Below are 57,671 nucleotides of genomic sequence, written 5' to 3'. Positions count from 1 at the left end.
TAGATCCGATTGAGGCTCTGTCGGATGTAGCGGTTGCCAATGGCGTCTGGCTTCACGTTGATGCTTGCGTGGGCGGTTTTCTGGCGCCCTTTGCGCGAATGAATGGTGTTCCCGTCCCAGCTTTCGATTTTGAACTGGAAGGCGTCCAGTCGATGAGCGCTGACCTTCATAAATACGGATACGCTGCCAAAGGCGCATCGACGGTGCTGTTCCGCTCTGCCGACCTTTACAAGCATATGCCGTTTGATTTTGCTGGCTGGTCCGGCGCGCCGATGACCACGCCAACTCTTGCGGGAACACGGCCGGGCGGCGCGATTTCGGCCGCGTGGGCGGTGATGAACCATCTGGGCGTTGAGGGATATCGCCGCCTTCAGGGCAAAGTCTGCGCGGCGCGGGAACAAGTAGAGCAGGGGCTTCGGGGCCGGGGCTTTGAAATCCTGGGCAACCCGCTGCTGGGCCTCATCGCGTTTCGCCATCCGGACCTTCATTCCTTTGCGCTCTATGGTGAGCTGTACAAGCGTGGTTGGTTCACCTCGGTCACCAAGGAGCCGCGCAGTCTCCATCTGATGCTGTCGCCAAAACATGCCGATATGATCGATGACTATCTGCGCGATCTCGACGCGGCATGTGAGACTGTCCGGGCAGGTGAATCGATGCCCGCGGAGACGGTTCAGCCGCGCTATAATTGAGGTCAGATGCAGCTTGCTGCAAAAAGATCAAACAGGGGATTGGACAATGGCGAGTCCCGGCGTTATGACGCCGTTTCCCCATTGACCCGCCCGGGTAGCTCAGGGGTAGAGCAGCGGATTGAAAATCCGCGTGTCGGTGGTTCAAATCCGCCCCCGGGCACCATTTTTTCCTGGCTTCCGTATTGTCGCTGCGCGCCTCACATGAAGTGTGCTCAGGGCTGCTTTCCGATTTGCGCAGCGGAATTTTCGATCCAGTGGATCGAAAATAGGAAGTGAATGCCCCGGCAGGGGCTTTGTGCCTTTCACTCCGTGTCCTCGCTTCGCTCGTCACATGAGTGGGGCTCAAGGCTGCGCTTCCGTATCGTCGCTTCGCGCCTCACATCAGGCGTGGTTTTCGGTTTTGATCCCCGATTCGCGATGAATCGGGCTCAGGGCTGCGTTTCACTCATTCCGCTCACCCTGGCGCAGGCCGGGGTCTCTGGAGGCTTTGGGTCTTCTTTCAGCGATTTCCTGCTTCATCGTTCGACAGGCTCAGGATGAGGCAGCGCGTGCGGCCACAGTCCCATTGGGGCTTGCGGTACTTGCATCCGCAGACACCTGCGCAGGCAGGTATCTTCGGGAGGTAGGTGGTCGGGTTTAAGGAAGTGGGTGGTGGCCGCGTGGATCGGCTTCGCTCACCATGCGGCGTAGGAGTTGGGTGTTGTGATTAGGGTGGGATGAGGATCAGCTGTGCGGGGGCGGTGACCCTCAACGTTTCGGATATCCGACGCGCTAACTGTTGGCCGGGCGTCTGAGATTCAGCACCATCGAGGCCCGGCCACGGGTCAGAGATATCCAGCGACAGTCGCTTCCACGGTGCGCGCGGCGCGAACTTGGTCCAGTCATTCGGGTCTGGTTTGTCCCCAAAGGCCTGCAGCGTGATATAGATGCGGCCCTTCTTGCAGACCGAGTAGCCAATCAGGCCAGAGCGATGCTCTGCGCGGCGATCCGAGAGATAGCGGTCCAGCCAGTAGAGTTCCCAGAGGAAGACAGGCCAGTACCAGAGCTCCAGCTCTGCCAAAACATCAAGGATCCAGTCTCTCTTGATCATGCCCCAAGACTAGACCGGGTCCGCAGGGGGCGGAAACTATGGTGCAGAAACGGTGCAGAGATGGTGCAAGGAGGGTGCAATCTGGTCGCCTCGGACACGCGCACGTTCAACCATGCAAAGCGTGACATCCTCATCGTCCGACATCTGGGACAGCGCCGGAGGGTCTCGCTGCGCCAGGAGCGCATCGATGAGAAAGCACAAGAGTTCGAGGCAGTCCGAGAGAAGATTGGAGCCGCCGTGGCGAGATGCGCAAACCGGAGCCAAAGCCGGACTTGATGTCTGTAAGACAACTACCGCCAAGTCGTCCAGATGGTGCCAACAAAAATATCGCGTTTACAGGGCGCTAGCTGCGAGTCGCGCGAGGCGCGAAGTGCGAAGTTCGCTCTATCTTGCCTTATTCAAATGAACTCAAGACATCCGAGTTTTCGTGCAGATCACCATGCGTGACGTTGAGTTGTAGCCTAATAGATTCTTCCTGTGGCCCCTGCTCGATAATTGACAGTCCAGGTTCGTTTGACGTCGCATACAAGGCGCACTCAAAGCCTAAAAGCTCAAATCTGTACTCAGGTAGTTCTGCAACGTCATTCACGTCCACATAGTAACGCCCAGCGCCCGATATCACCAAGTAAGATCCCAATATAACCGGCCCGTCTCTCCACTCCGCATCGGTCACGGATGCTGAAAGGAATAATGGATAAGGCCCGCCAAAATTTAATTCAGATATATTGAAACAAACACTCTTCTCTATGTGGGTTGATATTGAAAACCAGATCCCTAGGTCGCCCTCAACACGAAACGCGTTTACATCCTCGGCAAGCAATACTCTAGGCGTACCGCTTTGACTCCCCCCGTCCGACGACAAGCAGCCTGATAAATTCAATAACAACAAAAACTTGAAGAAAAGAACTCTCATTCTGGCAGTCACCTTCACCATTCACCAGGGTAATCTAAGCAAGCGTAGCTGTCGGTGTTGCGGAACGGCTGAGTCGGTCACTTCACCTGATAATACCATCCTCATTGGTCATTAAGCGTCTAGAATATCAGCCTAGGAGCCCCAATTAGTCGGCAGTATGGATATACTCGGACTGAGTTATTCTTCTCAATCTATAGCGGAAAACAGATCCCTCGAATGCTTCTTCAACGAAGTTTTTAGTTTCAATTAAATCGCAACGCTCTGCAAAAAGAAGAATGCCGCTCCGCGCTAACGGCGGCACTGACCGATCGTCGGCGAAATACTGGTCAGTCAAATCACGAGCGACTTCCGCTATTGGACCAAGACCCAACCCAGACTGACGCAACTCATCAACGTCTGAGCTCAGAATAAAATAACACGACTCGTCAATAGCGGTCTCCGCGCTGCAGGACGTACACAATGAAACGAAGAAAATTGGAACTAGAGCGAGCCTCATTCTTACACACCTGGTGCAATTATATTGTGTCCGTATACGTTATAGTAAATCAATCCAAACGCGTTCAACTGCAAAAAAATCAACCCATAATTCCCTCGATTTCCGATTGTAACCGCACGACTTGAAATGCCCCGCACCGATACCGAGGCAGCCCAAATGTCTTGGGAACGGAAGGAGTGGCTGTCGAGCACTTCGCCGCGCATGCTATACAGATGGCGAGAAAGTACCACGGCCCTCAATAGAGAGCCAGAAATTCGCGCGGCTGAACCTTTGGCACGTCTGCCGCGCAGCCAATACAAAATAGCACCCCACTTAGGCTGTATGGCAAGATATGATGATCGCGCCTCGATAGTGATGGATCTAAGTTCCGCGTCCATATCTAGGTTTCGAGTGCTCTTCGTACCCAAGCGACCGTCCGTGATAAACGTTTTGCGCGGTTGTATAGTTCTCAATGGCGGTCGCTGTCTGACGGAGCCTTGTAGTAGTCCGCTGCTTGCAGTGTTCCAGTCGTCGGTACTCGCACAGGTTCGATCGTCGTTTTCCAGCCTGCTACCAGTACACATCATGCCGGTTGGGTCGATATTACTCATGGGGTCGTTCATCACATACGCATAGCGGTTGAAATACCCCGTACCGCCTTCGGCAAACGTCACCGGGTCCATTGACAGAAATCGGCCGATCACCGGATCGTAATGGCGCGCTTGAATGTAGGTAAGACCGGACTTGGTGTCTGTAAGGTGCCCTGTGAAACCGGGCTGGTCGTCGAGCGCCGTGGGCGATTGTCGCTTTTCACCGAAGGGGGTGTAATCCTGGCGCCAGGCAATTGTGCCCCAGAGCGTTATCGTGAAAATAGACTCGAGTAACGTTCGTGTTGCGGACGTTTAAACAACGCCCGTTCGATATCTGCAAATCCCTCGCATTTTCAGGTGGCAATCGAATGCAGCCAGCGCGTCGCCTCGCCGCAGAGGAGGGGGCAGAAATTTCCGCAGACTGCGTTAGTTTCGATGGGGATGGCATGTTGCCATCGCGCTGAAAGCGTCCTAACCCGACGCTTTCGACGCCCGTCCTTCGAGGAGCTCACCTCATATGACCGAGATTGAACGCTTTGCCCTCGACTATCTGCCAGTGATCCTGTTTCTGGGACTTGGTGTGATCCTGTCGCTGCTCTTCATTATTGGTGCTGCCATTCTGGCCCCGTCCAACCCGGATCCTGAAAAGAATTCGGCCTATGAGTGCGGCTTCAACGCCTTCGACGATGCGCGCATGAAATTCGATGTCCGCTTCTATCTGGTGGCCATCCTCTTCATCATCTTCGACCTGGAAGTGGCTTTCCTCTTCCCGTGGGCTGTCAGCCTCGGTACCATCGGTGTGTTCGGCTTCTGGTCGATGGTCGTGTTCCTTGGCGTGCTGACGGTAGGTTTCATATACGAATGGCGCCGCGGTGCGCTGGAGTGGGAATAAATGGCCGACGATTATAAGCCATATGCACTTGGGGCCGGCCGCGCCGGTGTCGAAGGCGGGCATGATGTGCGCGCTGACGACCCGTTCTTCGCCGGTCTGTCCGATCACCTTGCCGACAAGGGCTATTTCACCGCGCGTGCAGACGACCTGATCGCCTGGGCGCGGACCGGTTCGCTCATGTGGATGACGTTCGGTCTGGCATGTTGCGCTGTCGAAATGATGCAGGCAGGCAATCCGCGCTATGACCTTGAGCGCTTCGGCATGGCGCCGCGTGGTTCTCCGCGTCAGTCCGACGTGATGATCGTCGCCGGGACGCTCACCAACAAGATGGCGCCAGCGCTTCGCAAGGTCTACGACCAGATGCCGGAACCGCGTTACGTCGTTTCCATGGGGTCGTGTGCCAATGGCGGCGGCTATTATCACTATTCATATTCAGTCGTTCGCGGCTGTGACCGTATCGTGCCTGTCGACATCTATGTGCCAGGCTGCCCGCCGACCGCAGAGGCGCTCGTCTATGGTATGCTGCAACTTCAGAAGAAGATCCGCCGCGAAGGCTCGATCGAGCGCTAGGCGGAAAGGATTTACTGATCATGAGTGAAGCCCTGAAAGAGCTTGGCGAGCATATCAGCGAGTCATGCGCTGATATGGTGAAGAGTTTCCATGTGCGTCATGGTGAGCTGACCCTGCTAGCCGAACGCGATTCGATTCTGCGCCTGTCGAAATTTCTGAAAGACGACAATCAGTGCGTCTTCGAAACGCTGATCGACATATGCGGTGTCGACTATCCGGAACGCAGCCAGCGCTTCGAGGTCGTTTATCACTTCCTGTCGATGCGTCTGAACCAGCGTATTCGTATCAAGATCTCGACTAATGAAGGCGCGGCTGTGCCGAGCCTTACCGGGCTTCACCCGAGCGCCGACTGGTTCGAGCGCGAAGCGTTCGACATGTATGGCATCCGCTTTGCCGGCCACCCGGACATGCGCCGCCTCCTGACCGACTACGGTTTTGAGGGCTATCCGCTGCGCAAGGACTTCCCGCTGACGGGCTATACCGAGGTGCGCTATGACGACCTTGAAAAGCGCGTCGTCTATGAGCCAGTGAGCCTGGTTCAGGAGTACCGCAATTTTGATTTCCTATCGCCATGGGAAGGCATGACCAAAGAACTCCCGGGCGATGAAAAAGCGGAGAAGGAGGCTGACAATGGCTGATAGCGCTTACATCTCGTCCTCCGACGACGACCGCAAATTTACGCTCAACTTCGGCCCGCAGCACCCGGCTGCGCATGGCGTGCTCCGCATGATCATGGATCTCGACGGCGAAGTCGTCGAACGGATCGACAGCCATGTCGGCCTGCTTCACCGCGGGACTGAAAAGCTGCTCGAATACAAGACCTACCTGCAAGGCCTGCCTTACTTCGACCGTCTCGATTACGTGGCGCCGATGAACCAGGAGCATGCCTGGTGTCTCGCGATCGAGCGTATGCTTGGTCTCGAAGTGCCGCGCCGCGCCAGCTTTATCCGCGTGCTTTATTCCGAAATCGGCCGCATCCTGTCGCACATGCTCAACATCACGACGCAGGCCATGGACTGCGGCGCGCTGGCCCCGATTACGTGGGGCTTCGAAGAGCGCGAAGTGCTGATCGGTTTCTATGAGCGCGCGTCCGGCTCGCGCATGCACTCAGCCTATTTCCGTCCGGGCGGTGTCCATCAGGACCTGCCGCCAGACCTGCTCGACGATATCATGCACTTCTGCAGCCGCTTCCCGGATGCGATTGCGCACATTGAAGGGCTGATCACGGAAAACCGCATCTTCAAACAGCGCAATGTCGATATCGGCGTTGTCGATGAGAAGATGATCATGGAATGGGGCTTTTCGGGCGTCATGGTGCGCGGCTCCGGCCTCGCCTGGGACCTTCGCCGCTCGCAGCCTTACGAGATTTATGACGAGATCCCGGGTGACGTCTTCAAGGTCGTCGTCGGCAACAATGGCGACAATTATGATCGCTATGTCTGCCGCATGGAGGAGATGCTGATCTCCTGCGATATCATGAAGTGGTGCATCGAGAACATGCCGGAAGGCGAAGTCCTGCTGGCTGGTTCGAAGGTGTCCCCACCACGCCGCGGTGACATGAAGCGCTCAATGGAGGCCCTCATTCACCACTTCAAGCTCTACACCGAAGGCTTCCACGTGCCCGAAGGCGAGGTCTATGCCTGCGTCGAGGCACCGAAGGGCGAGTTCGGTGTGTATCTCGTATCTGATGGAACGAACCGTCCTTACAGGGCCAAGATCCGCGCGCCGGGCTATCCGCACCTCGCGGCCATGGATCACCTGTGCAAGGGGCATATGCTGGCAGACGTCTCTGCCATACTGGGTTCGCTTGATATCGTGTTTGGGGAGATCGACCGCTAATGGCACTTCGCCGTTTTGATCTTGAGGCAGGGGGCGAAACCTTCGCTTTCAAAGCCGAAACAGAGCCGACGATTGCGTTCTGGATGGGCAAGTATCCAGAGGACAAGAAGCGGTCCGCTGTGATTCCGCTGCTCTGGCTGGCGCAGAAGGATAATGGCGGCTGGCTGTCTGAGCCGGCCATGCGGACGGTCGCTGACCGGCTCGAGATGCCCTATATCCGCGTCTATGAAGTCGCGACCTTCTACACGATGTTCCGCCTCCAGCCGGTCGGAAAGAATCACGTCCAGCTCTGCGGCACGACGCCTTGCATGCTGCGCGGCGCCAATGACCTGAAGAAGGTTTGCGAGAAGCGTATCGGCAAGAAGATGGGCGTGACCGATGATGGCCGTCTGTCATGGGAAGAAGTCGAGTGTCTTGGCGCCTGCGTGAACGCGCCGATGGTCCAGATCAACGACTATTACTATGAAGACCTGACGCCGGAATCTCTTGACGAGATCCTGTCGCGCCTGGCTGGCGGTGTCGATGTGCCTCCGGGAACTTTCGTTGACCGTCTGAACAGTGCGCCGATTGGCGGCGCGACCACGTTGAAAGAGGCGGGGCTTTTCGATGGCTCGCGCAACGGCGCTGGCGGGCTTCCGAATCTGCCCGAAGCGACCAATGGCGACAAGCCAGAGCCGGAAGCCAAGGGTGAGCCAGCTCGTTCGAAGCCAACCAATACCGATCGCGAAGAATCCTCCAAGGCAGCTGTCGAGGCGGCTGACGAAGAGATGGAGCTCGACGGTGAGCGCCCGGACACGTCGGATGCTGCGACCGAAGGCGGCGACGATCTGAAGAAAATCAAGGGCATAGGGCCAAAGATTGAGAGGCAGCTCAATGAGCTTGGCGTGAACACATTTGCACAGATCGCGGCCTGGAGCGGCGATAATGTGAAGTGGGTCGACGGGTATCTGTCTTTCCGGGGCCGGATCGAGCGGGAATCCTGGATCGAGCAGGCCAAGACATTCGCATCTGAGGACAAAAGCTAATGCTGCAGGACAAGGATCGCATATTCACCAATCTTTACGGCGCGCACTCGCCAGGCCTGGAAGCGGCCAAGAAGCGCGGTGCGTGGCATCTCACGCGTGAGATGCTGCAACAAACGCCGGAATGGATCTGCGACCAGATCAAGGCGTCCGGCCTTCGTGGCCGCGGCGGCGCTGGCTTCCCGACGGGCCTGAAGTGGACCTTCATGCCGAAAGAGGTCCGTGACCGGCCGCACTATCTGGTCGTGAACGCCGACGAGTCCGAGCCGGGTACGTGCAAGGACCGCGAGATCATGCGCCATGATCCGCACCTTCTCATCGAAGGCTGCATGATTGCATCTTACGCAATGCGCGCGCATGCCTGCTACGTCTATCTGCGCGGCGAGTATATCGCTGAGCGTGAGGCGCTCGAGAAAGCGGTGAAGGAAGCCTACGAGGCGGGCCTGATCGGCAAGAACAACAAGAATGGCTGGGATTTCGATCTCTATGTCCATCACGGCGCAGGTGCCTATATCTGCGGCGAGGAAACCGCGCTGCTCGAAAGCCTTGAGGGCAAGAAAGGCCAGCCGCGCCTGAAGCCGCCATTCCCGGCCAATGCCGGTCTTTATGGCTGCCCGACGACGGTGAACAATGTCGAATCGATTGCTGTCGCGCCGACCATTCTGCGCCGCGGCGCAGAATGGTTTGCCGGCTTTGGCCGTCCGAACAATACCGGCACAAAACTGTTCTGCGTCTCCGGGCATGTGAACAAGCCGTGTAATGTCGAAGAAGAGATGTCGATCACCTTCCGTGATCTTATCGAGACCCATTGCGGCGGCATCCGCGGCGGCTGGGACAATCTGAAGGCCGTGATCCCGGGTGGGTCATCGGTGCCGATGGTGCCGGCCGAACAGATCATGGACGCCTATATGGACTTCGATACGCTGCGAGACCTGCGCTCAGGTCTCGGCACGGCGGCCGTCATCGTGATGGACAAGTCCACCGACCTTATCCAGGCGATTGCGCGGATTTCCTACTTCTACAAGCATGAGAGTTGCGGCCAGTGTACGCCGTGCCGTGAAGGTACGGGCTGGATGTGGCGCGTGCTGGAGCGGATGGCGAAGGGTCAGGCAGAGATGTCGGATATCGATATGCTGCTCGACGTCGCAGGTCAGGTCGAAGGCCACACGATCTGCGCGCTGGGCGACGCCGCTGCGTGGCCGGTGCAAGGCCTCATTCGCCACTTCCGCCATGAGATCGAAGACCGCATTTCAGAATACCGGGCGCCGCGCACCATGGTGCAGGGTGCAACCGTGGCAGCGGAGTAGGGCAGACACGACTGATGAGCACGCTCCGCAACATTCTCACCATCACCTGGTGCGCTGTGATCATCGGGACGAATACGTTCGCCCTGATCGTTACCGCGCAGCATTTTGGCGTGGATGTTCTGGCGCTGAATACTGTCCTGCTGCCAGTGGTGCAGATGAGCGCGATGATTGCGCTCGGCATCCTGTCACTGGTGTCGACCAAGTATCTCTGGGCGATCCTGGCGGTGGCTGTGCTGTCGCTTCTACTGACGCTAGCGCATGACCTGCTTGTGGTGCGGGTCTGGCGTCCCTCCACGATGCTGGGCAGCCTGCTCGTGATCGTCCCGACCTATCTCCTTGCGCGCTGGAATTCGCTGTCGCGCGAGACGAAATTCAATCCCGTACAAGAGTTCTAAAGCGATGGCTGACGACCTTTTCAAACTGAACATCGATGGCAAGGACATTGAGGTCCCCAAGCACTACACGCTGATGCAGGCGTGTGAGGAAGCTGGCGCCGAAATCCCGCGCTTCTGCTATCATGAGCGCCTGTCGGTCGCCGGCAATTGCCGTATGTGCCTGGTTCAGTGGAAGGGCGCGCCCAAACCGATTGCGAGCTGCGCCCAGACCGTCGGCGATATGCGATTGAACCCCGATGGCACGGCGCCGAACATCCTGACCTCTGGCGATTATGTCGAGAAGGCCCGCAATGGCGTCATGGAATTCCTGCTCATCAACCACCCGCTGGATTGCCCGATCTGCGACCAGGGTGGTGAGTGTGACCTGCAGGACCAGGCGATGGCCTATGGCCGGTCCGGCTCGCGCTATGCGCTGAACAAGCGGGCTGTGGAAGACAAGTATATGGGGCCGCTGGTCAAGACGCACATGACCCGCTGCATCCAGTGTACGCGCTGTGTGCGGTTTGCGGCTGAGGTTGCCGGCGTCGAAGAGCTAGGCATGATCTCACGCGGCGAAGATGCGGAGATCACGACCTATCTTGAAGAATCGTTGTCGTCGGAGCTCTCCGGCAATGTCATCGATCTCTGCCCGGTCGGCGCGCTGACGTCGAAGCCATACGCGTACAATGCGCGGCCGTGGGAACTCCGGAAGTCGGAATCGATCGACATCATGGATGCGATGGGCGCGGCGATCCGTGTGGACGCAAAGGGTGCTGGCGTGATGCGTATCATGCCTGTCCTGAATGAAGAGGTGAATGAGGAGTGGCTGTCGGACAAGTCGCGCTTTGTCTGGGACGGCCTGGCCCGCCAGCGCCTCGACCGGCCTTATGTACGCGAGAATGGCAAGCTGCGCCCGGCAAGCTGGGGCGAAGCGCTTCAGAAAACTGCAGAGGCGCTGAAGTCGTCTAAGGAAAAGACGGGATTCATTGCCGGCGATCTCGTTGAGGTCGAACAAGCCCGCGCAGCGCTTGATTTAGCCCGCAGCCTCGACATCGCGTCGACCGACTGCCGTCCGGCTGGCGCAGCTTATGGCGCTGACGGCGTTCGCGAGAAATACATTTTCAACCCGACGCTCATGGGTGTCGAGGAAGCTGACGTGCTGCTGCTGATCGGCACCAATCCGCGCGTGGAGGCATCTGTCTGGAATGCTCGCATCCGCAAGGCCTGGCTCTGGAATGACCTTCAGGTGGGTCTGATCGGCGAAGGCGTAGACCTGACCTATGACTATGAACACCTCGGCACTGGCCCGGCAGACCTCGATGGCCTGCTGGAAGGTGACGGCGCATTTGTGACGGCCTTCAAGAATGCCAAACGCCCGATGGTTGTGGTTGGCGAACATGCGCTGGTTGGAGAGCACGGCCTCGATGTGCTGAATGCTGCGCACCAGATCGCACTGGATGCGGGCGCGATCACCGGAGAGTGGAGCGGCTTCGGCGTGCTACACAACGCGGCGGGCCGGGTTGGCGCGCTGGATACCGGTTTCGTGCCGGATGAGAACGGTCTCGACACGAAGGCAATGCTCGAAGGCGGCGTCGATACGTTGGTCCTGCTTGGCGCCGATGAAGTTGATCTCAGCAAGCTTGGCGATACGACCGTGATCTATGTCGGCTCGCATGGTGACCGCGGCGCGTCCCGCGCTGACATCATCCTTCCATCTGCGGCCTATACCGAAATGGAAGCGACCTATGTGAACACTGAAGGCCGCGTGCAGATGACCCGCAAGGCCGTCCAGCCGAAGGGTGAGGCCCGTGAGGCCTGGGCGATCTTCCGCGCGCTGTCAGAGCTGACCGGCAAGGCGCTGTCCTATGATTCGGCCGACCAGCTTCGCGAACAGATTCGTGAGCATAATCCGATATTTGCCGGCCTCGGTTTTGCGCCGGGTGCTGGCGGCCATGAGGCGTTGTCCAAAGCGCCCGAAAAGGCCAAAAACCTCGCCGGAGCGCGTCCTTTTGAAGCGCCCTTTGAAGATTTCTATCTGACCAACCCGATTGCACGGGCGTCAAAGACGATGGCGGAATGCTCGCTCATGAAGCGTGGCCTTGAAACGCCGGTAGCAGCGGAGTAGGCGAGCGCCATGAGTGCATTCATCCAGGAACATGGACTGCTTTTTGGCTGGCTGACCGTCATCGGTCAGATCCTGCTGTTTACGGTCGTCCTGCTGCTTTCGCTGGCCTTCCTCCTGCTTATGGACCGGAAGGTCTGGGCAGCTGTGATGATGCGCAAGGGGCCGAACGTTGTCGGTCCTTTCGGTCTGCTGCAGAGCTTTGCCGATTTCGGCAAATTCCTCCTGAAAGAGATCATTATTCCAGCGGGCGCCAACAAGACGGTCTTCCTGTTGGCACCGATCCTGTCGCTCACCCTGGCATTTGCCGCATGGGCGGTAATTCCGGTTGCGCCGGGCTGGGTCGTTGCTGACCTGAACGTTGGGATTCTCTACCTGTTCGCTGTCTCGTCACTTGGTGTCTACGGCATCATAATGGGCGGTTGGGCATCGAACTCGAAATATCCGTTCCTCGGTTCGCTACGGTCCGCGGCGCAGATGGTTTCCTACGAAGTGTCGATCGGCCTGATCATCATCACAGTGATCCTGCTGGTGGGGTCGATGAACCTCAGCGAGATTGCGAATAACCAGTCTGGTGGTTTCTGGACCTGGCATCTGTTCAGCTTCAACAACATACTTCTGTTCCCGGTGATGGTGGTTGTCTTCGTGATGTTCTTCATCTCCGCACTGGCAGAAACGAACCGTCCACCATTCGACCTGCCAGAGGCCGAGTCGGAACTCGTGGCTGGCTACCAGGTCGAGTATTCTTCCACGCCATACCTGCTCTTCATGATCGGTGAGTATCTCAATATCGTGCTCATGTGCTCGATGATGACGCTGCTTTTCCTCGGCGGCTGGCACGGTCCGATCCCGTTTGGTGAAGAGTTCGTCTCGAACTTCCCGGTCTGGATGGTCAATCTTGGTCACCTCGCCTGGTTCATGGCGAAAACCGTATTCTTCTTCTTCCTTTTTGCACTCGTGAAGGCTGTCGTGCCGCGCTATCGCTATGACCAGCTGATGCGCCTTGGGTGGAAGATCTTCCTTCCGACCTCGCTTGCTGCCGTTTTCCTTGTTGCAGGCTATGTCGTTTACGCAGGAGTCCAGGCATGAACATCGTTCAGTCCCTCCGCGGCGCCATGATGACGGACTTTCTGCATGCCTTCAAAATTGGCATCCAGGAAATGTTCAAGCGCAAGGCGACCGTGAACTATCCATTCGAGAAAAACCCGCTCAGCCCGCGTTTCCGCGGCGAGCATGCGCTGCGCCGTTACCCGAATGGCGAAGAGCGTTGCATCGCATGCAAGCTTTGCGAGGCGGTCTGCCCAGCGCAGGCAATCACGATTGAAGCAGAACCACGCGAGGATGGCTCGCGCCGCACGACACGCTATGACATTGACATGGTGAAGTGCATCTATTGCGGCTTCTGTCAGGAAGCCTGCCCAGTGGATGCCATTGTCGAGGGCCCCAACTTTGAATTCGCGACCGAAACCCGCGAAGAGCTGTATTATGACAAGGACCGCCTGCTTGCGAATGGCGACCGCTGGGAGCGACTCATCGCACGCAATCTTGAACTCGACGCGCCTTACCGCTAGGGCGGGGCGCCTTCACTTTCCTGCAGCGGTCTGACCGCTGGCAACATTGGGGCTCACACCGGTGGAACTCATCGCCTTTTACATATTGGCAGCGATCGTGACCGTTTCGGCAGTCGCCGTGATTGCCGCCAAGAACCCGGTTCACTCCGTTCTCTGGCTGATCACGGCCTTCTTCACTTCTGCGGGCCTGCTCGTCCTGATCGGGGCGGAGTTCCTCGCAATGCTGCTCGTCGTCGTCTATGTCGGCGCGGTCGCGGTGCTCTTCCTGTTCGTGGTGATGATGCTGGACGTCGACTTCGTCGAGCTGAAGCAGGGAACGCTCGGCTACTGGCCCTTTGCCGCGCTGGTTGGTGTCGCATTCGCCGCTGAAATCGCGCTTGTCACGTTTGCGAGGTCGACAGCCGGTGATGAGATCAACGCCAATCCCGGCGCGGCCACAAATGCCGAAGCCATCGGGCAGGTGATGTACACCGAATACCTTCTGCTGTTCCAGATGTCTGGCATCATCCTGCTGGTCGCGATGATCGGTGCCATTGTGCTGACGCTTCGCCATAAGCCGCACGTCAAACGCCAGAACATCGCAAAGCAGACCGCCCGCACTCGCAAGGATGCGACCCGCCGCATCGACGTTGAGTCAGGCAAGGGACTTTAGGTCATGGATATAACCGTCAATCACTTCCTTGCTGTTTCAGCGATCCTCTTCACGGTGGGTGTCGTCGGCATCTTCGTGAACCGCAAGAACATCATCGTCATCCTCATGGCGATCGAGCTCATTCTCCTGTCCGTCAATATCAACCTCGTCGCCTTTTCGGTGTTCTCGGGCACGATCGTCGGTCAGATCTTTGCCATGCTGGTGTTGACAGTGGCAGCTGCCGAAGCGGCTGTCGGGCTCGCCATTCTCGTTGTTTTCTTCCGCAATCGAGGCGACATCGCCGTCGAGAGCATCGACCTGATGAAGGGCTAGACCGGATATGCTTCCTGATTTCGCACTTCTCTTCATCGTCCTGGCGCCGGGCCTTGCGGCCCTGATTGCCGGTCTGTTCCAGAAATATGTAACCGATACCGGCGCGATGGTGATCACGACCGGTACGGTCGGTCTCGCCGGCATCCTGTCGATCATCCAGCTTTTCATGTTTGCCTTTGGCGGCGGCGTGGTTGAGGCGGTTCACACCGCTGCGCCGGCTGCCGGTGACCATGGCGCGGCCGTTGTGGCGCCGGTCCAGCATATCATTACGCTGCTGACCTGGATGGATGTTGGCCAGTTCCAGGCGGATTGGGCGATCCGTGTCGATGCAATGTCCATCGTCATGATGGCCGTCATCACGGGCGTGTCTGGCCTCGTGCACCTTTATTCCTGGGGCTATATGAGCGAAGACCCGCATCGGGCGCGCTTCTTTGCCTACCTGTCGCTCTTTACCTTCATGATGCTCATGCTGGTGACGGCTGACAATTTCATCCAGCTCTTCTTTGGCTGGGAAGGCGTCGGTCTCGCTTCCTATCTGCTGATCGGTTTCTGGTACACGAAAGCAGCGCCGAATAGCGCGGCCATCAAGGCATTCGTGACCAACCGGGTCGGCGACTTTGGTCTCGCGCTGGGGATCATGGGTGTTTTCGTCGTGTTCGGCTCGGTAGAGTTCGAACCAGTGCTGAGCGCCATTCGCGAGAATGCAACTGTGACGCCTCTGGCGCTGGCTGACGCTGCGCCGATCCGCGAGCTGATTGTTCCATTCCTTGGCTACAACGTCCCGGCGCTGGAGCTGATCGGCGTTCTTCTTTTCATCGGTGCCATGGGTAAGTCGGCGCAGTTCTTCCTGCACGTCTGGCTTCCCGACGCCATGGAAGGCCCGACGCCGGTTTCGGCGCTCATTCACGCTGCAACCATGGTGACTGCAGGCGTTTATCTCGTCTGCCTCGTTTCACCGATCTACGAGTACGCACCGTTTGCCGCTGGCATGGTCACGCTGATCGGTGCCGTGACCGCGCTCTATGCGGCGACCGTGGGCATGGCGCAGAACGACATCAAGCGCGTCATTGCCTATTCGACCTGTTCACAGCTCGGCTATATGTTCTTTGCGGCCGGTATCGGCGCTTATCAGGCGGCGATGTTCCACCTCTTCACGCACGCCTTCTTCAAGGCGCTTCTTTTCCTCGGGGCAGGCTCAGTCATTCACGGCATGCACCATGAGCAGGACATGCGCCGCATGGGCGGTGTCGCGAAGTTCATGCCGCTGACCTATGCGGCGATGATGATCGGCACGATTGCGATTATCGGTCTTGGTATTCCGCACACCTCGTTCGGTTTTGCAGGGTTCTTCTCCAAGGATGCCATCATCGAGACGACGTTTGCGGCCGGATCGAACGGTGTGAGCTTTGGCACGCTGGCCTTCATCTTTGGTATCGTGGCTGCGCTTCTGACAAGCTTCTATTCCTGGCGCCTCATCTATATGACGTTCCACGGGCCGCGTGAGGACTCGATCCCGCCGGAAACGCCGGAAGTCGATAGCCATGCCGACGAGCACCTCTCGGTCGATGATCATGGTCATCACCACGACCATCATGAGGACCCGCATGAGAGCCCGCTGGTCATGCTGATCCCGCTCGGCCTCCTGTCGCTTGGCGCGATCTTTGCCGGCTTCGTCTTCTACGACTCGTTCGTTGGGCATCATCAGGCCGAGTTCTGGGCTGGAGCACTCTACAACGCCGCTGACAACACGGTTCTGGCCGACAAGTACAATGTACCGGAATGGGTGTTCTGGGCGCCGCTTTTCGTAACGGTGACTGGCTTCCTGATTGCGACCTTCACCTATTTCTTCAACCGGGGTTTCGGTGCGAAAATCGCGGCATCCGGCGGTCCGCTGCACAACCTGTTCGCAAACAAGTGGTATTTTGACGAGATCTACAACGCGACCTTCGTCAAGGGTACGAGCTGGCTAGGCGGGTTCTTCTGGAAGACCGGCGACAAGCGCATTATTGACGGCTTCGGCCCTGATGGCGTGACATCGCTTGTTCGCTGGAGCTCGCGTCGTCTGTCGGCCATGCACACCGGTTATCTTTATCATTATGCATTCGTGATCATTCTCGCAGCCCTTGTCTTTGGCGCGGTGATCTTCTGGCGTGTCGGAGGCGCGGGCTAATGGGCAATTTCCCAATTCTGACAGCGGTCACCTTTCTGCCGCTGGCTGGTGCCTTGCTGATCATGCTTGTGCAGTCAGCCACGGGCAGCAATGGCCAGGATGAAGAGACGCGTGGGCGCCAGTCGCTCATGGCGGGTCTGATTTTCTCGGCCGCGACCTTCCTTGCCTCGCTGGTCATGCTTGTGAGCTTTGAAGTCGACGCGCCAGGCTACCAGCTTGTCGAGGAAGTAAGCTGGTTTGCCGGTATCCAGTACAAGCTGGGCATCGATGGCATGTCGCTGCTCCTTATCCTGCTCACCACGCTGCTGACCCCGATCAGCCTTGTTGCGTCCTATGGCACGGTGAAGCAACGCCTGACCGAATACACGATCGCATTCCTGGTTCTTGAGACCTTCATGATCGGCGTGTTCTGCGCGATGGACCTCGTTCTGTTTTACGTCTTCTTCGAAGCCGGTCTGATCCCGATGTTCATCATTATCGGCGTCTGGGGCGGGGCAGAGCGCATCTATGCCTCGTTCAAGTTCTTCCTCTACACGCTGCTCGGATCGCTCTTCATGCTGGCGGCCATCGTCTTCATGTATATGCAGGCCGGTACGTCCGACATCACGGTGCTTGAGACATATGCCTTTGCGCCTGAGGTGCAGACCTGGCTGTGGTTGGCCTTCTTCGCGTCCTTTGCCGTAAAGCTACCGATGTTCCCGGTGCACACCTGGCTGCCAGATGCGCACGTTCAGGCGCCGACGGCCGGTTCGGTTATCCTGGCGGGCGTATTGCTGAAGATGGGCGGCTATGGCTTCCTGCGCTTCTCGCTGCCCATGTTCCCGGATGCGAGCCAGTTCTTCCAGCCAATGATGTTCGCGCTGTCGGTCATCGCCATCGTCTATGCGTCGCTGGTTGCCTTCCGCCAGACCGATATGAAGAAGCTCATCGCCTATTCGTCTGTTGCCCATATGGGTTTCGTGACGCTCGGCATCTTCTCCTTCACCGAGGTTGGCGTGCAGGGCGCGATCTTCCAGATGATTTCGCACGGGCTTATTTCCGGTGCACTCTTCCTGATCGTCGGCATGGTCTATGACCGGGTGCATACGCGTGAGATCGCAGCCTATGGCGGCCTCGTGAACAAGATGCCGATCTATGCGGCGATCTTCATGCTGTTCACCATGGCCAATGTCGGCTTGCCAGGCACCAGTGGTTTCGTCGGGGAAATCCTGACCATGACCGGCGCTTTCCAGGCGTCGACCTGGGCAGCGGCTGGCGCGGCGCTCGGCGTGATTTTCTCGGCTGTCTACATGCTGACGTTGTACCGTCGCACGGTGTTCGGCCCGGTGACCAATCCGGCGCTCGAAAACATCACCGATGTCGGCAAGAAGGATCTGATCACGATCACGCCGCTGATCATCGGCACCATACTGCTCGGCATCACACCAAATCTCGTATTCGATATCACGCGCGAAAGCAGCCTGCGCGCGCTTCAGATGATCACCGGAGGATAGAGGCACATTATGCTCGATTTTCAGGCGATGATCTCTGCCATTGGCCCGGAGCTACTTCTCGCGCTCGCTGGCCTCGCTGGTGTTCTGGCTGGCGCCTATATGGGCGATCGTTTCAACGGACTGTCCTTCAAGCTGGGGGCGGTAACGCTCTTGCTGGCTGCGCTGGTTGTCATCATGAACTGGGAAGGCGGCGAAGCCTTTGGCGGCCTCGTTACGACGACCCCGTTCGTGAACTTTGCCAAATGTATCAGTTTCATAGCCGGCGCTGTCACCCTGCTCATGGCTGAGGGTTTCCTGAAGCGTCATGAGACGATCCGTTATGAGTACCCGCTCCTGGTGATCTTTGCCTCTCTTGGCATGGGGATCATCCTGTCGGCATCGAATTTGATGACGCTCTATATGGGTATCGAGACGCTCAGCCTTTCATCCTATGTGCTAGCCTCTTTCCACCGAGATTCCATCCGGTCTTCCGAGGCGGGTCTGAAGTATTTCGTGCTGGGTGCGCTCGCATCGGGCATTCTGCTTTACGGTATTTCGCTGGTCTACGGTTTCACCGGCTCAACCGACTATGGGGATATCGCCAGCTCTGAGCGCACAATCGGCCTCGTCTTCGGCATGGTGCTGATGATTTCGGGCATGGCGTTCAAGGTATCGGCAGCGCCGATGCACGTCTGGACGCCGGATGTCTATGAAGGCGCACCGAGCCCGGTTGTCGCTTTTTTCGCGACTGCGCCGAAAATGGCCAGCATGGTGGTTTTCGCCAATCTCCTGTTCACGGCTTTTACTGGCGTGTTCGAAGACTGGCAGATGATTATCGCGATTATCGCAACGCTCTCCATGCTCATCGGTGCTTTCGGGGCGCTTATCCAGAACAATCTGAAGCGGCTTCTCGGTTACTCCTCAATCGCGAATATGGGCTATGCGCTGGTCGCCGTCGCCGCTGGCGCTGAGTATGGCGCCGCTGCGCTTCTCGTGTTCATGACGAGCTATGTGATCGCGTCCATCGGACTCTTTGGCGGTGTGCTGTCCATGCGCCGTGAGGGTGGCATGGTAGAGAATATTGATGAGCTGGCGGGGCTTGTTCGCCGTCGTACGGGCCTTGCTCTTGCGCTCACGGTCCTCGTTATCTCCGTGTCAGGCTTCCCGCTCGCAGTTGGCTTTATTGGCAAGCTGGTCGTATTCCAGGCAGGCTGGAACGCTGGTCTCCTGCCTCTTCTGATCGTGCTGGTGCTAAGCTCTGTGCTCGCCTTCGGTTACTATCTCCGCATCATACTCGTGATGTGGGTGAAGGAGCCGGTCGAGCGCTTCCAGCCCGTCGGCTCAACTGTCTCGCTCTCCGTGTACGCCGCCGCGGCTGCGTGTCTTGTCCTCTTCGTCTTTGCGTCGCCTTTCCTTGACTGGGCAACGCAGGCGTCGGCCGGGTTCATTCAGTGAGACCAGACGCACCAGTTCTCTGGTTCGACGAGATCGACAGTACCAATGAAGAAGCCCGGCGACGGGCGCAGGCTGATGATTTGGGACCTGTCTGGATCGCGGCGCGCAAGCAGACCGCCGGTCGTGGGCGCCTGGGTCGCCAATGGGACTCGCCAACAGGCAATCTGTTCGTAACGGCTCTCTTCGAGGAAGAAGGCGGGCTGGTGAAGGCCACCCGCTATCCGTTTGCGGCGGGCCTTGCCATTCTTGATGCAGCGTCTGCTTTTATCGATAGCGGTCAATTGCAGGTGAAGTGGCCGAACGATGTGCGCGCCAGCAGACAGAAGATCAGTGGCATCCTGGTAGAGGCCGGTGCCGCATCGGGAAAAGCCTGCTGGGTCGCTTGCGGTATGGGTGTGAATGTGCGGTTCGCTCCGGACGGGGCAGGACAAGCCGCAACCAGCCTGCTCGACCTTGGGGCGCCTCAGATCATCACCGCCGAGATGTTTCTCGACGCGCTTCGCCACGCTTTCGTTAAGCGCTGCGCGCAGGCTTCATCCGATTTCGAAAGCCTGCTGGCCGACTGGCAAAAATATGCGGAAGGATTGGGCGAAGAGGTGACGGTCGGCAAAGGCGCTGATGCGCAGATCGGCATCTTCAAAGGTGTTGGCCCTGACGGGGCGCTGCTGCTTGCGTGCGCGGATGGCAAGACGCACACCATTCGAGCAGGCGATGTAGAGCTGGTGAAGGAGATTGGCGGTCATGCTGCTCGCGATTGATGTCGGCAATACGAATACGGTCTTCGCGCTTCACGATGGCGTCGACTGGGTGGCGATGTGGCGCAGCGCTACTGACGCACGCCGGACAGCCGACGACTATATCGTCTGGCTCGAGCCACTCATGAATATGCGCAAGGTCTCAAACTACGACATCGACGCCTGCGTCATTTCGTGCGTCGTGCCCCAGGCGCTGTTCAACTTCCGAAATCTTGCGCGCCGCTATTTTGCGACGGAGCCTCTGGTTGTCGGGGAGGCGTCGGTTGAGCTTGGTGTGCCTATCCGCATTCCGCGGCCTGAACAGGTCGGCGCTGACCGTCTGGTTTCCGCCATTGGCGCGCATATAGCCTATCCTGGCGCGTTGATCGTTATCGACAGCGGTACTGCGACAACACTGGACATCGTGGGGCCGGACGGCGGGTTTGAGGGCGGCATTATCAGCCCGGGCATCAACCTCTCCATGCGCGCACTGCATGATGCAGCCGCGCAGCTGCCGCGGATCGCGATCCAACGGCCTGAGAAAATTATCGGCGACTCGACCGTAGCCGCGATGCAGTCCGGTGTCTTCTGGGGCTATATTGACCTCATCGACGGTCTTGTCAGGCGCGTGAAGGAAGAATACGGCCAGCCGATGACAGTAATTGCGACAGGCGGCGTTGCCTCGCTATTTGACGGTGCGAGCGCGACCATCGATCACTATGACCAGACCCTGATGGAGTCCGGTCTGCTAGAGATCTACCGCCGGAACCGGAAAGGACCTGATGCCCAATAAGGACACGCCCGAACTCGTCTTTCTTCCGCTTGGAGGCTGCGGCGAAATCGGTATGAACCTGAATGCCTATGGCTATGGCCCGGCGCATAACAGGCGCTGGATCCTGGTAGACCTTGGCGTAACCTTTGGCGACGATACCACGCCAGGCATCGATCTGATCACGCCTGATCCCGAGTTCATCGTCGAGCATGCTGACCAGATCGACGCGATCTTCCTGACGCATGCGCATGAAGACCACATCGGCGCCGTGGGTCTGCTCTGGCCGCGGCTTCGCGCGCCGCTTTATGCGACACCGTTCACAGCCCACCTTGTCGCCGGAAAGCTGGCAGAGCGCGGCCTGAAACATGTCGATGTGAATGTCGTCCCCCTGGAAGGCGAGGTTGAGGCTGGCCCGTTCAAGGTCCGCTATCTGACACTGACCCATTCCATTCCGGAGCCGAACGCCCTGGCCATCGAGACGCCTGTGGGGACAATACTCCATACGGGTGACTGGAAAATCGACCCGGATCCGCTGATCGGTGAAGGCGTGGACATCGAAGGGCTGAAAAAGCTCGGTGATGAAGGCGTGCTCGCGATGATTTGCGACAGCACGAATGTATTTGTCGACGGTGAAAGCGGCTCTGAAGCGACCGTGCGCAAAAATCTCATTGAGCTGATCGGAAGTCTGAAGGGCAGGGTGGCCGTTGCGACGTTTGCCTCCAATGTTGCGCGCGTTGCGACGGTCATTGAAGCGGCGCGCCAGGCTGGCCGGAGCGTCTGCCTCGCCGGGCGTAGCATGCACAAGATTGTAGATGCCGCTGTGCAGACCGGCGTGCTGAAAAACCTGCCTGACCTTGTCAACGAAGCCGATGTGGGCAGCTTCCCTGCTGACAACATCCTGATCCTTTGTACCGGTAGTCAGGGTGAGGAGCGAGCTGCGCTAGGCCGCATCGCCGCAAATACGCACCGGCATGTCTCGCTTGGCGCTGGCGACACGGTGATCTTCTCCTCGAGGGTCATACCGGGGAATGAGAAAGGCATCTTCGAGATGCAGAACGCGCTAGCAGAGAAGGGCGTGCGCATCATCACCGACCGGATGACGAAAGACGTCATCCATGTGTCCGGCCACCCGGCGCGCGATGAGCTTGAGCGCATGTATCAATGGGTCCGCCCGCGTATTTCCGTACCCGTGCACGGTGAACGCCGACACATTGTCGAGCATGCTGGCTTTGCCCGTTCCGTGCAGGTGCCGGAAGCTGTGACCCCCCGCAATGGCGACATGATCCGGCTGGCGCCGGGCAAGGCGGAGGTCATTGATACGGTCCCGCACGGCAGGCTGCACCTTGATGGCAACCGGCTGGTGCCTGCGGGCTCTGAAGGCTTGAAGGAGCGGATCGCGATCTCGAAGTTCGGCTATGTGTCGGCCAGCGTTTCCTTCGATGAAGCCGGAAGTATTGCGGACGGTCCGTATCTGGCAGTTCGCGGCATGTCGGAAGAGGATGGCAGCCTCGCTGACGAGTCCGTCGATGCCATTGAGGCGGCCTGCGACGAGGCGCTCGATGGTCTTTCGCGTAAAAAGCGCCTAAATGACGACGCAGTTGAAACGGCGCTGGTGCGGGCCATTCGCAAAGCCTGCGAACGAACGTTCGGCCGCAAACCGCTGGTCGATGTCATGGTTATGAGAGTGTGAGGGATGAAATGGCTGAAGACTTCAAACTGGGCCCGCTGAACCATGTGGGTGTTGCTGTGCCGTCGCTCCCCGATGCGATCGAGACGTACAAGACGCTTTATGGCGCGACGGACATTACCGAGCCTTTCGATATGCCTGCGCAAGGCGTGAAAGTCTGTTTCGTGAACTTGCCCAACAGCCAGATCGAGCTGATCGAGCCGCTGAACGAAGAAAGCCCGATCCACAATTTCATCCAGAAGAACCCGAAGGGCGGGCAGCACCATGTCTGCTTTGAAGTGGCCGATATCCACCAGGCAGTTGACGTCATGAAGGCGCGCGGCGCGACTGTTCTTGGCGAACCGCGCATTGGCGCTCACGGCACGCCCATCGTCTTCGTGCACCCAAAGAATTCAAACGGTGTCCTCGTTGAGCTGATGGAGACGCCGAAGGGCGATCACTAATGTCTCTCGTCGGCGGTATCGTCATCTTCTGTATTTCTTGGTGGATGTGTCTCTTCATCGTCCTGCCTATCGGCGTGCGCGGCCAGTTCGAAGCGGGGGAGATCCCCGAGGGCACTGAAGAAGGCGCACCTGCCGAGCCGATGCTGGCTAAGAAAGCGATCTGGGCGACGATCGGCGCAGCCGTTTGTACTGTTCTCGCCGGCCTGGTCGTCGTGCCGCTGCTTCGCTATTACGGTGCCTGACCGGGGACGCATGAAAAAGCGCTGCGTGCTTGCAGGCGCACTCTAGCCAATCGCAACGACTGACAATAACACAGGGGGCCGCGACCCGCCTTGTTAGGAGTGAGCCAGTCTCAATGCGCCTGTCCAGATATTTCCTGCCAGTTTCCAAGGATGTGCCAGCTGACGCGGCCATCGTTTCACACCAGCTGATGCTGCGCACCGGCATGGTCCGGCAGAATGGCGCCGGTATCTATACCTGGTTGCCGCTCGGCCTTCGTGTCCTGAACAAGATCGAGCAGATCGTCCGCGAGGAAATGGACCGGGCAGGGGCCGTTGAGATGCTCATGCCGACGATCCAGCAGGCCGAGCTCTGGCAGGAGAGCGGGCGCTATGAAGCTTATGGCAAGGAGATGCTTCGCATTACTGACCGCCATGAGCGCGAAATGCTGTTCGGCCCGACCAATGAAGAGCTGATCACGGATGTCTTCCGCGCCTATGTCAAAAGCTATAAGGCTCTGCCGCTGAACCTCTATCACACGCAGTGGAAGTTCCGTGATGAGATCCGCCCACGTTTTGGCGTGATGCGCGGCCGCGAATTTCTGATGAAGGACGCCTATTCATTTGACCTGACCGAAGAGGACGCGCGCAGGAGCTATCAGAAGATGTTCTGCGCCTATCTCAACGCTTTCGACCGGATGGGGCTAACCGCCATTCCGATGCAGGCCGATACCGGCCCGATTGGCGGCGATCTCAGCCATGAGTTCATCATCCTTGCAGATACGGGCGAAAGCGCAGTCTTCTGTGACGGCGCACTGCTTGATGTGCCTGCGCCAGGTCTCGACCTCGACTTTGATGGCGAACTGTCGGACGTCATGGAGCGTCGCACGCAATACTATGCGGCGACCGAGGAGAAGCATGACGAGGCCGAGTTCGCCAAGGTACCGGAGGGCCGCCAGGTGTCGGCCCGCGGCATTGAGGTTGGCCATATCTTCTTCTTTGGCACAAAATATTCCGAGGCAATGAACGCCACGGTGCAAACCTCTGAGGGTGAGAACGTGCCCGTTCAGATGGGCAGCTATGGCATCGGCGTTTCCCGCCTTGTCGGCGGTATCATCGAAGCCTGTCATGATGAGAATGGTATTGTCTGGCCGAAGTCTGTCTCGCCGTTCGATGTGGGCCTGATCTCGATGAAGCCAAAGGACGAAACGGTCTCTGGCGTGGCCGATGACGCTTATGCGGCGCTGCAGGCTGCGGGGCTGGATGTGCTCTATGATGAGACCGATGAGCGTCCGGGTTCCAAGTTCAACCGGATGGATCTGATAGGTCTGCCCTGGCAGATCGTTATCGGCCCGCGCGGTGTCGAGGCCGGCATGGTCGAGGTTAAGAACCGCAAGACGGGTGAGAAGTCCGACATGAAGCTGGAACAGGCCGTTGAATTGGTGAAGGCCGACTGATGGCGAAAGCTGCGCCATTTGGTCAGGTCGAGCGCGCACTTGCCTGGCGCTACCTGCGTGCACGCCGCCAGCATGGCGGCGTCTCGCTGATCTCGATCATTTCCTTCTTCGGTATTATGCTGGCTGTCACGGCGCTTATCGTCATCATGTCCGTGATGGCGGGCTTTCGCTCGACGCTGCTGAACGCGCTTCTGGGCGGCCAGGGACATGTCTTCGTATCTGTTGGCGGTCTGCCTGAAAGTGATGTGGATATTCTGACGAATGAGGTCATTGAACTGGAAGGTGTCGAACACGCTTTCCCGATCATTGAGCAACAGGTTCTCGCGACATCGGAATATGGCCGGACAGGCGCCATCGTACGCGGCGTACGAAGCGAAGATATTGGTAATCTGCCTTATCTTGAAGGCGGCCAGTCGACGGCGGATGCAGCCCGCTTCGGTGAAGGGCGTAATGGCGGTGATGTCGTACTGATTGGCGCATTCCTGGCGCAGGATCTGGGGCTTCGTATCGGCGACAAGATCACGTTGATCGCGCCTGAGGGTGTCGCCGGACCGTTTGGTGTAACGCCGCGCTCTAAAGCCTATACGATCGGCGATACCTTTACGACGGGAAGTGTTGAGCTGGACAAGCTCTATGTCCTTATGCCGATGCAGCAGTCGCAGCTTTTCTTCAACAAACGCGGTGAATATCAGGCGATTGATGCGCGGCTTTATAATCCGATGCGGACCGAACCCGTCATGGCCGAAATTCGCTCGCTCTCTGGCGGGCTTCGGGTCGAAGACTGGAAGCTTCGTCGGGCGTCATACTTCAATGCCCTCAATGTCGAACGCGGCATGATGCGGGTCATCATGCTCATCCTCATCACGATTACGGCACTCAACATCATCACTGGCGTGGTGATGCTGGTGAAGAACAAGACGCGCGATATTGCAATTCTGCGGACTATTGGCACGCCGCGCGGCGCGATCATGCGGGTCTTCATCATGATTGGCGCAATCCTCGGTCTGACAGGCGCCTTGATCGGTCTCGCGCTGGGCGTGCTGATCGTGCTGAATATCGGTGTGGTCGAAGGCTTCCTGAGCTCCATTCTGGGACGGGATATCTTTGACGCAGAAGTCTATGGCCTCGACGGCTTGCCAGCGGAGCTCGACTGGGCGGAGGCTGTCTTCACGACCCTTTGGGCAATGAGTATGTCCATTCTCGTGACGATCTGGCCAGCCTGGAGCGCGGCACGTCTCGACCCTGTCGATGCTTTGAGGTTCGAGTGATGAGTGTTGCACCTGTTCTTGAGCTGCGCGGCATCGTGCGGGAGTACCGCTCCGGCCCAACCCTCCTTCAGGTACTGGATCATGCTGACCTGACGCTGAACCGGGGCGAACTCGTTGGACTGGTCGGCCCGTCGGGATCAGGTAAATCCACCCTGTTGCATACGGCCGGTTTGCTCGAGCGGGCTGAAGGCGGCGAGGTCCTTTTAGATGGGCAGGGTGTCCTGAACCTTTCAGACGCCATTCGCACGCGCCTTCGCCGTGAGAAACTCGGTTTCGTTTACCAGTTCCACCACTTGCTGCCTGAATTCAATGCGCTCGACAATGTGGCGATGCCGCTGATGGTAAATGGTGTGAAGCGGAGCCTCGCACGCGAAAAGGCGCGCGAATTGCTCGCCGAAATGGGCCTGTCCGAACGGGTGCAGCACCAGCCGGGCGCACTGTCAGGCGGTGAGCAACAACGCGTTGCGATCGCGCGCGCGCTGGTCAATGACCCCAAGCTGGTCATCGCTGATGAGCCGACTGGTAATCTCGATCCGGCAACCACTGAGCGGGTCTTTGCCAGCCTGATCAAGATTGCGCGCATGGAGGGAGCTGCCGTTCTGGTCGCGACCCACAACATGGCGCTCAACCAGCATATGGATCGCGTGCTGACCCTGAAGGCTGGAAAACTCACAGCCTTTGCAGGCTGAGCCCTTCGACTCACCGACAGAACGGGGCATAATCCTCGCCTGAGAGGAGCCCGCCTTGTCCGAGCCGCTTTTTATCCACCTTGCCGTGCGTACCAGCTTCTCGCTTCTCGAGAGCATGATTACGCCGAAGGATCTTAAGGCGTGGGCCGTTGGCAATGGCGTGCCGGCTGTCGCTGTTACCGACAGGAACAATCTGTTCGGTGCGCTGGAAATCTCCGAGACACTGTCTGGCGCAGGCGTGCAGCCGATCATGGCGTGCTGCTTTGATGTGACCGATGGTGGGCATCAGGAATGGCTGACACAGGTGTCGGTCTATGCGCAGAATGAGATTGGCTACAAGCGGCTCATGGAGCTGTCCTCCTATGCCTATCTCGAGGCGGCGGATGGCGTGCCGCGCCTGAAGAGAGAGCACCTGTTTGAAAAGACGGATGGCCTGATCCTTCTGACGGGCGGCATGCGAGGCGAGGCCGCGCAGTACATCCTGAAGAACAAGCAGGCCGATGCCGAAGCGACGCTGTCGAGTTTCGCCGAAGCCTATCCGGGGCGCTGCTATGTCGAGCTTACTCGCCACGGCCTACAGGAAGAGGCAGAAAGCGAGCCGGGCCTTCTGGAGGCGGCCTACAAGCTGGGTCTGCCGGTCGTAGCGACGCACGATGCGCGGTTCCTCAATCCAAAGCACGCCCACGCCCATGACGCGATGATGTGTATCGCGAATGGTGAGTATCTGGGTCAGGATGACCGCAAGAGGGTCTCGCCGGATCAGTATCTGAAAGCGCCGACCGACATGGTCGAGCTGTTCGCCGATTTGCCGGAAGCTGTGGCCTCGACGGTGGAGATCGCAAAACGTTGCGCGGTACGTGCGCGCACGCATGATCCGATCCTGCCAAACTTTGGTGACGGCTCACGTTCGGAGTTTGAAGAGTTGCGCGTTCAGGCGGAGGAGGGGCTCGAGCAGCGCCTTGCCGAAGCGCCGCAGCTCTACGCGCCCAAAGAAACCTATATTGAGCGGCTCAATTATGAGCTGGGCATCATCAAGAAGATGGGCTTTCCCGGCTACTTCCTGATTGTTGCCGACTTTATCAAGTGGGCCAAGGAGCAGGGGATCCCTGTCGGCCCGGGCCGCGGTTCTGGTGCGGGTTCGGTCGTGGCATGGGTCCTGACAATTACAGATCTCGATCCGCTTCGTTTCGACCTGCTCTTCGAACGCTTCCTGAACCCGGAACGTGTCTCGATGCCTGACTTCGACGTCGACTTCTGCCAGGAGCGGCGGGGCGAAGTTATCCGCTATGTGCGCGACAAGTATGGCGCAGACAGTGTCGCGGCGATCATCACCTTTGGTACGCTACAGGCAAAGGCCGTGGTCCGCGATGTCGGCCGTGTCATGCAGATGCCGTACGGCCAGGTCGACAGGCTGGCCAAGCTGATCCCCTTCAACCCGGCCAATCCGCCAAAGCTGCAGGAAGCGATCGACGACGAACCGAAGTTCGATGACGAGGTCGCTCAAGACCCGCGTGTTGGAGAGTTGTTGAAGACGGCGCTCGCGTTGGAAGGCCTTTACCGGAACGCTGGTACGCACGCCGCAGGCGTTGTCATCGGTGATCGTCCGCTCACGGAGCTTGTGCCGCTCTATAACGATCCGCGTTCAGATCTTCCGGCTACGCAATTCAACATGAAGTGGGCCGAGGCCGGTGGCCTGGTCAAATTCGACTTCCTCGGTCTCAAGACGCTCACGGTTATCGATCGCGCACTGAAATTCATTCGCCGCGATGGGCGCGATGTCGGTCCTGAATGGGAGTCGCTGGATGATGCGGCGACCTATGAGCTGATGGCAAGCGGCCAGACGCTGGGTGTGTTCCAGCTGGAAGGCCAGGGCATGCGCGACACGCTGCGCAAGGTACGCCCGCACAACCTCGAAGATGTGATTGCGATCATCTCTCTTTACCGGCCAGGCCCGATGGACAACATCCCGGTCTATGTGGCGGGCAAGGAAGACCCAAAGAACGTCCACTACCAGCATCCGGATCTCGAACCGATCCTGGAGGCGACCTATGGCGTGCCTGTCTATCAGGAACAAGTCATGCGTATGGCGCAGGAAATCGCTGGCTATTCGCTTGGTGAGGCCGATCTTCTGCGCCGCGCAATGGGTAAGAAGAAGGTCGAGGAAATGGTCGCCCAGCGCGCGCGTTTCCTCGATGGCGCCCAGAAGCTCAAAGGTATCGAGGCGCCGCTGGCGAATGAAATCTTCGATACGATGGAGAAGTTTGCCGGTTACGGTTTCAACAAGTCGCACGCCGCCGCCTATGCGCTCATCGGTTATCAGACAGCTTATCTGAAGCGTCACTTCCCTGTCGAGTTTCTCGCCGCGTCGATGAGCCTCGACCTCCAGAACACCGACAAGCTGGCCGCCTTCGTGCAGGAATGTCGACGCCTCGAGATTGAAATCATCCAGCCGGATGTGAACCGGTCGACAGCCGATTTCGATGTGGAGAATGGCGCGCTGGTCTATGCCCTCGGTGCGCTGAAGGGTGTGGGGCTTGAGGCCATGCGGCAGCTGGAGGCTGAGCGCGCCGTTCGTGGTCCTTTCAAGTCATTGCATGACTTTGCAGAGCGGGTTGATCCAAAATCGGTCAACAAGAAGTGTTTCGAGCAGCTGTCGCGCGCTGGCGGCTTCGATTCGATTGAGCCGAACCGGGCCACCTGTCTGGCGTCCGCGCACCTGTTGTCTGCAATGGCGGTGTCAGCCGCGGAAGATCGCGCCGGCGGGCAGGGCGGGCTGTTCGGCGATGCAGAGCCAGCCGTGAAAGCGACGCTCCAGGAAGTGTCTTCATGGAACGGACATCAAATTCTCGACGAAGAATTTGCCGCCGTCGGCTTCTATCTGAGTGGTCACCCGCTGGATGACGTCCTCGACAGCCTTGAAGACGGACGCATCACACTCTCAAACGAGATTGCCGATGTCGCGGTTGATGGACGGCCGCTGGAGTTGATCGGGGTGGTGCGCCGCCGCGTGGAAAAGCCAGCGCGGAACGGCGGCAAATTCGCCTTCCTGACCCTGTCTGACCCGACCGGCGAGGTCGAGCTCATGGTCATGCCCGAAGTGCTCGACAATTTCAGGGATCTGATGTCGCCGGCAAACAGTATCTGCGTCATGGTCAATGTGCGCCGCCAGGAAGAGGAAATTCGTCTTTCGGTGAAGCATGTAAAGCCCATCGAGAAGGCCCGGATTGGCAAGAAGGCGAAAGCGCTGGTCGTGCGACTTTCACGTGGCGCGAACTTTGATGAACTCGGTGCCGTGGCAGAAAGACTGGTCAATGCGCCGGGCGCGGACCGGGGAGAGATATTCCTCGAGCTGCCGCTGGCCGATGGCCGGATCGTTTCAATGAAGCTGCCAGCCGTCTATGCGACGGGGCTTGAAGCACTGCGAGCCCTCAAGATGGCGTCCGGTGTATCGCGCGTGGATACGCTCGCAGCCTGACAAAGCCTGGTTGCAATCAGGGCTGTTTTACGTATATGGCAGCGCTCTAAACCCCCGATGCGCGGATCATCCGGTGTCGAGCTCAGCGGTTTGAGCCCGATAGTGTCCGTGCCGGTCAACCGGAAGAGGAAAATATATCATGGCTCTGCCTGAATTCACGATGCGTCAGCTGCTCGAAGCAGGTGTTCACTTCGGTCACCAAACCCACCGCTGGAACCCAAAGATGAAGCCTTTCATCTATGGCGATCGCGCGGGTATTCACATTATGGACCTGTCCAAGACCGTGCCGCTTCTTCACCAGGCGCTGGTCCAGGTTCGCGATACCGTTGCAAAAGGCGGCCGCGTTCTTTTTGTTGGCACCAAGCGCCAGGCCGCGCAGCCGATCGCAGAAGCAGCAGAGCGTTCTGCACAATACTTCATGAACCATCGCTGGCTTGGCGGTACGCTGACCAACTGGACTACGGTTTCCAAATCGATCAAGCGTCTTCGCGAACTTGACGAAGTGCTTTCGGACCGTGACGCATCCGGCCTCACCAAGAAAGAGCTCCTCGTCGTCGAGCGTGAGCGTGACAAGCTGGAGCGCGCCCTTGGCGGTATCTCCAATATGGGCGGCCTGCCGAGCCTCATGTTCGTCATCGACACGAACAAGGAGCAGATCGCGATCAAGGAAGCCAAGAAGCTTGGTATTCCGGTCATTGCCGTGATCGACACCAATTGCGACCCGGACGATGTCGACTTCCCGTTCCCGGGCAATGACGACGCCGCCCGTTCGATCTCGCTGTACTGCAACCTGATTGCCGATGCTGTTCTCGATGGCCTCGCTGAATCTTCAGCCGGCCTCGGCATCGACCTCGGCGAGTCCGAAGACATTGATGCGATGGCCGAAGGCGATGTTGCCGCTGCTGATGCTGCCGCTGGCGAAGCTTCTGAGGCAGACGCCGGCGCAAGCGAAGAAGCCAAGGCCGAAAGCTAAACCCAACACTCAATCTGGAAGGATCTTAGAGATGGCACAGATCACCGCCGCTCTGGTCAAGGACCTGCGTGACCGCACTGGTGCGGGCATGATGGACGCAAAAAAAGCGCTCGTCGAAAATGATGGTGACACGGAAGCCGCCGTTGACTGGCTGCGTGCAAAAGGTCTCTCGAAGGCCGCCAAGAAAGCCGGCCGCGCTGCGGCTGACGGTCTCGTTGCTGCGCTACTGTCTTCCGATGGCACGTCCGGTACGCTGGTCGAGCTGAACGCGGAAACCGACTTCGTTGCTCGCAACGAGAAGTTCCAGTCCGCGCTCGCAGGCATCGCCAAGACCGCTCTCGAAACCGACGGTTCGCTTGAGGCGGTCCAGAACGCACCAGCGCCTCAGGGCGACGGTACAGTCAACGACATGATCACCGGCCTCGTGGCGACAATCGGTGAGAACATGGCGCTTCGCCGCGTTGCGAAAATGACTGCTGAAGGCGGCCAGGTCGCGGCCTATGTTCACAGCCCGGAAGCTGAGAACATGGGCAAGATCGGCGTTCTGGTTGCTGTTGAAGGCAGCGACAAGGCAAAGCTGTCGGACGCCGCCCGCAAGGTTGCGATGCACGTTGCTGCGACGAACCCGGCATCTGCGACGACGGCAGACCTCGATCCTGAGCTGGTCGAGCGTGAACGCCAGATCCTCACGGATCAGGCCCGCGAAAGCGGCAAGCCTGACAATGTCATCGAAAAGATGATCGAGGGCCGCCTCAACAAGTTCTACAAGGAAGTTGTCCTTGTCGAGCAGCCATTCGTCATGAATCCAGACCAGACGGTCGGTGCGTTCCTGGAAGAGCAGGGCGCAACGCTTAAGGGCTTCGCCCGCTTCGGTCTGGGTGAGGGCGTGGAGAAGGAAGAAGACGATTTCGCTGCTGAAGTCGCTTCAATGACTTCCGGCTCCTAAAGCCTGCAAAACTCATCTTAAAGTCTCCCGGCTGCTCATGACAGGCAGCCGGGAATCCTTTACGAGCTAAGCGGCCTTGGGAGACAGTCATGACAACAGAGACCGACCATAGTAGCGAGCTCGTTTATAAGCGCGTTCTCCTGAAGCTATCGGGAGAGGCCCTGATGGGGCCATCGGAATTCGGCATCCATATGCCGACCTGTCTACAGTTTGCCGAAGAAATCGCTGGTGCGATCCGCCAGACGAATGTCGAACTATGCCTGGTCATCGGCGGCGGGAATATTTTCCGCGGTCTTGCCGGTGCAACCAACGGCATGGACCGTTCCCAGGCTGATTCGATGGGCATGCTCGCAACCGTGATGAACGCGCTCGCCATGCAGAGTGCGCTGGAACAGATCGGCACGCCAGTCCGGGTTCAGTCTGCAATTCCCATGGATACCGTGTGCGAGCCCTACATCCGCCGTCGCGCGATCCGCCATATGGAAAAAGGCCGTGTCGTGATTTTTGCGGCCGGGACAGGCAATCCGTATTTCACCACGGATACCGGCGCGGCTCTTCGTGCGGCTGAGATGAACTGCGAAGCCATGTTCAAGGGCACGCAGGTTGATGGTGTCTATTCAGCTGATCCAAAGACGCATGCTGACGCCGAGCGCTATGAGACACTCGGCTATCAGGAAGTCCTCGCGCGCGACCTTCGCGTTATGGATGCTTCCGCAGTCAGCCTGATGCGCGATACAAGCATTCCAATCGTCGTGTTTTCACTCCACAAGAAGGGCGCGTTGCTTGACGTTCTGCGTGGTGTCGGAACATCGACGCTCATCTCTTAATGTGCGAGAACAAGTGCCATGAGTATAAACAAAAAAGATCTAGAGCGCCGGATGGAAGGCGCTGTCGCTTCGCTTCAATCCGATCTTGCTGGCCTGCGGACAGGCCGCGCATCGCCGAACCTGCTCGATACGGTGAACGTGCCAGCCTATGGTTCGACTGTTCCTCTTAACCAGGTCGGGTCGGTTTCGGTGCTCGATGCGCGTACGCTTGCGGTGAACATCTGGGACAAATCCGTTGTAGGTGCCGCAGACAAGGCGATCCGCGAATCTGGCCTGGGTCTCAACCCGGTGACGGACGGCACGACCCTTCGCATCCCGATCCCGGTACTCAATGAAGAGCGCCGCGCCGAGCTTTCCAAAATTGCAGGCAAGTATGCCGAGCAGGCCCGCGTAGCTGTGCGCAATGTGCGCCGCGACGGTATGGACCAGCTCAAGAAGGCCGAGAAAGACAATGAGATCAGCAAGGACGAGGCGCACGGCCTGTCCGATGATGTCCAGAAGATGACCGACACCTATATCGCCCGCATCGACGAGATCGTGAAGGCAAAAGAAGCGGAGATCATGCAGGTTTGATTGCGCAGCCGGCTTCTAACGGGATCCCCGAATATGCCGACCCGTCCAGCCTGCCAGCCCATGTCGGAATCATCATGGACGGGAATGGCCGCTGGGCGACCCGGAACGGCCTGCCGCGTTCTATGGGACATGAACGCGGCGTTGATGCCCTGCGCGAAACAGTCAGGGCGGCCCAGAAGCTCGGTCTGTCCTACCTAACGGTCTATTCCTTCTCGACGGAAAACTGGCGGCGGCCGATGGCCGAAGTGACGGCTCTATTCGCGCTGCTCCGGCATTTCATCAAGAAAGACCTGAAGCGGCTTAAAAGCGAGAACGTGAAAATCAGCGTATTCGGTACGCGTGCGGGTCTCCCGGAAGATGTCTGTTCACTGCTCGACATGGCCGTTGAGGAAACCGCCGGCAATTCGCGCTTCAATCTGGGCATCGCGTTCAATTACGGTGGCCGCGAGGAAATAGCCCGGGCGGCAAAGCAGGTGGCCGAGAAGGTTGCCACGGGTGAGATGGCTATCGAAGATTTTACCGAGGAAGCGATTTCGCGGCATCTTGATACGCACCCGTTTCCTGATCCGGACATGATTATCCGGACTGGGCAGGAGCACCGCCTAAGCAACTTTCTCACCTGGCAGGGCGCCTATGCAGAACTCGTTTTTATGGATGTTCTCTGGCCCGAATTCGGTGAACCGCAGTTAAGAGAAGCGCTTGAGAAATTCGGCGCGCGCGAGCGCCGTTTTGGCGGTCTGGGCAAGGAGGCGGGCTGAATGGTTGCGTCGAGGCCTGGTAGTCACAAGTCGAAAGAGCTGGCCCTCAGACTGGTGTCTGCTCTCGTGCTCATCCCGTTCGCATTGTTCGTTGTCGCCACGGGCGGGTTGGTCCTGGCGATTGCCTGCGCGATTTTCGCTGCCGTGATGGGCTATGAATGGGCGCGGATGACGGCTTCGCCGATCATGCCCGCAACGACTGTGCTTGCAGCGATTTGCGTGTTCGCGGCCTATTTTGGTGACTGGAGTGTCTCATTCATCGCGCTGCTCATCTCTGCCGGACTGATATTTCTTATTCATCCGTCACGCGTAAACGATCGCGCTGTGGCTGCCTTCGGTGTGTTCTATAGCGCCGGGCTGCCGCTCGGGCTGTTCTTCCTGCGTGAGGGGACCTGGTTCGGCCAGGCGGCCGCGCTCATCCTTATGGGGACGGTGTGGGCGTCGGACACAGGCGCTTATTTTGCTGGGCGTGGCTTCGGAGGGCCGCCACTCGCGCCCAAGGACTCGCCTTCCAAGACCTGGAGTGGGGCGATTGGCGCTATGGTCTGTAGCGGCCTCTGTGGTCTTATCGCAGCAGGATTGCTCGACGCTTCCCGAATTTCCTGGCTGTTTGCTGGCTTTGCGATTTCAATTGTTGCCCAGTGGGGCGACCTGTTTGAGTCGTCGCTCAAACGCCGCTATGGCGTGAAAGATACGAGCGGCTTCCTGCCGGGGCATGGTGGCGTCATGGACCGGGTTGACGGTCTGGGTATGGCGGCTGTGTTCTGCGCGTCCACGTTGGCGCTCGTCGCGCCCCTTCACGGATTGCTTGGACTACAGGCCAGTTAATGGCACGCCGGCTCAGCATTCTTGGCTCAACCGGATCGATAGGGCAGTCGTCCCTGTCGGTCGTTTCGCATGCGAACGCCGTTGCGTCTGAACCAGCCTTCGAAATCGAGGCGCTGACAGCGCATACAAATGTCGAGCTTCTGGCCTCGCAGGCGATCGAGTTTGGTGCGCGCACTGCTGTTATTGGCGAAGCGCGCTTTCATGGGGCGCTGAAATCCCGACTGGCGGGGACCGGAATCGAGGCTCGGGCGGGTGCTTCTGCTATTGAAGAGGTGGCGCGGGTTCCAGTTGATCGTGTTGTCGCCTCAATCGTCGGTATCGCAGGCCTCGCTTCGACCCACGCGGCGCTGGAGGCGGGCAACGATATCGCCTTGGCCAACAAGGAAAGCATGGTCTGTGCCGGCCCGCTTCTGAAACAGGTCGCTGCGAAGACGGGCGCGCGGATCGTGCCGACCGATTCCGAGCACAACGCCATGTTCCAGGTGATGGAGCGGGCCGAAGATGTGGACCGCCTCATTCTGACGGCGTCTGGTGGACCATTCCTGCGGACCCCGCTTGAGAAACTTGCGAAAGTGACACCGGAAGAGGCGTGCGCGCATCCCCGCTGGTCGATGGGACGCAAGATATCCGTCGATAGCGCAAGTTTCATGAACAAGGCACTCGAGCTGATCGAGGCGAGTTACCTGTTCGATGTGCCCGAGTCGCGTATCGATGTGCTGGTACACCCGCAGTCGATCATCCACTCGCTGGTCAGCTATGTCGATGGCTCGTTCCTTGCACAGCTCGGCTCACCAGATATGCAGACGCCGATTGCCCACGCTCTTTCATGGCCACATGGCCGCGTTCCGACCGCTGTCGAGCGGCTGGATCTCGCGGCCGTTTCTCGCCTGGAGTTCGAGCATGTTGATGATCAGCGCTTCCCCTCAATCAGACTCGCACGTGCCGCTCTCAACGAATCAGACGCTGCTGTGATCGTCCTGAACGCCTCCAATGAGGAGGCCGTAGACGCATTCCTCAGCGGGCGTTGCAAGTTCACCGATATTAACCGAGTGAATGAGGAGGCTGTTTCGAAGCTAAGCCATAGTTTCACTCACAGCGGCGACTGTCTAAGTCTTGAGGGAATCAGCGATATAGACAGGGAAGCGCGGAAGCTTGCGCGTGAGCTGGTTTCAGCAAGCATGGCCGGCGCGAAGGATTGATGATGTTCGATGGATTTTTAAGCCAGGGCCCTATTTTTATTGTCTGCCTCGTTTTCATGCTGGGCGTCGTGGTCGTTATTCATGAGCTCGGCCATTACTTTGCTGGACGCTATTTCGGCGCCGGTGTTGAGTCTTTTTCGGTTGGCTTCGGGAAACCCATCTTCGAGCGCAGTGACAAGCGTGGCACAAGGTGGCGTGTGAACTGGATCCCGCTCGGAGGGTTTGTGAAGTTTGTTGGCGAAAGCCAGCTACCTGGCGATGTCGGCAAGATAGAGCAGGGACCTGTCGGCAAACCGTTCCACGAGATCGGTGTCTGGCCGCGCATTGCGATAGCAGCGGCCGGGCCGGTGGCGAACTTCATACTCGCGGCGCTCATCTTTGCTGTCTTTTTTTACTTCAATGGCGCCTATCAGGCCCGCGTTGGCGTAACGAGTGTCGTTGAAGGCGGCGCGGCGGCAGAAGCTGGTATCGAGGCAGGTGATATCTTTGTGTCGATGGGCGGAGAAGCCGTCGATAATGCTGGCGCGTTGCAGACAATTGTTTCGATGTCGAGCAACAAGAAGCTTCGCACCATCGTCGAGCGCGATGGCGAGGAGGTTGAGCTGAATGTGACGCCGCAGCGCCAGATGCGTGAGAACGCTGTGGGACAGGTTCAGGCGCTCGGCACGATTGGTATCACGCTTCAGGAGCTTCGCGATACCGCGCAGCGTATCCACTACAATCCGGTAGAATCTCTCGCGATGGGCGGTGCGCAGACATGGGATACGGTTGCCAAGACCACTGACATGATTGGCCGCATGATCACGGGCAAGGAAGCGCTAAGCTCGCTAAGTGGGCCCGTGGCGATTGGAGATATCAGCCGCCGGGTCGTCAATCGTACGATGGCGAATAGTGAAGTACCGCTGACGACCCGCATCAATGCGCTGTTCTGGAGCATGATGACTATCTGCGCGGCGGTGTCTGTAGGAATTGGCTTCTTTAATTTACTTCCACTTCCTGTGCTTGACGGTGGCCACATTGTATTCAATTGCTATGAAGCGTTTGCGGGCAAACCCTTGCCGGCACGCATACAGGAGGGGGCCTTGATGGCCGGTATGTTCCTGCTTCTGGGAATGTTTGTATTCATTACCTGGGGCGATGTACTGGAAACAGGGCTGTTCAACGGCGCTTGAGGCTGATAGCCGAATTCCGTTGTAAATTGAGAGAGACGCCATGCGATCAGTCTTCGTTGCTTCCATGATTAGTGTTGCCGCGATGCTCGGCACGTCCACAGCGGTCGGTGCCTTGCTGTCTGCGAAGGCTCAGGCGCCTCAATCCGCCGAACGGATCCGTACGATCCAGGTCGAAGGTAATGAGCGCATCGAGGACCGCACGATCCAGTCTTACCTTCTGGTCGAACCTGGCGACCCATTTGACGCCGAGCGTATCGACCTTTCGCTGAAGACCCTCTTCGCGACAGGCCTGTTTGCTGACGCTTCGTTTGAGAAGTCTGGCAACGATCTGGTCGTCCGCGTGGTCGAGAACCCGATCATCAATCGCGTCATCTTCGAGGGGAACAGCTCCATCGACGACGACAAGATGCGCGAGGAGATCCAGGTTGCCCCGCGCGGTATCTTTACCGCAGCGCGTGTCCAGGCCGATGTCCAGCGTGTTCTGGAGCTTTACCGCCAGTCGGGCCGCTTCGCTGCAACAGTCGAGCCGCAGTACAAACCGCTTGAGCAGAACCGCGTCGATCTCGTCTTCGTCGTCAACGAGGGCCCGGTTACGGGTGTCCGCTCGATCAACTTTATCGGCAACGAAGAATATGCCGACCGACGTCTTCGCAGTGAAATCGCGACGCGCCAGTCGCGCTGGTGGCGTTTCTTCAGCTCGAACGACAACTATGATCCGGGCCGTCTGGAATACGACCGTGAGCTTCTGCGTCAGTTCTATCAGAACAATGGTTATTACGACTTCCGCGTCGTGTCGGCCGTGGCTGACCTGACGCCGGACCAGGAAGACTTCTACATCACCTATACGGTTGATGAGGGCGTCCAGTACAATTTCGGCACGGTCAACGTGTCGACCCAACTCGACAAGCTCAATAGCGATGCGTTGCGCAATACGCTCTCCATTCAGGAAGGCGATCTGTTCCGCGGTAACCGGATCGAGGATGCAATCGACACGCTGACCTATGCTGCTGGTATTGCCGGCTACGCATTTGTCGACATCACGCCGGACCTGCGTCCGAACCCTGAAACCAATACGGTCGACGTCACCTTTGCCATCGATGAAGGCCCGCGCGTCTACATTGAGCGGATCAACATCGTGGGGAACACCCGGACGCTGGACCGGGTTGTGCGCCGCGAGCTTCGCGTGTCCGAAGGCGACGCTTTCAACCGTGTCCTGCTTGACCGTTCGCGTAACCGCGTACGGGCACTCGGCTACTTCAAGGAAGTCGAAATTACCGAGAATCCAGGCTCTGAGTCAGATCGCACGGTTGTCGACGTGAAAGTTGAAGAGCAGCCAACCGGTGAGCTTTCATTCGCCGCGGGGTACTCCTCCGTGGACGCCTTCCTGTTCGATGTAAGCGTTTCCGAGCGCAACCTTCGTGGCCGTGGCCAGACAGCGATTGCGCGTATCTCCGCATCGCAGCGTCAACAATATGTGGACCTGCGCTTCCGCGAGCCGCGCTTCCTCGACCGCAACCTTGCAGCAGGTATCGATATCTTCTCGTCGCGGTCTGACTTCTCGAACATCGGTTTCGGTGGCTTTACCTCCGACACAATTGGTGCTGGCGTGAACCTCGGCTTCCCGCTGACGGAGAATACAAACCTCGGCCTGCGTTACCGGCTGCAGCAGGATGAGCTCGACATCAATCTCGGGAATGTCGTCATTGATGGGAGTGGTGACCTGCTGATTATCACGGATACGTTCGATGGTGGCACCCCGGACGACCCGAGTGATGACACCGCGTTCGACCGCCCCGCAACGGCTTCGGATGACCTGCCTGCTAGCGCGCTCGTCGTTGATGCGTGTTCGCCGCTCTACAATAATCGTAGCTTTTCGAACTGCCGGAATGAACGCGCCGAACTTTCTTCGATCATCGGTTATACGTTCAACTGGGACCGCCGGAACGATCCGATCCAGCCAACAGGCGGTTTCGACTTCTCGTTCAGCCAAGATCTGGCCGGTGTCGGCGGCGATGTTCAGTACATCCGGACCGAGTCGTCAGCCGCAGCCTATCAGGGCATCTTCAAAGGTGTTCGCGCCAGCGTTCGTCTTTCAGGCGGCTATATCGGGTCCTGGGGCGGTGACGAAGGCATCCGGATCAACAACCGCTTCTTCCGCGGTGGCAGTACGTTCCGTGGCTTCGACGTTGCGGGCCTTGGCCCACGTCGTATTGTTCGTGAAGTGGATGCCGACGGAAATACGCAACGTATCCGCAAGGGCCGCGCGCTTGGTGGTAAAGCCTATTATCAGGCGACCGCAGAGCTGACCTTCCCGAACTTCCTGCCAGAGGAATACGGCATTGATACCGCGCTCTTCCTTGAGGCAGGTTCTGTCGGTGAACTTGACGATATCGACACCGAACCAACAAACATTACGCAAATCGGGCCAGACCTGTTTGCGATTGAAGAATCCCAGACTTCCATGCCTCTTCGGGCATCGGCAGGTCTTTCGGTGGGCTGGGACTCGCCGTTCGGACCAATCCGGTTCGATTTCTCTCAAATCCTCAAGAAAGAAGAGTACGACCGGACCGAGACGTTCAGGTTCAGTACCTCAACACGCTTCTAGAAGTTCTCAGGAGGAACTCATGAAACTCATTAAAACCGCAGCGGCGTCAGTCGCTGTCATGATGTCGTCTGCAATTGTCGCTGCTCCGGTGGCGCAGGCGCAGAATTCCGAAGTCGTTGTTATCAACCAGCAGCGCGTCATGGCTGAAAGCACAGCTGGACAGGATATTGCACAAAAGCTCGAGCAGATCGGCACGTCGATCCAGAATGAACTGACGCCGGAAGCAAACGCTCTCCAGCAGCAGGCCCAATCGCTGGAGGCCCGCACGGCAAATATGTCGAGGGAAGCTATCGCAGCTGATCAGGCTCTTCGCACCGAGGTCCAAGCTTACGCGCAACGGGCTCAGCAGTTCAGCCTCGATCGCCAGTTCGCCGCCGCAGAACTCCAGGCAACCGAGCGGGCCGCATGGCAGCGTTTCTATCAGGCGCTGCAGCCCGTGCTGGAACAAGTTATCACTGAAAGCGGCGCAAACGTGATGCTGGATACATCTCAGACGGTATGGTCGTCAGAGGCCGTGGATGTCACCGGATCAGCGATCATGAAGATGAATGCTTCGCTGCCGACGGTTGAAGTCACACGTCAGCGTCTTTCGGCTGAAGATCGCCAGCGCTTGATCCAGCAGCAACAGCAGCAGCAGCAGTAGCGTTCCGCCGTGCCAGCAGACCCAAGGTTCTTCCGTTCTATCGGGCCCCTAAGCCTTGGGGAGTTGGCCGCCGCGACTGGCGCTGAGCTCAAGGGCGATCCGGGTACACTCGCGACCAATGTCGCTGCCTCTGCGCGTGCCCGCATTGGGGAGATCTGCTATTACGAGGGCAAGAAGCCGCCAGCGGCCGATGCAATAAGTGCGGAGGCGACGGCTTGTTTCATTCGTGAAGACTTTGCTGTGGCATTGCCGGACGGTGTCGCTGCTCTTGTTACGCCCCTGCCGCGGCATGCACACGCTGTGGCGGCGAAGAAGCTGATACAGTTTCGTGATTGGGGCGACGTCGAAGCGCCTCACGAAGCGACCAACATCCACCCAGGGGCTCGGATCGCGCCAACGGCGCATATTGGCGAAGGGGCCGCGATCGGAGATCGATCGATCATAGCGCCAAATGCCGTTATAGGGCCCGGCGTTCAGATAGGCCGAGACTGCGTCATTGGCGCGAACGTCAGCATCCAGTGCGCGCTGATCGGCAATCATGTTAAGGTCTATTCGGGTGCACGCATCGGTGAGGCGGGTTTCGGCGTGATGTCTGGGCCAGCAGGCGCAGAGGATGCACCGCAATTCGGCCGGGTCATCCTTCAGGATGGCGTAACCGTTGGTGCAAATAGCTGTGTCGATCGCGGGGCTTTCGATGACACGATTATCGGCGAGAATACCAAGATCGATAATCTTTGCCAGATCGCTCACAATGTCGTGCTGGGCCGCAACGTCCTGATGGCCTCCTTTGCCGGCATATCTGGCACCGTTACCATCGGTGACGGTGTGCAGCTTGGCGGGCGTGTCGGCATTGCTGATCACGTTGTTATCGGAGAGGGCGCACAGATAGCAGCGTCGGCTGGTGTATTCCGGGAGATCCCGGCCAGGGAAACCTGGGGTGGCACACCCGCCCGGCCTCTTCGTGACTGGATGCGGGAAATTGCCTGGGTACAGAAGCAAACATCGAGGGAAAGGCGCAAATCTTGACCACAAACATCCATCCGACGGCGATAGTCGAAGAGGGCGCAAGCCTGGGAGAAGATGTTAGCGTCGGTGCCTTTGCCTACATTGGCTCGGAGGTAACGCTTGGCAATGGCTGCCGCATTCATCAACGTGCAACTGTAACAGGGCGAACAGAACTTGGCGCGCATGTGGAAGTCTTTCCGGGCGCCGTTATCGGAACGCCGCCGCAGATTCTGAATTTCAAGGATGATGGAACTTCTCGTCTCGTTATCGGAGCGTCAACTGTTATTCGCGAGCACGTCACGATCCACAGTGGCTCCCCGGCGCACGGCGGCCTGACAAAGGTTGGAGCCAATTGCCTCCTCATGGTCGATGTGCACGTGGCGCATGACTGCATGGTGGGTGACAAATGCGTCCTGGCGAACAATGTCGCACTCGGCGGCCATATTATCGTTGAGGACCAGGTCTGGATGGGTGGCCTGGCTGCCGTGCACCAATTCTGTCGCATCGGCCAACATGCATTTGTCGGCGGCGGTGCCATCGTTGTCGCCGACGTAATCCCATACGGTTCAGTGATAGGTAATCATGCCCATCTCGCAGGTCTCAATATCGTTGGCATGAAGCGGCGCGGCTTTAGCCGCCAATCCATTCATGACCTCCGTGCGGCTTACCGTATGCTGTTTGCCAAGGAAGGCACATTCAGCGAACGGGTGAAAGACGCCGAAGAGACATATGGGGAATGCGCAGAGTTGATGGAAATCATCCGGTTCATACGCTCAAGCAAGAACCGGTCTCTCTGCCTACCGGAATAGGCCGCAACCATGAAGAAGCTCGCCATCATTGCCGGACTGGGAGACCTTCCGGTCTCTATCGCATTGGCCGCCCGGGAACGCGGGCAGGACCTCCACGTCTTCCGGCTTTCGGGCTTTGAAGAAAAGAGGCTGGAAGCCTTCGATCATGAGACGCTGGGTATTGGGCAGATCGGACATCTCATCAAGCGCCTGAAAAAAGTCGGGTGCGAACAGGTCGTTCTGGCGGGTATCGTAAAGCGCCCCAATTTTTCCGACATCAAACTCGATATACGCGGTGCCAAACTGCTGCCTCGAGTGCTGAAAGCTGCTCGTAGTGGCGACGACGCCTTGTTGCGGGTCATCGTTGCCGAGCTGGAGGCAGAAGGTTTCGATGTGATCGCAGCCGAAAGCGCAGCGCAAGAACTCACAGTCGGTGAAGGCTTGATTTTCGGGCAGGATCCTTCGGAGGCTGAGCTTGCCGATCTGAGAAAAGCGGCCCGTATTGCGAGCGAGCTGGGGCGTCTGGATATCGGGCAGGGGTGTGTCGTGTGCGATGGCTTGGTTTTAGCTGTAGAGGCGCAGGAAGGCACCGACCGAATGCTTGGGCGGATTAACGAGCTGGAGGATGAAATCAGGGGCGCATCAACAGCTCCTCGGGGTGTCCTGGTGAAAAGGCCGAAGCCCATTCAGGAACGTCGCATCGACCTTCCCACGATTGGTCCCATGACAATTCAGAAGGCAGCGGAGGCTGGCCTTGCCGGTATAGGTGTCGAAGCAAAAGGTGCACTCTTGCTGAATCGAGATGAGATCGGGAGACGCTGCGCCGATACGGGCGTGTTCCTGTTCGCTTTCCCGAAGAATTGGAGCTAGCAGCTCATGGCGCCCAGCATCTATTTCGTCGCCGCTGAAGCGTCAGGCGACCTTCTGGCCGCTGAGATTGTCGATGAGCTCCGCCAGGCCGAGCCTGCGGTAACACTCAACGCCATTGGCGGAGACCAGCTTGCTGCACGTGGTCTGATCTCACCGATCGATATCTCGCCGCTCTCGGTTGTCGGACTTCTGGAAGGTGTGAAGATTTATCGCGAAGTCGTGGCGCTGGCCGATGCGGCGGCGAGGGCCATCATCGACTCCGGAGCGGATACTGTCGCTCTTGTTGATTCCTGGGGGTTTACCTTACGGGTTGCGCAACGGGTTCGCGCCCTTGCGCCGCAAATTCGGCTCGTGAAAGTTGTAGGCCCGCAGGTCTGGGCAACGCGACCAGGTCGTGCCAAAACGCTTGCCCAAACCGTGGATCACCTTGTCTGTATCCACGGCATGGAGGCTCCATTCTATGAGCCTTTTGATCTTCCGGTCACGGTGATGGGAAATCCGGCGCTTTCACGCGGACACAAGGGGGATCCTGCCGCTGGTCGCGAAGCTCTGGAAGCTGGAAGAAACCCGGTACTTCTCGTACTGCCAGGCAGTCGGAGAAGTGAAATTGACGCCGTAGCGCCCGCGTTGCTCGAAGCAGCCCTTAAGGTCAAGGAAGCCCGACAGGAAGTTCGTGTCGTGTTTCATCCTGCTTCGAACATACGCGCCTACTTCGTTGAAAAATATGGAAATCGGTTCGAATGGGCCAGTTTAAGCCCTGAAGATGCCGATCGGTTTGATGTGATGTCAGCCGCTTCCTATGCGCTCGCCTGTTCAGGCACGGTCACGAGTGAGCTCGCGTTTCAGGACACACCGTTTCTTGTTGGTTATCAGACCGGCTGGGTTACATGGTCGCTTGCGCGCTTTTTCCTGTTCAAGCCGACCCATATCACGCTTCTTAATATTGCCGCAGATGATACCGAGGTCGTGCCGGAGTTCGTACAGACCAAGTTCAAGCCAGAGCTGATGGCAACAGAAGCACTTCGAATGCTTAGCAATGAAAGTGCGCGCCAGGCGCAGATCACAGCACAGAAAAACGCCCTCGCACGAATGGGCGAGGGCGGTCTTCAATCAGCTAAAATTGCTGCCAGCGTATTGTTGGCGCGGGATTAGCCGCGCTCTGATACCGGCTTGAAATCACGCAGCGGTGCGCCGGTGTAGATCTGGCGTGGACGGCCGATGCGCTGGGTCGGGTCTTCGATCATCTCGTTGAGTTGTGAGACCCAGCCAACGGTGCGGGCCAAGGCGAATAGCACGGTGAACATCTCGGTCGGGAAGCCCATCGCATCCAGGATGATACCCGAGTAGAAGTCGACATTCGGGTAAAGCTTCTTCTCGACGAAATACTCATCCTCGAGTGCGATTTTCTCGAGTTCCATTGCGACCTTGAGGATTGGCGTATCCTTGATGCCAAGCTCGTTGAGAACCTCGTGCGCCGTTTCCTGCATCACCTTGGCGCGTGGATCGTAATTCTTGTAGACGCGGTGCCCAAAGCCCATGAGGCGGAACGGATCTTCCTTGTCCTTCGCGCGTGCGATGAATTCTGGAATACGATCCACAGAACCGATTTCGTGAAGCATGTTGAGGCAGGCTTCGTTTGCGCCACCATGTGACGGCCCCCAGAGACAAGCCACGCCCGCTGCCACGGCTGCGTATGGGTGCGCGCCGGACGAACCAGCAAGGCGTACCGTAGATGTCGAGGCGTTCTGCTCATGGTCTGCGTGGAGGATGAAGAACCGGTCCATCGCCTTGGCTAGGGTCTGGCTGATCTTGTAATCCTCTGCCGGCACCGAGAAACACATGCGCAGGAAGTTCTCTGCATAGGAGAGGTCATTGCGCGGGTTCACGAATGGTTGGCCGATGGAGTATTTATAAACGCGTGCAGCCAGCGTTGGCATTTTCGCGAGCAGACGGATGGAGGCCAGACGGCGCTCTTCCGGATCGGCGCTATCCATCGAGCTTGGATAGAAAGCCGACATCGCACCAACCGTACCAGTCAGCATCGCCATCGGGTGGCTGTCACGACGGAAGCCTTCGAAGAAGCGATCCATCTGCGTGTGCAGCAGGGTGTGCTGCGTAATCTCGCGGGCAAAGCTCTTGAACTGGGTGCCAGTTGGCAGCTCTCCGTTTAGCAGCAGATAGCAGACTTCGAGATAGCCAGACTGTTCGGCGAGCTGGTCGATTGGGTAGCCGCGGTGAAGAAGAACGCCTTCCTCGCCATTGATGAAAGTGATCTGAGACTCACAGCTTGCGGTCGACGTGAAGCCCGGGTCCAGCGTAAAGACACCAGCATCGCCGTAGAGCTTCTTAACATCAACGACGTTCGGACCAAGCGTCCCACTCAGAACAGGCAGTTCGTGGGTTTTGCCGTCAATTTCAATGTTCGCCGTCCCGGCAGGTTTCGTCTTGTTGATCATATCAGCTCTCTCATCCGTGTCGGTCTATTCACTCTGCATGTCAGTGCGAGCGAGGTGAAAATCAATGCGTGCCAGGGTCTCAGTGCGGCCGAGCCATTCCATGACCGGCGCGAGGTCCGGTGCAGGAAGACCTCCAGTCAGGGCTGCGCGCACGGGAGGGCCAACCTGACCAAAGGACAATTCGTTTGCAGCGCAGTAAGACTGTAACGCCTGTTGCAGGGCGGTATCGCGCCATTCCGCTACATTGGCAATGGCCTGTCGCAATTCTGACAGGCGATTGAGATTGTCGCCAGACAGAGCCTTGCGCGCCTTCTTGTTGAGATTGTCAGTATTGGCGCTCCAGAGAAAACGGAACGCCTCTGCCAGTTCGGGCAGGGTCGCACCGCGGTCTTTCATGGAAGGAAGTGCTTCAGCGATTCGCTGCTGGATTGTTTCGTCCAGAGGTCCGCCTTTGGCTTCCTCAAGCCATGGCAGAAGAAGCGAAAGCAGTTTCGTGTCATCGCAAGCGCGGATGAAGTGCGCATTGACGTCATTCAGCTTGGCGATATCAAGCCGAGCAGGCGACCGATTGATCGCTTCGATGGAAAATACGTCGGCCGCCGACCCCAGTGTGAAAATCTCCTCGTCCCCATGGCTCCAGCCAAGACGCAAAAGGTAGGAGTTTATCGCTTCCGGTAGGTAGCCCATATCACGATAGGCGGTCGTGCTGAGAGCGCCGTGGCGTTTTGAAAGTTTCGCGCCATCGTCGCCGTGGATCATTGGTACGTGCGAGAAGTGCGGCACGTCCCAATCCATTGCCTGATAGATTGGTATCTGGCGAAAAGTATTCCGCAGGTGATCGTCTCCGCGAATTACGTGCGTGACACCCATATCATGGTCATCAACCACAACAGCCAGCATGTAGGTTGGCGATCCGTCCGCACGGAGCAGGATGAGGTCATCAATTTCACGCGCTGCGACCTTCACGTCTCCCTGCACGCCGTCCTTAACAAAAATCTGCCCATCATCGGGCGCGCGTAGACGGATCGTATACGGCGCATCCGGCGCAGGGGCTTCTCCACCATCCCTCCAGGGCGAACGGAATGGCGCGAGCAGGTCCTCCGCTTTGCGAAGCAGCGCCTGGCGCTCATCTTCGCCGACGCCTTCCTGTTTCGCGGCGGCGCGGGCAGCTTCGCCTTCATCGCGGCGAGCCTGAAGCTCTTCGGGAGTCGCATAGCAGCGAAAGGCGCGCCCCTTTGCGACCATTTCCTCAGCGCATTCGACATGCCGTCCGGCCTGCGCACTCTGGAACACAGGCGGCTCATCGGCGTTGAGGCCAAGCCAGCTCATACCGTCGAGAATCGCATCTACGGCTTCCTGGGTGGAACGGGCCTTGTCGGTATCTTCGATACGCAGCAAGAATTTTCCTTGGTTGCGACGTGCAAACAAGTAGTTGAAAAGAGCTGTGCGTGCGCCGCCAATGTGGAGCATGCCAGTCGGGGAGGGGGCAAATCGCGTTATCGTCGTCATCAGTCTGACAAACTGTCCGGTTCTGCTTCTGATCAGGTGTCTGGGCGCCATGAACACGCTGAAAGGGCATCAGGCAAGAGGCGCGCTGAATTCCCTCGCGGCGGCTCTACCGAGAGCCATATTTTACACCTCGTCCTGAACGGTCCGCTCTATTTTGCGCTTGGACTTTGTCTCGGTGCAATTGTATATTTTTCAGCGCCTTTCGAGCCGCCACTGCTGGGGCTCGTCATTCTTTCAGCCATAGGCGCTGCTGTCATCTTCGGACTTCGTCGCGTCGAAGCGTTTGCGCTGCGACTGGTTCTGATTCTGTGCATTGGTGCTATCGGCGGCGTCTTTGTCTCAAAAGTGCATACCCTGGTCCGGCCTGCGCCGCCCGTGCAGGAAATGATCGGGCCAACGATGATCGAAGGCTGGGTCAGCGCGGTCGAGCCGGGGGAGAAAGGTGTACGCCTCAGGATTGACGTTCACGCAATCGGCGGGCTTCCCCCCGGACGCCTCCCGGGTCGGATTCGGCTGACCCATTCACTTTCGCTGAACGTTGCGCCGGGCCGATTTGTTCGTTGCTGGGCAGTCCTGAGGCCGCCGCCTCAACCGGGAATGCCCGGAGACTATGCTTTCAACAGACAAGCCTTTTTCGATGGGCTGGACGGTGTTGGCTATGTGCAGGGTCGTTGCCGAGGCGGGGCGCTGGGCCCCGAGCGCGGCCTTCACAAGAAATTGCGCAGCACCATCAACGTCATGCGGCGATCTCTCGCTATTCATGTGCGCGATGCGGCTGGGGAACGCGCCGGGGGCTTTGCGGCTGCGCTCGGATCCGGCGACCGGAGTTTCATGGTGCAGGAAGATGTTGAAGCGCTTCGTCGTGCAGGACTCGCTCATCTGCTCGCCATATCCGGGCTCCATCTCGGGATCGTAGGCGGGCTCATCTATGTCAGCATCCGGCGGGGACTCTCACTTTGGGAGTGGTTTGCTCTGCGTGTTCCAGTGCAGAAGCCGGCGGCGGCCGTCGCGCTCATTATGACAGCGCTCTATCTCGTGCTTTCGGGCGCAAGCATATCGACCCAACGAGCCTTTATCATGGCGGCAGTCTTCTTCGGGGCCATCCTCCTGGACCGGTCCCCCCTCAGTTTCCGATCATTTGCGGTTGCCATGTTCGCCGTGATCTTGATCCAGCCCCACAGCGTAATGACGCCTGGCTTTCAGATGTCGTTTGCAGCAACAGGCGCGCTGATCGCCACGTATCTGGTGTGGCGCGAGAGGCGTCAGGCGATGGCGGCCGGGGCTTCAGGCAACGGCTTTGTCTTCACGCTGCAGTCGCTTGTAGTGACATCCATCGTTGGAGCGGGCGCAACAGCGCCATTCGCCCTTTATCACTTCGACCGCGTGGCCCCGGGTGGGCTGTGGGCAAACCTTCTTGCCATGCCGATCATCACATTTGTGAGTGCGCCATTCGCTGGACTTGCCTTGGCGACGGCGCCCCTCGGTTTGGACGAACCCTTCCTCAGAGCTTTCGGGTGGTCGCTCGAGCAGGTTCTGATGATCGCGCACTGGGTTTCGACCCAGCCGGGTAGTGACGTCATGATCACGGACCCCATGCCAGCAGGTGTGCTTCTTGTGCTGAGCGTGGGACTGATTGCGGTCTGTCTGGTGAAAGGTGTCCGGTATCGGATCCTGACGGGGGTGGGAACAGCCGTTACCGCGGCTATTGTTTGGCTGAGTCTACCGTCACTCGTACTTCACTGGTCGGCCTCCGGCGAAGTTCTGCTACGCGACGCCGAGAACGGTTGGAAGAAGCTGGCGATCGCGGACGGCGATGGCTTGTCGCCGCTTACCTTAAACGATCTTCCTGCTACCCATGAATGTCGTGGAAAGATGTGCGAGTTTGAAACGTCCGTCGGTATGGTCGCAATCGCGTACGAATTGCCGACATGCATCCCCGATGCGGCTCTAACCCTTCTCGTGGATGCAAGTCCGGGGCGTTGCTCGCCAGGAGGACGCGTCATCACCTGGAACGATGTTCAGAAAGCCGGCGGACTAAGTCTTGTGCGAGGTTGGGCAGGAGCAAGCCATATTCGCGCCGTGCCGTGCGGCAGACGCAAATGGCAACCCTGTATCGACAGAACTGAGAACTAACTAGTCGTACCGGCGTACGAGAGCGACGAGGCGCCCCTGAATGCGTACGCGATCCGGGCCAAAGATGCGTGTCTCATAAGCCGGGTTCGCTGCTTCAAGCGCAATGGATGCACCTTTTTTGCGGAGCCGCTTCAGCGTCGCCTCTTCCTCGTCGATAAGTGCCACGACGATGTCCCCACTATGCGCATCTTCCGTACGCTTCAGAATAACGAGGTCACCGTCATGGATACCCGCGTCGATCATCGAGTCGCCCTTCACTTCGAGCGCGAAATGCTCGTCTCCCTCTGGAAGGTCGGCTGGTGGATGAATACGACTGGTTTCGTGCTGGATGGCTTCGATCGGCACACCCGCGGCGATACGTCCGAGGACAGGAATGGTCCGGCCGGACATGGTTGGCGCCGGCATAGCATTGCCTACTACGCTAGGCCGGAAAACCTGGCGTCCGCGAGGGGGCGCCGATGGCGCTGCTGAATCCGGTAGCTTCAGGACTTCAAGCGCGCGTGCCCGATTGGCGAGGCGCTTGATAAAGCCGCGCTCTTCCAACGCGGTGATCAGGCGGTGAATGCCAGACTTTGACGCGAGATTGAGGGCTTCCTTCATCTCGTCAAAAGAAGGTGAGACCCCATCGCGTTTGATTCGCTCATGGATGAAGAGCAGCAGCTCTTTCTGTTTATTGGTCAGCACAGTCTGGCCTCCGGATCAAAACCTGTTTGTTCACATGTGTTCTACATGCGTTCCCGTTTCAGGTCAATCGTCAAGAGCCTTTCTGAGATCGTTGCAGGTGCTTGCCCGGTTTTGGGCTTTCATCAAGCTTTCGCCGATCAGGAATCGCCGCGCGCCACTCTTTGCCAAGCGGCGAATGTGATCAGGCGTGGAAATCCCGCTCTCCGAAATGAGGGTTTTCCCATCCGCCAGATGTGGGGCCAGACGTTCGGTCGTCGAAAGGTCCGTTACCATACGCTTGAGATCACGGTTATTGATACCGACGAGCGAGCATGGAAGCGCGTTAGCCCGTTCAAGTTCAACTTCGTCGTGGACTTCCACGATAGCGTCCATGCCCAGCGTTGTGGCAGCTGAAAGAAGTTCGCCGGCAAGCCCGTCATCGACGGCTGACAGGATGACGAGGATTGCGTCAGCGCCCGCAGAGCGAGCTTCCGCAACCTGTATCGGGTCTATCATGAATTCCTTGCGCAGCAGCGGAATGTCCACAGCGGCGCGAATGGCGCGGAGATCGTCAAGTGACCCACCAAAGCTGGGAAAGTCCGTCAATACTGAAAGGCAGGCAGCGCCTGAACTCTCGTACTCCTGTGCGATGGCAATGGGATCCGCGCCCGGAAGTATGTCGCCGGCCGACGGTGACTTGCGCTTCAACTCACAGATCAGCGCGGCGTCTCCGAGTGCGGATATCTCTGCGAGACGTCGCTCGAACCCGCGCGGAGATCGCGCATTTCTGCTTGCCTCGAGCAACGCATTCGTCGTTGTCACGCGCTTCAGCGCAGCGACTTCGTCCCGTTTGTATTCTATGATGCGGTCCAGGGCGGTCGCCATTATTGAGTCCTTCCGGAGCTGGTATCAGCCAGTAACGAGAGCGTATGGAGCGCGCGACCACTGTCGATGGCGTCGGAGGCGAGCGCCACGCCGTGGCGAATGTCATCTGCAAGCCCAAGCAGCAAGAGGCCAGCCGATGCGTTCAGAAGAACGACGTCACGGAATGGACCGGGCCTTCCTTCGAGCAGGTCCCGGATCGCGCCTGCATTGTCTTGAGGTGCACCGCCCTCAAGCGATGCGAGCGGGCTGGTGTCCAAGCCAGCGTCCGCTGGTGTGAGCGAGAACGAACTGATCTTGCCGTCAGCTACTTCCCGGATCCTGGTCTCCCCAGATATCGAGATTTCATCGATGCCGTCGACGCCGTGAACGACCCAGGCTTTTTCGATGCCGAGTTTCAGAAGCGTCTCAGCCATCGGATCGAGCCAACGCTCATCATAGACGCCAAGTATCTGGTGGGTCGCATTGGCTGGATTCGAAAGCGGGCCGAGAAGGTTGAAGATGGTCCGGATGCCGAGGCTGGCCCGGATGGGTGCAACATGCCGCATCGCTGAATGGTGGCTACGCGCAAACAGGAAACCTACGCCCGCTTTTTCTATGCAATTCTCGAAAGTCTGGGGGGTGATGTCGAGTTCGACCCCAAGCGCCTCCAACACGTCGGCAGAGCCAGTTTTGGGAGGGACAGACCGGTTGCCATGCTTTGCGACGCGGCCACCGGCGGCCGCAATGACGATTGCGCTGGCGGTCGACGTGTTAAGCGATTTCCATGGAAGACCGCCCGTCCCACAAGTATCGAGCAGAGGACCTGGCGCGCTCACTGTTCGAGCATGCCGGCGCATGGCTCTGGCGCCAGCGTAGAGCTCATTGGATGTCTCCCCGCGAACGGCCAGTCCCATGAGAAAGGCACCTACTTGCTCAGGCGTACTTTCGCCGGCAAGCAGCGTGTCGAAGGAAGCTTCGAGAACCTTAACCGGCAATTCCTCGGACCGGGCGAGTGCCTTGATGGCGTCATTGAGAGCTTGGGTCATTCGTCGGTCTTCCAGCACTTATTTTGGTGCGCGATAGAGGCGATGTGAGCGCCAATCAAGCGGGTGACGTCTCTAGTAACCCAGAAAAGCGCTAATCTGCGACAGGATGGCCGGATCGAGCGCGAGATCACGGTGGCTGAGATCGTCGACAATCAGTGTTTCAGCATTACCCAAGGACGCGCCGAGTGCTTCTATTTGCGGGGCTGGGCAACTCTCATCGGCCTGGGAGCCGATAAGCAGTATCTGCCCCTCAAAACGGGCCAGCAAGGCTGCTAGATCTGGCGGCGCCGTGTCCTCGGCCTTTCTCTCCAGAAGGAGTTCAGCTGCACGGGCGATCACGTCATCGGGCACGCCCTTACGGCGCTGGCGCTCGCTCCAGTGTTCGATAGGCGGGGCGATCATCACCAGATAATCAGCCTGTGCTCCTTCCGATATGGCTGCTGCTGCTGCCAGGGACCCGAACGAATGAGTGATGATCGCGTCTATGGGCTGTTGATCGGTGCAGACATCCAAAACCGATTGTCCCGCGAATTGCCAGGAGCAGGTCTCTGCGCTGGAGGCGCCGTGGGCTGGCAGGTCTATCAGCAGAGCAGGGCGGCCATTCTGAATGAAGTCCATGGCGAAACGTCGCCAGATACGGTGCGTGTCATCCCAGCCATGGACAAAAAGTGTTGGAGCACCGTCACCAGCCCTCCAGGCGGGCGTAGAAAGCGTTTCACCCTGCACGTCGAAGCGGGTTTGCGGCGGCAAGAGGTTCTGGCCGGGCGCAGCGCTCGGGGAGCGGGGCTTCAGCTCGTCCAGCAGTGCCTCGGCGTCTCTGGTCAGCTGGTCCATGGCATCCTCCGGTCGTCTGTGACTACCTATTTCGTAAGCGCGACGAAATTCTCGATCAATTCGTGACCGTATTCGGTACGGATTGACTCTGGGTGGAATTGAACACCGTAGACCGGCTTGTCGCTATGATGGACGGCCATGATCTCACCGTCCTCTGTCCACGCATCCGCAATAAGCGTCTCAGGGAGCCTGTCTCTCGGGATCGCCAGTGAATGGTAGCGAACAACGTCATACGTTTCGGGCAGACCCTTGAAGAGTCCGGTCTGCGTTGTACGGATTGTCGAAACCTTGCCATGCAGGATTGCGCCTGCCTGCACGACGGGTTCTCCATAGGCGTCGCCGATGGACTGATGGCCAAGGCAAACGCCAAGAATGGGAAGGTTATCTGGCGCCTGCTTGATGAAATTAACGCAGATGCCCGCTTCACGCGGCGAGCAAGGGCCTGGCGACAGGATCACGCCTGTGGGCTTCAGAGCCAAAGCTTCGTCAACGGTCAGCTCGTCATTTCGCACGACTTTCGTGGTCGCGCCTGCCTGCTCGACATAGTGGACCAGATTCCAGGTGAAGCTGTCATAATTGTCGATGACGAGAATCATTGGTCGAACTCATAGATGGCTGCGAGATCTGCAGCTCGCTTCAGGGCGCCAGCCTTGTGGACGGTTTCCTCGAACTCGTATTGCGGATCACTGTCCAGCACCACTCCGCCGCCTGCCTGCACATGGATCTGGCCGTCCTTCAGGACAGCAGTGCGCAGCGCAATGCAGGTATCCATGTCGCCATTCCAGCCGAAATAGCCGACGGCACCGCCATAGATACCGCGCCGGGACGTTTCGAGCTGATCGATAATTTGCATCGCACGAATTTTCGGGGCACCTGAAACGGTCCCCGCAGGCAGCCCAGCGAGAAGCGCATCGACGGCATCCAGTCCTTCGCGAAGGTTGCCTTCGACGTGGCTCACAATGTGCATGACGTGGCTGTAGCGTTCTACGATGAATTGTTCGCTGACTTCGACACTGCCATAGGCTGCGACACGGCCCACATCATTGCGGCCCAGATCGAGCAACATGAGATGCTCTGAGCATTCCTTCTGATCGGCGAGAAGGTCCGCAGCGCGGCGCGCATCTTCAACAGGGTCACCAGACCTTGGCCTGGTGCCTGCAATCGGCCGGATCGCAACTCGGCCATCACGAAGACGCACAAGAATCTCCGGGCTCGACCCGACAAGGCGAACGTCGCCCATGTTCATGTGAAACATGAAAGCTGACGGATTCAGCCTGCGAAGGGCCCTGTAGAGGCTGATAGACTGCCGTTTGAAGGGCGACGAAAAGCGTTGGCTCGGCACGATCTGGAATGTGTCGCCGGCCCGAGAATATTCGACCGCTTCGCGGACCATCTCGAAATAGCGTTCCTTGCTGGTGTTCGACGTGAATTCGAGCGCATCAGCAGCCTGACCGCGAGGAGAGATTGGCGCCGTCGCCTGAAGCTGTTGTTCGACACGGTCGAGCAGGGCGTTCGCGGAATTCTCATCACCTGACGCATGGCGCCCGATCAGAACAAGCTCCTGATAGAGATGGTCGAACACGATGACGACACCGGGGATGACCAGGACGCATTCAGCGACCTTCAGGTCGTCGCGCGCCTTGATCTCAACCGGCTCGACATACTGGATCATGTCATAGCCGATATAGCCAAAAGCGCCTGATGCCATTGGGGGCAGGCCGGGCTCGTCCGTTTCGGCTTTTGCCATCTCGACGAAGTGGCGCAGCGCGGCGACAGGCTCCATCTCCAACGTTTCGGGCGCGCTGAAGCTGGCATCGCTAGCCAGCTCTGCTTTGCCATCAAGAATGCGGAACCATTTTAGCGGTTCGACGCCGACGAAAGAATATCGCCCAAGGCGCTCTCCGCCATGGATTGATTCAAACAGAAATGAACCTGCTTGATCCGCACCAAGCTTCAGCATGGCTGAAACAGGCGTTTCGATATCGCCGATCCGCCGCCTTACAATCAGCTTGTCCCGGTTCATGTGTCCGGATTGACCCGGGCCTTGTAGGAGGCAATCGCGTTCTCGTTGACCTGCAGTTCTACGTCATCCTGGATGCCCGCAAGGAAAGCGCTGAACAGGTCATTGCCGATGGAGTCCTGAAGCTCCTGGGAAGCCGATATGGCGGCCTCGTCTGAAGCGAGGTCAATCCGATTGATCTCGACAAGCTGGATAAGCGCAACCGTATCACCAAGGCTAAGCGGCGCGTTGACGACATTACCTTCCTCGCGCAGCGAGAAGACTGCGCCCGCAAGCGCTGGCGGAATGCCGCTATCCGGCGACGGGTTGCGCGTAAAGAGAATATCTGGAGCCGAAAGCTGCGCTTCGTACTCAGTTGCGGCCTCTGCGAAGGTTGCTTCGCCGCTTTCGACGAGGTGTTTGACGGCATCTGCTGCCTCGGCCAGCGCGGTCGTGCGCCGTTGAGCTTCCAGGCCAGTGCGAAGGTCCTCACGAATGTCTTCAAGGTCCGGTGTAAACGGCTCGATGATCTCATCGACCCGAACGATGAAAGCACTTTCATCCTGTCCGAAACGGGACGTCTTGCCGCCTTCAGTAAGCTCAAATGCGCGCTGCAGAATTGCAGGGTCCTGTTGAAGAGCGCCGAGCTGGCGGCCCACACGGGTCGTGCCATTGCGCTCAACTGGCGCAAAACTCAGCACAGGCGTCCCCATATCCTCGCCGATTTCCTCAAGACCTGCACCGGTGCCAATCAGATTATCAAGGCGGGTAATCGAGTCGTAATAGAGGCCGACAGCCTGTTCGCGTGAAAGCGTATCGAAAATTTCCTGGCGCACGTCTTCAAATGGTTCAACCTCGCCCGGCGTGATGCTTTCAAGGCGAGCCACGGTATAGAAGCGACCGGATTCGACCGGTCCGAATATACCACCAATTGATGCGGTCGGGGCAAACAGCCGTTCTGCGAGCGACTCACTCGAAACGGACGTCTGAAGCCCTGATCGCTCGGTTGAGGAGACCAAGTCAGTAATCGTGGAAGCCTCCGCACCGCCGGCGATGCGGCCGAGTTGAGCTCTCGCAGCTTCTTCACTCGCGAACACAAATTCTGTCCAGGTACGCGTGTCAGGTCCAGCATATTCGCGGCTCTTGACGGACTCATAGTACGCGAGCAGCTCGTCCTCGGTGAATTCCGACTGGTTCAGAAAATCATCGACACTGAGTTGCAGCAGGCTGATGCGTCGGCGCTGCGGGTTTTCCAGTTCGTCACGCCGCTCGTCATAAAAGGCCGTGAGTTCCTCATCCGTGATGGGATCGGGGTCTGGGAGGTCGTCAAAGGTCAGGAAGAACCACTGCGCCTTGCGCTCTTCGTTCGCGAAGCCGGACTGCAAACGAACAATTGAATCCGGCGATTGCAGCGCAGCGCCAACAGAGCCCCTGATGCGACCAATGGAAAGGTCGCGCCGCAGGAAGCTTTCGAAGCTCGCTGGCGTGAAACCGCTCTGGCTCAGCAGCCCTCGGTATAGGACGGGGTCAAAGGACCCGGTATCGCTCTGAAACGCTTCGTCTTCACGAATGGTCTGAAGGACTGCCTCATCCGTTGCGCGAGCACCGATACTGTCGGCGTATGCGATCAGAGTGGTCTGGAAGAGCTCACGCTGGAAAATCTGGTCGACAATTCCACGTTCAGTAGCCTGCGCCTTGCTGATGGCGCGGCCGCGATCATCCGTGGCCGTGCGCAACTGGCGTTCAACTTCCCGATCAAATTGAGCTTCTGTCAGCTCGACATCACCCGCAGAGGCAAGGTTGTTGCCGATGCCACCTGAGAAGACATCTGTTACGCCCCACGCGCCCATGGCAACGATGATGAGGAGGAAGAGAAGCCCCGCCAGTTTGGAACGGAGCATGTTGCGGATCATGGTCAGCATATGCCGATAGCCTCGCCTATTACCTTGTAAGCAGCCGAACTGCTTGCTAGGCGAGCGCGCTGGGAGTTGCAAGAGATGGAGAGCGGCATGGTCAGGCCCTTGATTGCGGGTAACTGGAAAATGAATGGCCTGTCTGGGGACAGCGATACCATTTCGCAGATAGCGAGGGGCCTGGAAGGTCTGGATAACGTGGCTGATTGCCTCATCTGTCCGCCGGCGACCCTCATTTCGAAAGCCGCCGACACCGCATCGGGCACGCGCCTGACGGTCGGGGCACAGGATTGCCACGCCAACGTCTCCGGAGCGCATACAGGCGACGTCTCAGCGGAGATGATCGCTGACATCGGTGCGTCCCATGTCATCGTCGGACATTCCGAACGCCGCGCCGACCACGGCGAAAGCAATGAGGTCATCGCCGCCAAGGCGGAGGCAGCCTTTCGCGCCGGTCTTGTGCCGATTATCTGTATTGGCGAGACGCTTGATGAGCGTGAAGCGGGGCAGACGATCGAAGTCGTTTCATCTCAGCTGGCAGGGTCGATACCCGCGGGCGCTTTCGGCAAGGCCTTCGTTGTCGCCTATGAACCGGTCTGGGCAATTGGCACGGGCAAGGTCGCGTCAGTCGATCAGGTTGAGGAAGTGCACGACAAGATTCGCGAGATCCTTGGAGAGCGTTTTCCGGGTCAGGCGGATGAGACACCAATCCTCTATGGTGGTTCGATGAAACCCGGCAATGCTGCTGAACTTCTGGCTGCCAGCAATGTCGATGGGGGGCTCATTGGCGGAGCAAGCTTGAAAGCCGA

At 58.4% G+C, this 57,671-nt stretch carries 53 protein-coding genes and 1 tRNA gene (2 of these 54 cut by a window edge); 42 read left to right on the top strand and 12 right to left on the bottom strand.

The window, feature by feature from the left end; translation table 11 throughout:
- Positions 1-689, top strand: partial view of a pyridoxal phosphate-dependent decarboxylase family protein gene (locus tag D1224_RS01235; protein WP_119378123.1) — the 3' portion only. The gene continues 553 nt to the left of window position 1, outside the view; the window shows 689 of its 1,242 coding nt (coding positions 554-1,242); its start codon lies off the left edge, out of view; the stop codon is at positions 687-689.
- Between the two features lie 88 nt (positions 690-777).
- Positions 778-852: transfer RNA gene (locus D1224_RS01230), tRNA-Phe, on the top strand.
- Positions 853-1,395: 543 nt separating this feature from the next.
- On the opposite strand, the gene D1224_RS01225 is transcribed toward D1224_RS01230, so the two are convergent.
- The 3 genes from D1224_RS01225 to D1224_RS16815 form a co-directional block, all read right to left on the bottom strand.
- Positions 1,396-1,779: a hypothetical protein gene (locus tag D1224_RS01225; RefSeq protein ID WP_182482118.1), complete on the bottom strand. Its 384-nt coding sequence runs from the start codon at positions 1,777-1,779 to the stop codon at positions 1,396-1,398.
- Positions 1,780-2,173: 394 nt separating this feature from the next.
- Positions 2,174-2,692, bottom strand: coding sequence for a hypothetical protein (locus D1224_RS01215; protein WP_119378121.1), 519 nt, complete (start codon positions 2,690-2,692; stop codon positions 2,174-2,176).
- Between the two features lie 498 nt (positions 2,693-3,190).
- Positions 3,191-4,012 (bottom strand): RHS repeat-associated core domain-containing protein, encoded by an 822-nt coding sequence (locus tag D1224_RS16815; protein WP_407647425.1) that lies wholly within the window; start codon positions 4,010-4,012, stop codon positions 3,191-3,193.
- Between the two features lie 262 nt (positions 4,013-4,274).
- Here D1224_RS16815 and D1224_RS01200 point away from each other — a divergent pair, with 262 nt between their 5' ends.
- From D1224_RS01200 to D1224_RS01015, 38 genes are all read left to right on the top strand, one after another.
- Positions 4,275-4,649: an NADH-quinone oxidoreductase subunit A gene (locus tag D1224_RS01200; protein ID WP_119378118.1), complete on the top strand. Its 375-nt coding sequence runs from the start codon at positions 4,275-4,277 to the stop codon at positions 4,647-4,649.
- A complete protein-coding gene (locus D1224_RS01195; RefSeq protein ID WP_119378117.1) occupies positions 4,650-5,219 on the top strand; it encodes a NuoB/complex I 20 kDa subunit family protein in 570 nt (189 codons plus the stop codon). It begins immediately after the preceding gene.
- 20 nt (positions 5,220-5,239) lie between these two features.
- Positions 5,240-5,857, top strand: coding sequence for an NADH-quinone oxidoreductase subunit C (locus tag D1224_RS01190; protein WP_119378116.1), 618 nt, complete (start codon positions 5,240-5,242; stop codon positions 5,855-5,857).
- A complete protein-coding gene (locus tag D1224_RS01185; protein ID WP_119378115.1) occupies positions 5,850-7,058 on the top strand; it encodes an NADH-quinone oxidoreductase subunit D in 1,209 nt (402 codons plus the stop codon). Before D1224_RS01190 ends, D1224_RS01185 begins: the two co-directional genes overlap by 8 nt.
- A complete protein-coding gene (gene nuoE, locus D1224_RS01180) occupies positions 7,058-8,083 on the top strand; it encodes an NADH-quinone oxidoreductase subunit NuoE (RefSeq protein WP_119378114.1) in 1,026 nt (341 codons plus the stop codon). The genes D1224_RS01185 and nuoE overlap by 1 nt, the downstream gene beginning before the upstream one ends.
- Positions 8,083-9,387, top strand: a complete 1,305-nt coding sequence (gene nuoF / locus D1224_RS01175; protein ID WP_119378113.1) for an NADH-quinone oxidoreductase subunit NuoF — start codon at positions 8,083-8,085, stop codon at positions 9,385-9,387. The genes nuoE and nuoF overlap by 1 nt, the downstream gene beginning before the upstream one ends.
- Before the next feature lie 14 nt (positions 9,388-9,401).
- Positions 9,402-9,782: a hypothetical protein gene (locus tag D1224_RS01170; protein ID WP_119378112.1), complete on the top strand. Its 381-nt coding sequence runs from the start codon at positions 9,402-9,404 to the stop codon at positions 9,780-9,782.
- Between the two features lie 4 nt (positions 9,783-9,786).
- The gene (nuoG, locus tag D1224_RS01165; RefSeq protein ID WP_119378111.1) at positions 9,787-11,886 is read left to right on the top strand and encodes an NADH-quinone oxidoreductase subunit NuoG; all 2,100 of its coding nucleotides are present in this window, start codon (positions 9,787-9,789) and stop codon (positions 11,884-11,886) included.
- A gap of 9 nt (positions 11,887-11,895) precedes the next feature.
- Positions 11,896-12,972: an NADH-quinone oxidoreductase subunit NuoH gene (gene nuoH / locus D1224_RS01160; protein ID WP_119378110.1), complete on the top strand. Its 1,077-nt coding sequence runs from the start codon at positions 11,896-11,898 to the stop codon at positions 12,970-12,972.
- Entirely contained in the window at positions 12,969-13,454 is a 486-nt protein-coding gene (gene nuoI / locus D1224_RS01155; RefSeq protein ID WP_119378109.1) for an NADH-quinone oxidoreductase subunit NuoI, read from the top strand. The genes nuoH and nuoI overlap by 4 nt, the downstream gene beginning before the upstream one ends.
- A gap of 61 nt (positions 13,455-13,515) precedes the next feature.
- Complete coding sequence (locus D1224_RS01150) at positions 13,516-14,106, top strand: NADH-quinone oxidoreductase subunit J (RefSeq protein WP_119378108.1); 591 nt, start codon at positions 13,516-13,518, stop codon at positions 14,104-14,106.
- A 3-nt stretch (positions 14,107-14,109) separates the two neighbouring features.
- Positions 14,110-14,418, top strand: coding sequence for an NADH-quinone oxidoreductase subunit NuoK (nuoK, locus tag D1224_RS01145; RefSeq protein ID WP_119378107.1), 309 nt, complete (start codon positions 14,110-14,112; stop codon positions 14,416-14,418).
- Positions 14,419-14,425: 7 nt separating this feature from the next.
- Positions 14,426-16,588, top strand: coding sequence for an NADH-quinone oxidoreductase subunit L (gene nuoL / locus D1224_RS01140; RefSeq protein ID WP_119378106.1), 2,163 nt, complete (start codon positions 14,426-14,428; stop codon positions 16,586-16,588).
- Entirely contained in the window at positions 16,588-18,081 is a 1,494-nt protein-coding gene (locus D1224_RS01135; protein ID WP_119378105.1) for an NADH-quinone oxidoreductase subunit M, read from the top strand. Before nuoL ends, D1224_RS01135 begins: the two co-directional genes overlap by 1 nt.
- Before the next feature lie 9 nt (positions 18,082-18,090).
- Positions 18,091-19,515, top strand: coding sequence for an NADH-quinone oxidoreductase subunit NuoN (nuoN, locus tag D1224_RS01130; RefSeq protein ID WP_119378104.1), 1,425 nt, complete (start codon positions 18,091-18,093; stop codon positions 19,513-19,515).
- Positions 19,512-20,273: a biotin--[acetyl-CoA-carboxylase] ligase gene (locus tag D1224_RS01125; RefSeq protein WP_182482117.1), complete on the top strand. Its 762-nt coding sequence runs from the start codon at positions 19,512-19,514 to the stop codon at positions 20,271-20,273. Before nuoN ends, D1224_RS01125 begins: the two co-directional genes overlap by 4 nt.
- Positions 20,257-21,042, top strand: coding sequence for a type III pantothenate kinase (locus D1224_RS01120; RefSeq protein ID WP_119378102.1), 786 nt, complete (start codon positions 20,257-20,259; stop codon positions 21,040-21,042). The genes D1224_RS01125 and D1224_RS01120 overlap by 17 nt, the downstream gene beginning before the upstream one ends.
- Positions 21,032-22,711, top strand: coding sequence for a ribonuclease J (locus tag D1224_RS01115; RefSeq protein WP_119378101.1), 1,680 nt, complete (start codon positions 21,032-21,034; stop codon positions 22,709-22,711). Before D1224_RS01120 ends, D1224_RS01115 begins: the two co-directional genes overlap by 11 nt.
- An 8-nt stretch (positions 22,712-22,719) precedes the next feature.
- Entirely contained in the window at positions 22,720-23,151 is a 432-nt protein-coding gene (gene mce, locus D1224_RS01110) for a methylmalonyl-CoA epimerase (RefSeq protein WP_119378100.1), read from the top strand.
- On the top strand, positions 23,151-23,393 hold the full coding sequence (locus D1224_RS01105; RefSeq protein WP_119378099.1) for a DUF1467 family protein: 243 nt from the start codon (positions 23,151-23,153) through the stop codon (positions 23,391-23,393). Before mce ends, D1224_RS01105 begins: the two co-directional genes overlap by 1 nt.
- Before the next feature lie 113 nt (positions 23,394-23,506).
- On the top strand, positions 23,507-24,826 hold the full coding sequence (proS, locus tag D1224_RS01100) for a proline--tRNA ligase (protein WP_119378098.1): 1,320 nt from the start codon (positions 23,507-23,509) through the stop codon (positions 24,824-24,826).
- Positions 24,826-26,094: a lipoprotein-releasing ABC transporter permease subunit gene (locus tag D1224_RS01095; protein WP_119378097.1), complete on the top strand. Its 1,269-nt coding sequence runs from the start codon at positions 24,826-24,828 to the stop codon at positions 26,092-26,094. The genes proS and D1224_RS01095 overlap by 1 nt, the downstream gene beginning before the upstream one ends.
- Positions 26,094-26,783: an ABC transporter ATP-binding protein gene (locus D1224_RS01090; RefSeq protein WP_119378096.1), complete on the top strand. Its 690-nt coding sequence runs from the start codon at positions 26,094-26,096 to the stop codon at positions 26,781-26,783. The genes D1224_RS01095 and D1224_RS01090 overlap by 1 nt, the downstream gene beginning before the upstream one ends.
- Before the next feature lie 55 nt (positions 26,784-26,838).
- Positions 26,839-30,258, top strand: coding sequence for a DNA polymerase III subunit alpha (dnaE, locus tag D1224_RS01085; RefSeq protein WP_119378095.1), 3,420 nt, complete (start codon positions 26,839-26,841; stop codon positions 30,256-30,258).
- 139 nt (positions 30,259-30,397) lie between these two features.
- A complete protein-coding gene (gene rpsB / locus D1224_RS01080; protein ID WP_119378094.1) occupies positions 30,398-31,231 on the top strand; it encodes a 30S ribosomal protein S2 in 834 nt (277 codons plus the stop codon).
- Positions 31,232-31,262: 31 nt separating this feature from the next.
- Positions 31,263-32,177, top strand: a complete 915-nt coding sequence (gene tsf / locus D1224_RS01075; protein ID WP_119378093.1) for a translation elongation factor Ts — start codon at positions 31,263-31,265, stop codon at positions 32,175-32,177.
- 89 nt (positions 32,178-32,266) lie between these two features.
- The gene (gene pyrH, locus D1224_RS01070) at positions 32,267-33,004 is read left to right on the top strand and encodes a UMP kinase (RefSeq protein WP_119378092.1); all 738 of its coding nucleotides are present in this window, start codon (positions 32,267-32,269) and stop codon (positions 33,002-33,004) included.
- A gap of 18 nt (positions 33,005-33,022) precedes the next feature.
- Complete coding sequence (frr, locus tag D1224_RS01065; RefSeq protein WP_119378091.1) at positions 33,023-33,577, top strand: ribosome recycling factor; 555 nt, start codon at positions 33,023-33,025, stop codon at positions 33,575-33,577.
- Positions 33,574-34,335 (top strand): polyprenyl diphosphate synthase, encoded by a 762-nt coding sequence (gene uppS / locus D1224_RS01060; protein WP_119378090.1) that lies wholly within the window; start codon positions 33,574-33,576, stop codon positions 34,333-34,335. The genes frr and uppS overlap by 4 nt, the downstream gene beginning before the upstream one ends.
- A complete protein-coding gene (locus tag D1224_RS01055) occupies positions 34,336-35,163 on the top strand; it encodes a phosphatidate cytidylyltransferase (RefSeq protein WP_119378089.1) in 828 nt (275 codons plus the stop codon).
- A complete protein-coding gene (gene dxr / locus D1224_RS01050; RefSeq protein WP_119378088.1) occupies positions 35,163-36,362 on the top strand; it encodes a 1-deoxy-D-xylulose-5-phosphate reductoisomerase in 1,200 nt (399 codons plus the stop codon). Before D1224_RS01055 ends, dxr begins: the two co-directional genes overlap by 1 nt.
- A gap of 2 nt (positions 36,363-36,364) precedes the next feature.
- Positions 36,365-37,534 carry a M50 family metallopeptidase gene (locus D1224_RS01045; protein ID WP_182482116.1) on the top strand — a complete coding sequence of 390 codons (1,170 nt, stop codon included), beginning with the start codon at positions 36,365-36,367 and terminating at the stop codon, positions 37,532-37,534.
- A 40-nt stretch (positions 37,535-37,574) separates the two neighbouring features.
- Complete coding sequence (gene bamA, locus D1224_RS01040) at positions 37,575-40,139, top strand: outer membrane protein assembly factor BamA (protein WP_119378086.1); 2,565 nt, start codon at positions 37,575-37,577, stop codon at positions 40,137-40,139.
- Between the two features lie 19 nt (positions 40,140-40,158).
- Positions 40,159-40,782 (top strand): OmpH family outer membrane protein, encoded by a 624-nt coding sequence (locus D1224_RS01035; protein WP_119378085.1) that lies wholly within the window; start codon positions 40,159-40,161, stop codon positions 40,780-40,782.
- 9 nt (positions 40,783-40,791) lie between these two features.
- Positions 40,792-41,808, top strand: a complete 1,017-nt coding sequence (gene lpxD, locus D1224_RS01030) for a UDP-3-O-(3-hydroxymyristoyl)glucosamine N-acyltransferase (RefSeq protein WP_119378084.1) — start codon at positions 40,792-40,794, stop codon at positions 41,806-41,808.
- Positions 41,805-42,596 (top strand): acyl-ACP--UDP-N-acetylglucosamine O-acyltransferase, encoded by a 792-nt coding sequence (lpxA, locus tag D1224_RS01025; protein ID WP_119378083.1) that lies wholly within the window; start codon positions 41,805-41,807, stop codon positions 42,594-42,596. Before lpxD ends, lpxA begins: the two co-directional genes overlap by 4 nt.
- Positions 42,597-42,605: 9 nt before the next feature.
- Entirely contained in the window at positions 42,606-43,445 is an 840-nt protein-coding gene (locus tag D1224_RS01020) for an LpxI family protein (RefSeq protein ID WP_119378082.1), read from the top strand.
- 6 nt (positions 43,446-43,451) lie between these two features.
- Entirely contained in the window at positions 43,452-44,597 is a 1,146-nt protein-coding gene (locus tag D1224_RS01015; protein WP_119378081.1) for a lipid-A-disaccharide synthase, read from the top strand.
- On the opposite strand, the gene gltA is transcribed toward D1224_RS01015, so the two are convergent.
- Positions 44,594-45,901: a citrate synthase gene (gene gltA, locus D1224_RS01010; RefSeq protein WP_119378080.1), complete on the bottom strand. Its 1,308-nt coding sequence runs from the start codon at positions 45,899-45,901 to the stop codon at positions 44,594-44,596. The two genes, D1224_RS01015 and gltA, sit on opposite strands and share 4 nt — an antisense overlap.
- 24 nt (positions 45,902-45,925) lie before the next feature.
- Positions 45,926-47,410 (bottom strand): glutamate--tRNA ligase, encoded by a 1,485-nt coding sequence (gene gltX / locus D1224_RS01005; RefSeq protein ID WP_119378079.1) that lies wholly within the window; start codon positions 47,408-47,410, stop codon positions 45,926-45,928.
- 36 nt (positions 47,411-47,446) lie between these two features.
- On the opposite strand from gltX, the gene D1224_RS00995 reads away from it, so the two are divergent.
- A complete protein-coding gene (locus D1224_RS00995) occupies positions 47,447-49,543 on the top strand; it encodes a ComEC/Rec2 family competence protein (protein ID WP_182482115.1) in 2,097 nt (698 codons plus the stop codon).
- On the opposite strand, the gene lexA is transcribed toward D1224_RS00995, so the two are convergent.
- The 7 genes from lexA to D1224_RS00960 all read right to left on the bottom strand — a co-directional run bounded on the left by lexA (position 49,544) and on the right by D1224_RS00960 (position 56,871).
- The gene (gene lexA / locus D1224_RS00990; RefSeq protein ID WP_119378077.1) at positions 49,544-50,227 is read right to left on the bottom strand and encodes a transcriptional repressor LexA; all 684 of its coding nucleotides are present in this window, start codon (positions 50,225-50,227) and stop codon (positions 49,544-49,546) included.
- A gap of 63 nt (positions 50,228-50,290) precedes the next feature.
- Entirely contained in the window at positions 50,291-51,091 is an 801-nt protein-coding gene (gene trpC / locus D1224_RS00985) for an indole-3-glycerol phosphate synthase TrpC (protein WP_119378076.1), read from the bottom strand.
- Positions 51,091-52,116 carry an anthranilate phosphoribosyltransferase gene (gene trpD / locus D1224_RS00980; RefSeq protein WP_119378075.1) on the bottom strand — a complete coding sequence of 342 codons (1,026 nt, stop codon included), beginning with the start codon at positions 52,114-52,116 and terminating at the stop codon, positions 51,091-51,093. The genes trpC and trpD overlap by 1 nt, the downstream gene beginning before the upstream one ends.
- A 72-nt stretch (positions 52,117-52,188) precedes the next feature.
- A complete protein-coding gene (locus D1224_RS00975; RefSeq protein WP_119378074.1) occupies positions 52,189-52,950 on the bottom strand; it encodes an alpha/beta fold hydrolase in 762 nt (253 codons plus the stop codon).
- 26 nt (positions 52,951-52,976) lie between these two features.
- On the bottom strand, positions 52,977-53,546 hold the full coding sequence (locus D1224_RS00970; protein ID WP_119378073.1) for an anthranilate synthase component II: 570 nt from the start codon (positions 53,544-53,546) through the stop codon (positions 52,977-52,979).
- On the bottom strand, positions 53,543-54,973 hold the full coding sequence (gene trpE / locus D1224_RS00965; protein WP_119378072.1) for an anthranilate synthase component I: 1,431 nt from the start codon (positions 54,971-54,973) through the stop codon (positions 53,543-53,545). The genes D1224_RS00970 and trpE overlap by 4 nt, the downstream gene beginning before the upstream one ends.
- Positions 54,970-56,871, bottom strand: coding sequence for a peptidylprolyl isomerase (locus D1224_RS00960; RefSeq protein ID WP_119378071.1), 1,902 nt, complete (start codon positions 56,869-56,871; stop codon positions 54,970-54,972). Before D1224_RS00960 ends, trpE begins: the two co-directional genes overlap by 4 nt.
- A gap of 87 nt (positions 56,872-56,958) precedes the next feature.
- On the opposite strand from D1224_RS00960, the gene tpiA reads away from it, so the two are divergent.
- Positions 56,959-57,671, top strand: partial view of a triose-phosphate isomerase gene (tpiA, locus tag D1224_RS00955; protein ID WP_119378070.1) — the 5' portion only. It continues 43 nt past the right edge of the window; the window shows 713 of its 756 coding nt (coding positions 1-713); it begins with the start codon at positions 56,959-56,961; the stop codon falls past the right edge of the window.

Source organism: Henriciella barbarensis (assembly GCF_003576345.1).
Taxonomy (GTDB): Bacteria; Pseudomonadota; Alphaproteobacteria; order Caulobacterales; family Hyphomonadaceae; genus Henriciella; species Henriciella barbarensis.
Note: the sequence above shows the minus strand (reverse complement) of the source record. Positions and strands in the feature narration are given on the sequence as shown.

Excerpts from the sequence above, each read along its gene's own strand:
- D1224_RS01090 (WP_119378096.1), top strand. The coding sequence starts at position 26,094 with ATGAGTGTTGCACCTGTTCTTGAGCTGCGCGGCATCGTGCGGGAGTAC.
- nuoH (WP_119378110.1), top strand. The coding sequence starts at position 11,896 with ATGAGTGCATTCATCCAGGAACATGGACTGCTTTTTGGCTGGCTGACC.
- pyrH (WP_119378092.1), top strand. The coding sequence starts at position 32,267 with ATGACAACAGAGACCGACCATAGTAGCGAGCTCGTTTATAAGCGCGTT.
- trpE (WP_119378072.1), bottom strand. The coding sequence starts at position 54,973 with ATGAACCGGGACAAGCTGATTGTAAGGCGGCGGATCGGCGATATCGAA.
- nuoK (WP_119378107.1), top strand. The coding sequence starts at position 14,110 with ATGGATATAACCGTCAATCACTTCCTTGCTGTTTCAGCGATCCTCTTC.
- D1224_RS00960 (WP_119378071.1), bottom strand. The coding sequence starts at position 56,871 with ATGCTGACCATGATCCGCAACATGCTCCGTTCCAAACTGGCGGGGCTT.
- dxr (WP_119378088.1), top strand. The coding sequence starts at position 35,163 with ATGGCACGCCGGCTCAGCATTCTTGGCTCAACCGGATCGATAGGGCAG.
- D1224_RS01195 (WP_119378117.1), top strand. The coding sequence starts at position 4,650 with ATGGCCGACGATTATAAGCCATATGCACTTGGGGCCGGCCGCGCCGGT.
- D1224_RS01105 (WP_119378099.1), top strand. The coding sequence starts at position 23,151 with ATGTCTCTCGTCGGCGGTATCGTCATCTTCTGTATTTCTTGGTGGATG.
- D1224_RS01170 (WP_119378112.1), top strand. The coding sequence starts at position 9,402 with ATGAGCACGCTCCGCAACATTCTCACCATCACCTGGTGCGCTGTGATC.
- D1224_RS01215 (WP_119378121.1), bottom strand. The coding sequence starts at position 2,692 with ATGAGAGTTCTTTTCTTCAAGTTTTTGTTGTTATTGAATTTATCAGGC.
- D1224_RS01190 (WP_119378116.1), top strand. The coding sequence starts at position 5,240 with ATGAGTGAAGCCCTGAAAGAGCTTGGCGAGCATATCAGCGAGTCATGC.
- D1224_RS01225 (WP_182482118.1), bottom strand. The coding sequence starts at position 1,779 with ATGATCAAGAGAGACTGGATCCTTGATGTTTTGGCAGAGCTGGAGCTC.
- gltA (WP_119378080.1), bottom strand. The coding sequence starts at position 45,901 with ATGATCAACAAGACGAAACCTGCCGGGACGGCGAACATTGAAATTGAC.
- D1224_RS01200 (WP_119378118.1), top strand. The coding sequence starts at position 4,275 with ATGACCGAGATTGAACGCTTTGCCCTCGACTATCTGCCAGTGATCCTG.
- nuoE (WP_119378114.1), top strand. The coding sequence starts at position 7,058 with ATGGCACTTCGCCGTTTTGATCTTGAGGCAGGGGGCGAAACCTTCGCT.
- D1224_RS01015 (WP_119378081.1), top strand. The coding sequence starts at position 43,452 with ATGGCGCCCAGCATCTATTTCGTCGCCGCTGAAGCGTCAGGCGACCTT.
- D1224_RS01135 (WP_119378105.1), top strand. The coding sequence starts at position 16,588 with ATGGGCAATTTCCCAATTCTGACAGCGGTCACCTTTCTGCCGCTGGCT.
- trpD (WP_119378075.1), bottom strand. The coding sequence starts at position 52,116 with ATGACCCAAGCTCTCAATGACGCCATCAAGGCACTCGCCCGGTCCGAG.
- gltX (WP_119378079.1), bottom strand. The coding sequence starts at position 47,410 with ATGACGACGATAACGCGATTTGCCCCCTCCCCGACTGGCATGCTCCAC.
- trpC (WP_119378076.1), bottom strand. The coding sequence starts at position 51,091 with ATGGCGACCGCCCTGGACCGCATCATAGAATACAAACGGGACGAAGTC.
- D1224_RS01095 (WP_119378097.1), top strand. The coding sequence starts at position 24,826 with ATGGCGAAAGCTGCGCCATTTGGTCAGGTCGAGCGCGCACTTGCCTGG.
- D1224_RS01120 (WP_119378102.1), top strand. The coding sequence starts at position 20,257 with ATGCTGCTCGCGATTGATGTCGGCAATACGAATACGGTCTTCGCGCTT.
- nuoL (WP_119378106.1), top strand. The coding sequence starts at position 14,426 with ATGCTTCCTGATTTCGCACTTCTCTTCATCGTCCTGGCGCCGGGCCTT.
- bamA (WP_119378086.1), top strand. The coding sequence starts at position 37,575 with ATGCGATCAGTCTTCGTTGCTTCCATGATTAGTGTTGCCGCGATGCTC.
- D1224_RS00975 (WP_119378074.1), bottom strand. The coding sequence starts at position 52,950 with ATGGACCAGCTGACCAGAGACGCCGAGGCACTGCTGGACGAGCTGAAG.
- tsf (WP_119378093.1), top strand. The coding sequence starts at position 31,263 with ATGGCACAGATCACCGCCGCTCTGGTCAAGGACCTGCGTGACCGCACT.
- mce (WP_119378100.1), top strand. The coding sequence starts at position 22,720 with ATGGCTGAAGACTTCAAACTGGGCCCGCTGAACCATGTGGGTGTTGCT.
- D1224_RS01185 (WP_119378115.1), top strand. The coding sequence starts at position 5,850 with ATGGCTGATAGCGCTTACATCTCGTCCTCCGACGACGACCGCAAATTT.
- D1224_RS01055 (WP_119378089.1), top strand. The coding sequence starts at position 34,336 with ATGGTTGCGTCGAGGCCTGGTAGTCACAAGTCGAAAGAGCTGGCCCTC.
- D1224_RS01115 (WP_119378101.1), top strand. The coding sequence starts at position 21,032 with ATGCCCAATAAGGACACGCCCGAACTCGTCTTTCTTCCGCTTGGAGGC.
- proS (WP_119378098.1), top strand. The coding sequence starts at position 23,507 with ATGCGCCTGTCCAGATATTTCCTGCCAGTTTCCAAGGATGTGCCAGCT.
- frr (WP_119378091.1), top strand. The coding sequence starts at position 33,023 with ATGAGTATAAACAAAAAAGATCTAGAGCGCCGGATGGAAGGCGCTGTC.
- nuoN (WP_119378104.1), top strand. The coding sequence starts at position 18,091 with ATGCTCGATTTTCAGGCGATGATCTCTGCCATTGGCCCGGAGCTACTT.
- nuoG (WP_119378111.1), top strand. The coding sequence starts at position 9,787 with ATGGCTGACGACCTTTTCAAACTGAACATCGATGGCAAGGACATTGAG.
- nuoI (WP_119378109.1), top strand. The coding sequence starts at position 12,969 with ATGAACATCGTTCAGTCCCTCCGCGGCGCCATGATGACGGACTTTCTG.
- nuoF (WP_119378113.1), top strand. The coding sequence starts at position 8,083 with ATGCTGCAGGACAAGGATCGCATATTCACCAATCTTTACGGCGCGCAC.
- D1224_RS01020 (WP_119378082.1), top strand. The coding sequence starts at position 42,606 with ATGAAGAAGCTCGCCATCATTGCCGGACTGGGAGACCTTCCGGTCTCT.
- rpsB (WP_119378094.1), top strand. The coding sequence starts at position 30,398 with ATGGCTCTGCCTGAATTCACGATGCGTCAGCTGCTCGAAGCAGGTGTT.
- D1224_RS01035 (WP_119378085.1), top strand. The coding sequence starts at position 40,159 with ATGAAACTCATTAAAACCGCAGCGGCGTCAGTCGCTGTCATGATGTCG.
- D1224_RS00970 (WP_119378073.1), bottom strand. The coding sequence starts at position 53,546 with ATGATTCTCGTCATCGACAATTATGACAGCTTCACCTGGAATCTGGTC.
- D1224_RS01045 (WP_182482116.1), top strand. The coding sequence starts at position 36,365 with ATGTTCGATGGATTTTTAAGCCAGGGCCCTATTTTTATTGTCTGCCTC.